This window comes from Nocardioides ginkgobilobae (genome assembly GCF_054781275.1).
The window spans coordinates 67,666-125,336 of sequence record NZ_BAAGUS010000003.1 but is presented as its reverse complement, the minus strand read 5'-3'; the positions used below and the strand labels follow the sequence as shown (position 1 = coordinate 125,336).

At 72.9% G+C, this 57,671-nt stretch carries 50 protein-coding genes (1 of these 50 running past the window's edge); 17 read left to right on the top strand and 33 right to left on the bottom strand.

What is annotated here, in order from left to right:
* Positions 1–198 carry the final stretch of a hypothetical protein gene (locus ACYVID_RS04560; RefSeq protein WP_460734854.1) on the top strand. The gene continues 846 nt to the left of window position 1, outside the view, so the window shows 198 of its 1,044 coding nt (coding positions 847–1,044); its start codon lies beyond the left edge, outside the window; the stop codon is at positions 196–198.
* Between the two features lie 105 nt (positions 199–303).
* Here the strand turns inward: ACYVID_RS04560 and ppsA are convergent, their stop codons facing one another.
* From ppsA to ACYVID_RS04530, 6 genes are all read right to left on the bottom strand, one after another.
* Positions 304–2,712, bottom strand: coding sequence for a phosphoenolpyruvate synthase (gene ppsA, locus ACYVID_RS04555; RefSeq protein ID WP_460734852.1), 2,409 nt, complete (start codon positions 2,710–2,712; stop codon positions 304–306).
* Positions 2,709–3,584 carry a pyruvate, water dikinase regulatory protein gene (locus ACYVID_RS04550; protein ID WP_300642485.1) on the bottom strand — a complete coding sequence of 292 codons (876 nt, stop codon included), beginning with the start codon at positions 3,582–3,584 and terminating at the stop codon, positions 2,709–2,711. Before ACYVID_RS04550 ends, ppsA begins: the two co-directional genes overlap by 4 nt.
* 205 nt (positions 3,585–3,789) lie before the next feature.
* Positions 3,790–4,386 (bottom strand): hypothetical protein, encoded by a 597-nt coding sequence (locus ACYVID_RS04545; protein ID WP_460734850.1) that lies wholly within the window; start codon positions 4,384–4,386, stop codon positions 3,790–3,792.
* A 38-nt stretch (positions 4,387–4,424) separates the two neighbouring features.
* Positions 4,425–5,009: a hypothetical protein gene (locus ACYVID_RS04540; protein ID WP_460734848.1), complete on the bottom strand. Its 585-nt coding sequence runs from the start codon at positions 5,007–5,009 to the stop codon at positions 4,425–4,427.
* Positions 5,010–5,047: 38 nt separating this feature from the next.
* Positions 5,048–5,641, bottom strand: coding sequence for a hypothetical protein (locus ACYVID_RS04535; protein ID WP_460734846.1), 594 nt, complete (start codon positions 5,639–5,641; stop codon positions 5,048–5,050).
* A gap of 39 nt (positions 5,642–5,680) precedes the next feature.
* A complete protein-coding gene (locus tag ACYVID_RS04530; RefSeq protein ID WP_460734844.1) occupies positions 5,681–6,295 on the bottom strand; it encodes a hypothetical protein in 615 nt (204 codons plus the stop codon).
* 223 nt (positions 6,296–6,518) lie between these two features.
* On the opposite strand from ACYVID_RS04530, the gene ACYVID_RS04525 reads away from it, so the two are divergent.
* The 7 genes from ACYVID_RS04525 to ACYVID_RS04495 all read left to right on the top strand — a co-directional run bounded on the left by ACYVID_RS04525 (position 6,519) and on the right by ACYVID_RS04495 (position 17,092).
* On the top strand, positions 6,519–6,917 hold the full coding sequence (locus ACYVID_RS04525) for a hypothetical protein (protein ID WP_300642498.1): 399 nt from the start codon (positions 6,519–6,521) through the stop codon (positions 6,915–6,917).
* Positions 6,914–8,227 carry a hypothetical protein gene (locus tag ACYVID_RS04520; protein WP_460734842.1) on the top strand — a complete coding sequence of 438 codons (1,314 nt, stop codon included), beginning with the start codon at positions 6,914–6,916 and terminating at the stop codon, positions 8,225–8,227. Before ACYVID_RS04525 ends, ACYVID_RS04520 begins: the two co-directional genes overlap by 4 nt.
* Positions 8,228–8,455: 228 nt before the next feature.
* Entirely contained in the window at positions 8,456–9,529 is a 1,074-nt protein-coding gene (locus tag ACYVID_RS04515; RefSeq protein WP_460734840.1) for a LacI family DNA-binding transcriptional regulator, read from the top strand.
* Between the two features lie 121 nt (positions 9,530–9,650).
* Entirely contained in the window at positions 9,651–10,898 is a 1,248-nt protein-coding gene (locus ACYVID_RS04510; RefSeq protein ID WP_460734838.1) for an SGNH/GDSL hydrolase family protein, read from the top strand.
* 138 nt (positions 10,899–11,036) lie between these two features.
* Positions 11,037–14,450 (top strand): response regulator, encoded by a 3,414-nt coding sequence (locus tag ACYVID_RS04505; protein ID WP_460734836.1) that lies wholly within the window; start codon positions 11,037–11,039, stop codon positions 14,448–14,450.
* 95 nt (positions 14,451–14,545) lie between these two features.
* Complete coding sequence (locus ACYVID_RS04500; RefSeq protein ID WP_460734834.1) at positions 14,546–15,880, top strand: hypothetical protein; 1,335 nt, start codon at positions 14,546–14,548, stop codon at positions 15,878–15,880.
* Positions 15,881–15,958: 78 nt separating this feature from the next.
* On the top strand, positions 15,959–17,092 hold the full coding sequence (locus tag ACYVID_RS04495; protein WP_460734832.1) for a Glu/Leu/Phe/Val dehydrogenase dimerization domain-containing protein: 1,134 nt from the start codon (positions 15,959–15,961) through the stop codon (positions 17,090–17,092).
* 185 nt (positions 17,093–17,277) lie between these two features.
* Here the strand turns inward: ACYVID_RS04495 and ACYVID_RS04490 are convergent, their stop codons facing one another.
* From ACYVID_RS04490 to ACYVID_RS04455, 8 genes are all read right to left on the bottom strand, one after another.
* The gene (locus ACYVID_RS04490; RefSeq protein WP_460734830.1) at positions 17,278–17,451 is read right to left on the bottom strand and encodes a DUF3073 domain-containing protein; all 174 of its coding nucleotides are present in this window, start codon (positions 17,449–17,451) and stop codon (positions 17,278–17,280) included.
* A 219-nt stretch (positions 17,452–17,670) separates the two neighbouring features.
* Positions 17,671–18,762, bottom strand: coding sequence for a phosphoribosylformylglycinamidine cyclo-ligase (gene purM / locus ACYVID_RS04485; RefSeq protein ID WP_460734828.1), 1,092 nt, complete (start codon positions 18,760–18,762; stop codon positions 17,671–17,673).
* Positions 18,763–18,779: 17 nt separating this feature from the next.
* On the bottom strand, positions 18,780–20,333 hold the full coding sequence (gene purF / locus ACYVID_RS04480) for an amidophosphoribosyltransferase (RefSeq protein ID WP_460734826.1): 1,554 nt from the start codon (positions 20,331–20,333) through the stop codon (positions 18,780–18,782).
* A gap of 119 nt (positions 20,334–20,452) precedes the next feature.
* Entirely contained in the window at positions 20,453–20,929 is a 477-nt protein-coding gene (locus ACYVID_RS04475) for a (2Fe-2S)-binding protein (RefSeq protein WP_460734824.1), read from the bottom strand.
* Between the two features lie 10 nt (positions 20,930–20,939).
* Complete coding sequence (locus ACYVID_RS04470) at positions 20,940–23,315, bottom strand: molybdopterin cofactor-binding domain-containing protein (RefSeq protein WP_460734822.1); 2,376 nt, start codon at positions 23,313–23,315, stop codon at positions 20,940–20,942.
* 272 nt (positions 23,316–23,587) lie between these two features.
* Positions 23,588–24,925 (bottom strand): M20/M25/M40 family metallo-hydrolase, encoded by a 1,338-nt coding sequence (locus tag ACYVID_RS04465; protein ID WP_460734820.1) that lies wholly within the window; start codon positions 24,923–24,925, stop codon positions 23,588–23,590.
* A gap of 26 nt (positions 24,926–24,951) precedes the next feature.
* Positions 24,952–25,311 (bottom strand): sterol carrier family protein, encoded by a 360-nt coding sequence (locus tag ACYVID_RS04460; RefSeq protein WP_460734818.1) that lies wholly within the window; start codon positions 25,309–25,311, stop codon positions 24,952–24,954.
* A gap of 9 nt (positions 25,312–25,320) precedes the next feature.
* The gene (locus tag ACYVID_RS04455) at positions 25,321–25,941 is read right to left on the bottom strand and encodes a GNAT family N-acetyltransferase (RefSeq protein WP_460734816.1); all 621 of its coding nucleotides are present in this window, start codon (positions 25,939–25,941) and stop codon (positions 25,321–25,323) included.
* 153 nt (positions 25,942–26,094) lie between these two features.
* Between ACYVID_RS04455 and ACYVID_RS04450 the strand changes: the two genes are divergently transcribed.
* Positions 26,095–26,901 (top strand): DNA-formamidopyrimidine glycosylase family protein, encoded by an 807-nt coding sequence (locus ACYVID_RS04450; RefSeq protein WP_460734814.1) that lies wholly within the window; start codon positions 26,095–26,097, stop codon positions 26,899–26,901.
* Between the two features lie 178 nt (positions 26,902–27,079).
* Here the strand turns inward: ACYVID_RS04450 and ACYVID_RS04445 are convergent, their stop codons facing one another.
* The 3 genes from ACYVID_RS04445 to purL form a co-directional block, all read right to left on the bottom strand.
* Positions 27,080–27,892, bottom strand: coding sequence for an alpha/beta hydrolase family protein (locus ACYVID_RS04445; protein WP_460734812.1), 813 nt, complete (start codon positions 27,890–27,892; stop codon positions 27,080–27,082).
* Positions 27,893–27,963: 71 nt separating this feature from the next.
* Positions 27,964–28,386 carry an alternative ribosome rescue aminoacyl-tRNA hydrolase ArfB gene (gene arfB, locus ACYVID_RS04440; protein ID WP_460734810.1) on the bottom strand — a complete coding sequence of 141 codons (423 nt, stop codon included), beginning with the start codon at positions 28,384–28,386 and terminating at the stop codon, positions 27,964–27,966.
* A 151-nt stretch (positions 28,387–28,537) separates the two neighbouring features.
* The gene (gene purL, locus ACYVID_RS04435; protein ID WP_460734808.1) at positions 28,538–30,787 is read right to left on the bottom strand and encodes a phosphoribosylformylglycinamidine synthase subunit PurL; all 2,250 of its coding nucleotides are present in this window, start codon (positions 30,785–30,787) and stop codon (positions 28,538–28,540) included.
* 195 nt (positions 30,788–30,982) lie between these two features.
* On the opposite strand from purL, the gene ACYVID_RS04430 reads away from it, so the two are divergent.
* On the top strand, positions 30,983–32,440 hold the full coding sequence (locus ACYVID_RS04430; RefSeq protein WP_460734806.1) for a glycoside hydrolase domain-containing protein: 1,458 nt from the start codon (positions 30,983–30,985) through the stop codon (positions 32,438–32,440).
* A gap of 72 nt (positions 32,441–32,512) precedes the next feature.
* On the opposite strand, the gene ACYVID_RS04425 is transcribed toward ACYVID_RS04430, so the two are convergent.
* From ACYVID_RS04425 to purS, 3 genes are read right to left on the bottom strand one after another with little or no spacing between them, the layout of a single operon-like run.
* Entirely contained in the window at positions 32,513–32,959 is a 447-nt protein-coding gene (locus ACYVID_RS04425; protein WP_460734804.1) for a DUF3817 domain-containing protein, read from the bottom strand.
* 26 nt (positions 32,960–32,985) lie between these two features.
* The gene (gene purQ / locus ACYVID_RS04420) at positions 32,986–33,654 is read right to left on the bottom strand and encodes a phosphoribosylformylglycinamidine synthase subunit PurQ (RefSeq protein ID WP_460734802.1); all 669 of its coding nucleotides are present in this window, start codon (positions 33,652–33,654) and stop codon (positions 32,986–32,988) included.
* The gene (purS, locus tag ACYVID_RS04415; protein WP_460734800.1) at positions 33,651–33,917 is read right to left on the bottom strand and encodes a phosphoribosylformylglycinamidine synthase subunit PurS; all 267 of its coding nucleotides are present in this window, start codon (positions 33,915–33,917) and stop codon (positions 33,651–33,653) included. The genes purQ and purS overlap by 4 nt, the downstream gene beginning before the upstream one ends.
* A gap of 117 nt (positions 33,918–34,034) precedes the next feature.
* Here purS and ACYVID_RS04410 point away from each other — a divergent pair, with 117 nt between their 5' ends.
* Complete coding sequence (locus tag ACYVID_RS04410) at positions 34,035–34,535, top strand: YflT domain-containing protein (protein WP_460734798.1); 501 nt, start codon at positions 34,035–34,037, stop codon at positions 34,533–34,535.
* A 177-nt stretch (positions 34,536–34,712) separates the two neighbouring features.
* Here the strand turns inward: ACYVID_RS04410 and ACYVID_RS04405 are convergent, their stop codons facing one another.
* From ACYVID_RS04405 to ACYVID_RS04385, 5 genes are all read right to left on the bottom strand, one after another.
* On the bottom strand, positions 34,713–34,865 hold the full coding sequence (locus ACYVID_RS04405; protein WP_460734796.1) for a hypothetical protein: 153 nt from the start codon (positions 34,863–34,865) through the stop codon (positions 34,713–34,715).
* Between the two features lie 10 nt (positions 34,866–34,875).
* Positions 34,876–36,468 carry a long-chain-fatty-acid--CoA ligase gene (locus tag ACYVID_RS04400; protein ID WP_460734794.1) on the bottom strand — a complete coding sequence of 531 codons (1,593 nt, stop codon included), beginning with the start codon at positions 36,466–36,468 and terminating at the stop codon, positions 34,876–34,878.
* Between the two features lie 96 nt (positions 36,469–36,564).
* Positions 36,565–36,999, bottom strand: coding sequence for an SRPBCC family protein (locus tag ACYVID_RS04395; protein ID WP_460734792.1), 435 nt, complete (start codon positions 36,997–36,999; stop codon positions 36,565–36,567).
* On the bottom strand, positions 36,999–37,895 hold the full coding sequence (locus tag ACYVID_RS04390; RefSeq protein WP_460734790.1) for a phosphoribosylaminoimidazolesuccinocarboxamide synthase: 897 nt from the start codon (positions 37,893–37,895) through the stop codon (positions 36,999–37,001). The genes ACYVID_RS04395 and ACYVID_RS04390 overlap by 1 nt, the downstream gene beginning before the upstream one ends.
* Before the next feature lie 21 nt (positions 37,896–37,916).
* Positions 37,917–38,498, bottom strand: a complete 582-nt coding sequence (locus ACYVID_RS04385; protein WP_460734788.1) for an antibiotic biosynthesis monooxygenase — start codon at positions 38,496–38,498, stop codon at positions 37,917–37,919.
* Between the two features lie 120 nt (positions 38,499–38,618).
* Here ACYVID_RS04385 and ACYVID_RS04380 point away from each other — a divergent pair, with 120 nt between their 5' ends.
* Positions 38,619–40,073 carry an MFS transporter gene (locus ACYVID_RS04380; RefSeq protein ID WP_460734786.1) on the top strand — a complete coding sequence of 485 codons (1,455 nt, stop codon included), beginning with the start codon at positions 38,619–38,621 and terminating at the stop codon, positions 40,071–40,073.
* A gap of 178 nt (positions 40,074–40,251) precedes the next feature.
* On the opposite strand, the gene ppc is transcribed toward ACYVID_RS04380, so the two are convergent.
* The 4 genes from ppc to ACYVID_RS04360 all read right to left on the bottom strand — a co-directional run bounded on the left by ppc (position 40,252) and on the right by ACYVID_RS04360 (position 47,455).
* Positions 40,252–43,122 (bottom strand): phosphoenolpyruvate carboxylase, encoded by a 2,871-nt coding sequence (ppc, locus tag ACYVID_RS04375; protein ID WP_460734785.1) that lies wholly within the window; start codon positions 43,120–43,122, stop codon positions 40,252–40,254.
* Positions 43,123–43,297: 175 nt separating this feature from the next.
* A complete protein-coding gene (purB, locus tag ACYVID_RS04370) occupies positions 43,298–44,737 on the bottom strand; it encodes an adenylosuccinate lyase (RefSeq protein ID WP_460734783.1) in 1,440 nt (479 codons plus the stop codon).
* Positions 44,738–44,871: 134 nt separating this feature from the next.
* On the bottom strand, positions 44,872–46,137 hold the full coding sequence (gene purD / locus ACYVID_RS04365; protein ID WP_460735086.1) for a phosphoribosylamine--glycine ligase: 1,266 nt from the start codon (positions 46,135–46,137) through the stop codon (positions 44,872–44,874).
* 19 nt (positions 46,138–46,156) lie between these two features.
* Positions 46,157–47,455 carry an adenylosuccinate synthase gene (locus ACYVID_RS04360; protein WP_460734781.1) on the bottom strand — a complete coding sequence of 433 codons (1,299 nt, stop codon included), beginning with the start codon at positions 47,453–47,455 and terminating at the stop codon, positions 46,157–46,159.
* Between the two features lie 155 nt (positions 47,456–47,610).
* Here ACYVID_RS04360 and ACYVID_RS04355 point away from each other — a divergent pair, with 155 nt between their 5' ends.
* Entirely contained in the window at positions 47,611–48,522 is a 912-nt protein-coding gene (locus ACYVID_RS04355; protein ID WP_460734779.1) for a diacylglycerol/lipid kinase family protein, read from the top strand.
* Positions 48,523–48,641: 119 nt separating this feature from the next.
* Here ACYVID_RS04355 and ACYVID_RS04350 read toward each other — a convergent pair whose 3' ends face one another.
* The gene (locus tag ACYVID_RS04350; protein WP_460734777.1) at positions 48,642–49,631 is read right to left on the bottom strand and encodes a response regulator transcription factor; all 990 of its coding nucleotides are present in this window, start codon (positions 49,629–49,631) and stop codon (positions 48,642–48,644) included.
* A 350-nt stretch (positions 49,632–49,981) separates the two neighbouring features.
* Between ACYVID_RS04350 and lysS the strand changes: the two genes are divergently transcribed.
* The gene (gene lysS, locus ACYVID_RS04345) at positions 49,982–51,733 is read left to right on the top strand and encodes a lysine--tRNA ligase (protein WP_460734775.1); all 1,752 of its coding nucleotides are present in this window, start codon (positions 49,982–49,984) and stop codon (positions 51,731–51,733) included.
* Positions 51,734–51,774: 41 nt separating this feature from the next.
* Positions 51,775–52,527, top strand: coding sequence for a PIG-L deacetylase family protein (locus tag ACYVID_RS04340; RefSeq protein ID WP_460734773.1), 753 nt, complete (start codon positions 51,775–51,777; stop codon positions 52,525–52,527).
* Between the two features lie 69 nt (positions 52,528–52,596).
* Here ACYVID_RS04340 and ACYVID_RS04335 read toward each other — a convergent pair whose 3' ends face one another.
* Entirely contained in the window at positions 52,597–53,025 is a 429-nt protein-coding gene (locus tag ACYVID_RS04335; protein ID WP_460734771.1) for a DUF3151 domain-containing protein, read from the bottom strand.
* Positions 53,026–53,118: 93 nt separating this feature from the next.
* Positions 53,119–54,150, bottom strand: a complete 1,032-nt coding sequence (gene fbaA, locus ACYVID_RS04330; protein WP_460734769.1) for a class II fructose-bisphosphate aldolase — start codon at positions 54,148–54,150, stop codon at positions 53,119–53,121.
* Between the two features lie 55 nt (positions 54,151–54,205).
* On the opposite strand from fbaA, the gene ACYVID_RS04325 reads away from it, so the two are divergent.
* Positions 54,206–54,709 (top strand): DUF2867 domain-containing protein, encoded by a 504-nt coding sequence (locus tag ACYVID_RS04325; protein ID WP_460734767.1) that lies wholly within the window; start codon positions 54,206–54,208, stop codon positions 54,707–54,709.
* Positions 54,710–54,780: 71 nt separating this feature from the next.
* The gene (locus ACYVID_RS04320; protein ID WP_460734765.1) at positions 54,781–56,925 is read left to right on the top strand and encodes a M14 family zinc carboxypeptidase; all 2,145 of its coding nucleotides are present in this window, start codon (positions 54,781–54,783) and stop codon (positions 56,923–56,925) included.
* A gap of 105 nt (positions 56,926–57,030) precedes the next feature.
* Here the strand turns inward: ACYVID_RS04320 and ACYVID_RS04315 are convergent, their stop codons facing one another.
* Complete coding sequence (locus ACYVID_RS04315; RefSeq protein WP_460735084.1) at positions 57,031–57,669, bottom strand: TrmH family RNA methyltransferase; 639 nt, start codon at positions 57,667–57,669, stop codon at positions 57,031–57,033.
* Positions 57,670–57,671 lie beyond the last annotated feature (2 nt).

Sequence of the window (57,671 nt, the reverse complement as noted above, 5' to 3'; positions counted from 1 at the left end):
GCCCTCGGCGCGCTCGTGCCCGGCGGCGCGGGCTCCGGCGCGATCCTGGGCCAGGTCATCAGCGGCCTGCTGTTCTTCGCCCAGCCCGGTGTCGACCCGCTCGGCCAGCTGCAGGGCATCCTCGCCGGCCCCGGTGGCATCGGCAGCGTCCTGGACCTGCTCGGTCTCGGCGACCTGCTGGGCGGCCTGCTCGGCTGATCCGACAGCACCGGCACAGCCACACGCGAGAGCCGCGGCCCCCTCGGGGACCGCGGCTCTTCGCGTTGCCGGGCCGCGACGACGTACGCCGCCGACCGGCTCCGATCAGGAGACCGTGACGCCCCCGAGCCGCAGCCAGGTGTCGACGACGGTGTCGGGGTTCAGCGACATCGACTCGATGCCCTGCTCCACGAGCCACTCGGCCAGGTCGGGGTGGTCGGAGGGGCCCTGCCCGCAGATGCCGACGTACTTGCCCTGATTGCGGCACGCCTCGATCGCCAGCCGCAGCATGTGCAGCACCGCGGGGTCGCGCTCGTCGAAGGTCGCGGCGACCAGGCCGGAGTCGCGGTCCAGGCCCAGCGTCAGCTGGGTCATGTCGTTGGAGCCGATCGAGAAGCCGTCGAAGTGCTCGAGGAACTGCTCGGCGATGACCGCGTTGGAGGGCAGCTCGCACATCATCACGACCTGCAGGTCGTTCTCCCCGCGCCTCAGGCCGTGCTGGGCGAGCAGGTCGATGACGCCCTTCGCCTCCCCGACCGTACGGACGAACGGGATCATCACCTTGACGTTGGTCAGGCCCATCTCGTCGCGCACGTGCCGCAGCGCCGCGCACTCCATCTCGAAGCACTCGGCGAACTCGTCCGAGAGGTAGCGGGACGCACCGCGGTACCCGATCATCGGGTTCTCCTCGTGCGGCTCGTACGCCGGCCCACCGACGAGGTTGGCGTACTCGTTGGACTTGAAGTCGCTCATCCGCACGATCACCGGCTCCGGCGCGAACGCAGCGGCGATCGTCGCCACCCCCTCGGCCACCCGCTTGACGAAGAAGTCGCGCGGGCCGTCGTACGCCGCGATCGTCTCCTCGATCTCCGCGCGCAGGTCGGCGTCGAGGCTGGCGGGGTCGCGCTCCAGGTCGAGCAGCGCCTTCGGGTGCACGCCGATCTGGCGGTTGATGATGAACTCCAACCGCGCGAGCCCGACCCCGGAGTGCGGCAGGCGGGAGAAGGCGAAGGCCTGCTCGGGCGTGCCGACGTTCATCATGATCTTGACCGGGATGTCGGGCATCGAGTCGAGCTCGGTGCGCTCGACGGAGAAGTCCAGGACGCCGTCGTAGACCAGACCGGTGTCGCCCTCGGCGCAGGAGACGGTCACCTCGGTGCCGTCGGCGAGCTCCTTGGTCGCACCGCCCGTGCCCACGACGGCGGGGATGCCCAGCTCGCGGGCGATGATCGCGGCGTGGCAGGTGCGGCCGCCGCGGTTGGTGACGATCGCCGAGGCCCGCTTCATGATCGGCTCCCAGTCGGGGTCGGTCATGTCGGCGACGAGCACCTCGCCGGGGTTGAAGGTGTGCATGTCCTCGAGCGAGGTCAGCACCCGCACCGGGCCGGCGCCGATCTTCTGGCCGATCGCGCGGCCCTCGACCAGCACGTCGGCACCCTTGGTCGCCGAGGCGTCGATCTTGAACCGCTCGAGCGCACCGCTGCGGCGCGACTGCACGGTCTCCGGGCGAGCCTGGAGGATGTAGAGCCTGCCGTCGACACCGTCCTTGCCCCACTCGATGTCCATCGGGCGCCCGTAGTGCTCCTCGATGACCAGCGCGTGCTTCGCCAGCTCGGTGACCTCGTCGTCGGTCAGCGACAGGCGACGCGAGTCGGCGGGCTCGACCTCGACGAACTCGGTCGTGCGTCCCACGGTCGCGTCGTCGGTGTAGACCATCTTGGTGGCCTTGCCGCCGACGCCGCGCTTGAGGATCGCGGGGCGCCCGGCGCGCAGCGAAGGCTTGTAGACGTAGAACTCGTCGGGGTTGACCGCACCCTGGACGACGCCCTCACCCAGGCCGTACGCCGAGGTGATGAAGACCGCGTCCTCGAAGCCGGACTCGGTGTCCATCGTGAACATGACCCCCGAGGAGCCGATGTCGGAGCGCACCATCCGCTGGACGCCGGCGGAGATGCCGACCGCGTCGTGGGCGAACTCGTGGTGCACCCGGTAGGCGATGGCGCGGTCGTTGTAGAGCGAGGCGTAGACCTCGCGGATGGCGGTGAGGACCGCCTCGATCCCACGGACGTTGAGGAATGTCTCCTGCTGGCCGGCGAAGGAGGCGTCGGGGAGGTCCTCGGCGGTGGCGGAGGAGCGCACGGCGAAGGACGCCTCGCCCCCGGCCTCGGACACGAGCTTGTCGTACGCCGTGCGGATGTCGGCCTCGAGGTCGGCCGGGAACTCCTGCGCGACGACGGCCTCGCGGATCTCCTTGCCGGTCGCGGCCAGGGCGCGGGTGTCGTCGGTGTCGAGGTCGGCCAGCAGCCCCGAGATCCGCTCGGCCAGGCCCGTGTCACCGATGAAGCGGTGGAAGGCCTCCGCGGTCGTGGCGAACCCGTCGGGCACGCGCACCCCGAGGTCGGTGAGGTGGGAGACCATCTCGCCCAGCGAGGCGTTCTTGCCGCCGACCTGCTCGAGGTCGCCGAGGCCGAGGTCGGCGAACCACCGGACGTTGCTGATGTCGGAACCGGTCATGCTGGGGAGTCCCCTCTGCTGGTGCTGCTCGTTCTCGCGGCCGCGGCGGTGCGGGCGCGCTGCTTCTTGGTCTGCAGGATGAGGGCGGAGATCTCCTCCACGGACTTCGCCGAGGAGTCCACGACGGGCAGCCGGTGGGCCTCGAAGAGCTCCTTGGCGCGCCGCAGCTCCCAGCGGCACTGCTCCGGGGAGGCGTAGCGGGAGCCGGGGCGGCGCTCGTTGCGCACCCGGCTGAGCCGCTCCACGGTCGTCACCAGGCCGAAGCACCGGTCGGCGAGGTCGGCCACGGGCCGCGGGAGGGCGGAGTCCTCGAGGTCCTCGTCGACGAGCGGGTAGTTGGCGACGTACAGCCCGTGCTGGAGCGCGAGGTACATGCTCGTCGGCGTCTTGCCGCACCTCGAGGGCGCCAGCAGGATCACGTCGGCCTTGTCGAGCGCGCGCAGCGACTGCCCGTCGTCGTGCTCGATGGTGAACTCCACCGCCGCCATCCTGGCGTTGTAGCGCTTGATGTCGCCGACGCCGTGCAGGCGGGCGGCCTGGCGGATGCCGCGCTGGCCCAGCAACGACTCCACGCGGCTCATGTGCAGGTCGAAGAAGTCGATGACCGGCGCCTTGGTGAGGTTGAGCTCGTGGCGCACGTCGTCGGCGGCCGCGGTGCAGAAGACCAGCGGCGTGACCGGCCCGGCAGCGACCTCGTCGAGCATCGCGACGATCTCCCGCGCCTGCTCGACCCCGGCGATGAACGGGATCGTCGTGCGCTCGAAGGTCAGCTCGGGGAACTGCAGCAGCAGCGCGTTGCCCATCGTCTCCGCGCTGATCCCCGTGGAGTCGGACAGGAAGTAGACCGGGACGACGCCGTCGTGCTCGCCCACGCTCCCCACCTCGCTCTCCACCTCGGACTGCTGCCGTGCTGCACCTGGGCCCCCGACGTCGTACGCCGGGTGGCCGGCCGGGCACGGGTCGTGCCGGGTCAGGGGGACCGTAGCGCCGCGACGCCGCCGTGGGCAGCCACCTGCGGCTCCGTCCGAGCCGCGGACGTGGCGCGCCTCACCCTCTGGGGCGGCAGCGCGCGCGGGACTACTCGAACTCCAGCGTCACCATGACCTGTCCGATGGCTTCCTCACGCTCCGCGTCCGTGAAGTCGATGGGGGTCGCGACCACGACCTCGATCCCGATCTGGTCGTCACCGAGGAAGAAGGCGTCATAGACCGTGAACCCGTTGTCACCCCGTGCGCGCAACATCTCCTGCCCGTCGACGACCACCGGCTCGAGCTCCTGCACCTTGCTCGTCGCCACCCCGTTGACCCTGGACCAGTCCCGGAGCATCGCCTGCGAGCTGCCCGGGGCCAGGACCTCTGGAAGCGTGCTCACCAGGAGCGCCAGGGAACGGCCTGGCCCGAGCACCAGTTCTCCGCCGCCCAGACCCTCTTCGACCTGCGGGGTCGCGCCCTCCCAGATGCTGACGGCCTCGACTCCTCGGAGCAGCTCGGCGTCCAGGGGAACGGTCGCGGGGTCGGCGACGTCGCCCCACGTGTCCTCGGGCTCGGCCTCCGGCTCCCCGGTCGTAGATGGCTCGGCGGCACCCGACGACGCAGCCGCAGAGACAGGCGCTGTCCTCTCCGCGCCCTCGTCGTCCGCGCAGCCGCTCAGCGCCACACCTGTCGCAAGCACCACCGCTGCGATCGGGGCACCACGAGCAACGACGTACGACCTCACTCGAACTCCAGGGTCGCCATGACCTGCCCGATGTAGTCCTCACGCTCAGCCTCGGACAGCTCTGTCGGGGTCAGGAACTGGACGTCGACGCTCACCTCGCCAGTGGCGTAGAAGAACCGGTCCACGACGAGGTCCGCGATCGTCGCACCACGAACACGCTGCAGCTCCGCCCCGTCGACCACGACAGGATCGAGGACCTCGACCGGCCCCTCGGTCGTGTTGTTGCGCTTGATCCAGTAGCGCATCTCGGCCTGCGCGCTCTCTCGTGCGGTCAGCCCCGTCTGAGTGAGCACCGAGACGACCACGGGACGCTGCGCGACGGTGATCTCCGCGACAGCGAGCCTGGAGTCCTCCTCCAGCTCCGCGCCCTGCCACACACTCATCGCAGCCACGCCGTCCAGGAGATCCGCGTCCAACGCCCGGGACGCGGGCTCCTCGACGTCGGCGAAGGTGTCCTCCGGTTCTTCCTCCTCGCGAGGATCCAGGGCAGCGGACGAGGGGACCGCCGAGGCGGACGCACCCTGGGCTGGGTCCTCCTCAGCCGAGCAGCCGCTCAGCGCCACGCCTGTCGCAAGCACCACCGCGGCGATCGGAGCACCATGAGCGCCGACGTACGACCTCACTCGAACTCCAAGGTCGCCATGACCTGCCCGATGGCCTCGTCCCGCTGCGCCTCGGTGTAGTCCAGCCGCGTCGTGAAGATGACCCGGTAGGAGATCTCCCCGTCGGAGTACAGGTAGCCGTCGACGACCTCCACCCCGTTGCGCCCTCGCGCGTGCTGCAGCTCGAGCCCGTCGACGACCACCGGGTCGAGCACCTCGGCCCGATCCTCGAGCAGGCCGCTGTTCCGGCTCCAGTACCTGACCTCGGCCTCCGAGGTCTCCTTCCCGATCACCCTGCTGCTCCCCAGCGTCAAGGTCTGGACCCCACCACCATCGGCAGGGCCTGCCACGACTACCGCTGTCGGGTTCTTGCGGAAGAGCGACCCCTCCCACACGCGAACATCCTCGACACCTTCGACCATCGCCAACGGCACCCGCATGGTCGCCGGGTCCTCGACGTCGCCCCACGTGTCCTCGGGCTCGGCCTCCGGCTCCCCGGTCGTAGATGGCTCGGCGGCACCCGACGACGCAGCCGCAGAGACAGGCGCTGTCCTCTCCGCGCCCTCGTCGTCCGCGCAGCCGCTCAGCGCCACACCTGTCGCAAGCACCACCGCGGCGATCGGAGCACCATGAGCGAACGACGTACGACCTCACTCGAACTCCAGCGTCGCCATGACCTGCGCGATGTACTCCTCCCGCTCGGTCTCGGAGAAGTCGAGCGGAAGGAGGAAGAGCACCTCGACGGTGAGGCCCTCGACGGCGTGGACGAACCAGTCCACGAGGCTCAGGGAGCTGCTCCCGCGGGCATGCTGCAGCTGCTGCCCGTCCACGACGACGGGGTCCATGACCTCGACCGGACCCTCGGTGAAGAGGTTGCGCTTGCGCCAGTAGCGCAGCTCGGCCTCCCCCGAGCCTCGGGCCGACAGACCGTCGTAGGACTTCAGCAGCACGACTGCACTCCTCCCGGGACCGAGGAAGAGCTCGGCACCGATGGGAGTGGTCGTGGCGTCGACCCGCGCTCCCTCCCACGCCTTGACAGCGTCGAGCCCGGGGACCTTGCCCGTCGGGATGCGCACCGTCGCCGGGTCCTCGACGTCGGCGAAGGTCTCCTCGATCGCAGAGGGCGACTCCTCGGGCGTACCGGAGGCCGGGGCCGAGGTCTCGGGAGTCACCGGAGGCTGCGTCGCCCCCTCGTCCGAGGGCTCCCCCGAGCAACCGGTCACCAGCATGGCCGTGGCCGCGACGCCGCCCACTGCCTGGATCACCAGCCTGGTCCATCCCTGTCGGCGCTCACGACGTTGCATGGAGCCGGTTCTGCCCCGCGGGTCTCGCGGCAAAACCCGCGGCTCCTGCCGCTCACGTGCGTGGCGAGGATTGAGGACCTCGCCGATAGGGAAAGCACGTGGACGAGCCTTTACCATCGCGTCCGCGGGGGTAAAGGAAGAGCGACCTGCAACGACTCGATGACGGCTTTCGGGAGGCTGGACCATGGTGGCCATCAGCGGTGACGGATCACCCATCGACATGGGAGCGATCATGCAGTTCCTCCAGGAGCTGCGGATCGACACCGAGACCATCGCGGCCATCACCGAGGCCCTCCAGGAGGGCAGGGAGCAGGCCACCTACGAGCCGGCGCAGGTCCCCCAGTCCCGTTTCGGCACGCTGCCCAACGGCAGCGCCCTGGGGCACCACACCGAGCTCGCGCGCCGCGCCGTCAAGGAGACGCTCGTGACGATGGTGCACGACCTCCAGCACTACGACGACGGCGTCGAGACCTTCCGCAAGGGCTTCAACGTGGCGGACCAGCACGCCCAGGAGGATCTCGATCGCATCGCCGCCGAGGTCGGCAGCGTGCGCTCCGCGACCGAGGGAGGACTCGACCGATGAGCAATGGACCCGAGCGGCAGAGGCTGGACGCGGCCCTTGGTCCCGCTGACGAGGGAGTCGTGACGATGAACGGCGTCCTTGAGTGGGGCCGGTCGGTCGGCCGCCTCGAGGAAGTCGCGCGCCGCCTCCGATCGGCGGCCAACGCGGGCCTCGGCATCGGCGGGCAGACCGGCCCGGCGATGTTCAAGGCCATGCGTCGCTCCGCCGACAACCTCGACGCCCGGGTCGCGGAGTTCCGACGCGGTCAGGCCGCGCTGGAGTCGGCTGCCCAGACGATCACCAACATCCGCGCCCAGCGCAACCAGATCGACTCCGACCCGGCGACCGCACCGCTGATGGACCCCGGCTCCTTCTCCGACAACCCCGAGTGGGACGACGAGAAGCGGATGACCGAGCAGGGCAAGCACAACGCCGCTGTCTCGGCCTTCCAGGAGCGCGAGGCGCTGCGTGAGCAGCGGGCCCGCGAGATCGCCGAGGAGTTCGACCGGCGCTACGAGGAGCCGATTGCGGTCATGAAGTCGATCCACGGCCTCCCCGACCCCGAGGAGCCGGGCGGCCAGGACGGCCCCGGCGGCGGCGACGGCCCCGGCAGCCGCGCGCCGATCCCGGGGAGCCGGGGCACCGGCGGCGCGACCGGCACGACGTACCACGGCTCCGTGATCGGCCAGCCGACCGACATCGACACCGGCGGCGGCAACGAGGTGGACCCGGTCGACGAGACCACCGACCCGGAGGTCGAGGACCCCACCGTCATCGACCCGACCGTGCTGGACCCGGTCGACCCCACCGGTCCGACCACGATCGGCCCCACTGGCCCCAGCGGCCCGGGACTCGTCCCCGGCGGTGTCGGTACGGCGGTGGGCGTCGGCCTCGGCGGCGGTGCCCTGCTCGGCGGGCTGGCTAAGGGCGTGGGCATCGTGCGCGGCATCGGCGCCGGCGTCCTCGCACCCGGCCAGCAGGCCCGACCCCTGGGCGGCCTGAGCCGCTCGGCGGTCTCCGGCACCCTCGGCCGCGGCGCGGTCGCGGGGGCGCCGGCACAGGCTCGGCCGGCGGCCCGGGGTGGCGTGGGGGCCGCCTCGACCGCCGGTCGTACCACCGCCTCCGGCCGCGGCGCGGCGGCAGCCGGCGCGGGCGGTCGCGGGAGCGGCGGGGCCCGGACCGGTGCGGCCGCCGGTGGCGGCCGCGGCGGCGCCGCTGGAGCGGGCGCAGCCCGTCGGCGCGGTCGCAGCGACGACGCGGCCGACCGGGAGCACTACGACGACGGGCAGGACTGGCTCGACGACGAGGCAGCCCCCGGCGTCCTGGACTGACACCGACCCACCGCTCGTCCACGAACGGGCAGCTCTCCAGGAGAGAGCTGCCCGTTCGGCGTCCTCGGCTGCTGCGAGCGGAGACAGGGGCGACGCCGGCCGGAGCGCTGGGGGGCAGACGTGCCGGCCGACGTCGCCGGACAATCGTCGCATCCCCATACCCCGACGGGTAGACCCGGGCCCACCCGTTCCTCACCCCCGGGGCCACGCCTGCCCTACGCTGAACGGGTGGACGAGCCGCCGCAGGGAGCGGCCCCAGGGGCCGACGAGGGCCCCTCCGGGCCCGCATCCCTGTCTCCCGCCAACATGGCCGACGTCGCGCGGCTCGCCGGGGTCTCGATCGCCACGGTGTCCCGAGCACTGCGCGACGTGCCGGGTGTCGGGGAGTCGACGCGCCGCCGGGTCCGCGAGGTGGCCGACCAGCTCTCCTACGTCGTCTCCCCCGAGGCCAGCTCGCTGTCGCGTCGCGAGACCGGCCGGGTCGCGGTGGTGATGCCGCGGATGGACGTGTGGTTCTACTCGATGATGCTCGGCGGGCTCGAGCGCGGGCTGCGCGCCGAGGGCATGGACGTGCTCGTCTACCAGGTGCCCGGCCCCGCCGAGCGCGGCGCCTTCGTGCGCGACCTGCCGGCCCGACGCAAGGTCGACGCGGTGGTGCTCGCCGCCCTGCCGCTCTCGCCCGAGCAGCGCGACCGCCTCGACCTGCTCGGCGTCCCGCTCGTCATCGCCGGCGGTGCCGCCCGCGGCCTGCCGCACGTCGACGTGGACGACCGCGCGATGGCCCGCCTCGCCGTCGAGCACCTCCTCGACGCCGGCCACCGCGACATCGCGATGGTGCGCACCAGCGACACCGACGACACCACCTGGGACGCCGACCTGCTGCGGGTCGCCGGCTTCCGCGACGCGCTCGCTGCCCGAGGCGTGCCCGAGCGCTCCGACCTGCTCGTCACCGAGCCGTGGGCCGTCGACGCCGGCAGCCGCGCCCTCGACCGGCTGGTCGCGCTGCCGCAGCCACCCACCGCCGTCTTCGCCTACTCCGACGAGCTCGCCACCGCCCTCAGCATGGGCGCCTTGCGCCGCGGGCTGAGGATCCCCGAGGACCTCTCGGTCATCGGGATCGACGGTCACCCCACCGCCGCGGTGATGGGCCTGTCCACCGTCGATCAGCAGGTCGAGCTCCAGGCCGCCACGGCCGCCGAGATCACCGTCCGGTTGCTGCGCGGCGAGGCCGGCGAGCGCTCCGTGCGGGTGCCGCACGTGCTCGTCACGCGCGGCTCGGTGGGTCCGCCGGCAGCGCGCTGACCGCGCGGTCGCACCCCACCGCGCGACGCCCGGCCACCGCGCCCCTTCCCCGAGCCGTCCCGCCCCGCTAGCGTGCGCCTGCCTCGTTGTGAGGCAGATCACTGCTCGGGAAAGGTCCCTCATGTCGTCCACCGCCACCTGGCGCCGCCTCGCCGCCCCCGTCGGCGTGCTGCTGCTGCTCGCCGCGCTCCTGAGCGCCCTCACCAGCGGCGCCGCCCCGCTCCTGCCCGTCCCGGCCGCCCGCGCCGACGGACCCGGGGTCGGCACGCCGTACGTCGTCAGCGTCGGCGACTCCTACATCTCCGGTGAGGCCGGGCGCTGGGCCGGCAGCTCGAACGTCTCGTCGTCGTACGCCGACGCGCTGGGCTCCACCGCCTACTGGGACACCCCGACCGGCGAGTCGACCGCGCGCTGCCACCGCAGCAAGGCCGCCGAGGTCTTCATCGGCGCCGGGACCCTCGGGAAGAACCTCGCCTGCTCGGGCGCGAGGACCACCACCGACGCCTCGGGCACCTACTTCAAGCCCGGCCTGGACTTCTACGACGACGGCGCCGGCCGGATCGGCCAGGCCAAGGCGCTGCAGCAGTTCGCCTCGAGCAACAACGTCAAGATGGTCGTGGTCTCCATCGGCGGCAACGACTTCAACTTCGCCGACATCGTCACCACCTGCGTGGCCAACTGGCTCTCCTCGCCCAGCTGGTGGAAGAACTACTGCCACGACGACAGCTCGGTGACCGCGAACTTCACCAGCAGCAACGTCACCGCGGTGCGCACCCGGATCGCCACCGCCTTCCAGAACCTCCGCACCGCCATGCGCAACGCCGGGTACGCCGACAGCGCCTGGACCCTGCTGGTGCAGACCTACCCCTCGCCGATCCCGAACGCCTCGGGCTTCCGCTACGCCGAGACCGGCTACACCCGGCAGAACACCGGCGGTTGCGGCTTCTGGAACGCCGACGCCAACTGGGCCAACTCCACCGCCCTGCCGACGATCAACAACACCGTCCGCAGCGCCATCACCGCCTCGGGGCTCACGAACACCCGCGTCCTCGACCTGGCCTCGGCCTTCACCGGCCGGCGCCTCTGCGAGAGCACGGTCGGTCTCTACGAGGAGAAGGGCTTGACCTCCTGGTCCCAGGCCGGCGCGGTCGACCGGACCGAGTGGGTCAACCAGATCCGCACCGTCAGCACCTGCTGCTCCAGCAGCCCGTACTACATCCAGGAGTCGCTGCACCCGAACTACTGGGGCCAGCTGGCCACCCGCAGCTGCGTGCGCCAGGCCTGGAACGCCGGCACCCCGCGCGGGGGCACCTGCACCATCGCCGGCACCGGGCTCTCCGGCGGGGAGCCGCGGATGACCCTGCGCTGACCCCTGGTTGCCCTGGTCCCGCCGAGCCGGCGCGTTCTTCCGGAAAGATGCGCCGGCTCGGCCACTCCGGCCCCCGCACGTGCGGGACAGGACATGATGGTTACCTCGGGAGCAGGCACGGGCGAAGGGGGGACACGGGTGGAGCAGCCGGACTGGCTGGTGTCGGTGGTCGACGCGACGACCGACGGCCTGTGGGTGCTCGACCGCCGCGGGACCACCGTGTGGGCCAACCGCGCGATGGCGCACCTGCTGCGCCGCGACCTCGGCGAGATGGCCGGCCTGCCCGCGCACGAGGTCTTCCCCGCGGGCCAGCGCACCCGGATCGAGATGCACCTCTCGATGCTCGCCCGCGGCACGCGCGGCCGCGACAACCTGCCGGTCACCCTCCAGCGCGCCGACGGCACACTCGTCGGCGGCCTCATGAGCTACAGCCCGGTCCGCGAGGACGGACGCACGCTGGGCTGGCTGCACCGCTTCACGGCGTACGACGCCGCGCACTCCCCCGGCGCCAGCCCGGGGCGTCCCGCGCAGGAGTCGAGCGGGGTCGCGCAGGCGGGCAGCCCGCAGGTCGCAGGCCCGGGTCCCGACCCGCACGACGAGGTGCTCTCCCGCCAACTGGTCGAGGCCCAGGAGATCGCCGGCATCGGCTCCTTCTCCTGGGACCTGGAGACCGGGGAGGTGGTGTGGTCCGACCAGCTGCACCGGCTCTACGGCGTGCCGCGCGAGGAGTTCGACGGCACGTTCGAGGCGTTCGCGGCGTGCCTGCACCCCGACGACCGCGCGCACGTGCAGGCCGTGACCGAGGAGGCCCTGCGCGACCGGGTCTCCTTCGAGTTCGACGCCCGGGTGCTGCGACCCGACGGCGAGCAGCGCTGGATCCACGGCCGCTGCCGGATCGTGCGCGACCCCGCTACCGGCCGCCCCGTGCGGGTCGGCGGCACCAACCAGGACGTCACCGAGGTCCGCCGTGCCGAGGTCGCCGCGACGGCCGCGTCCGCACGGCTCCGGCTGCTGCAGCAGATGGCGATGGCCTCCAACCGCGCCCGCACGCTCGAGGAGGCGATCGAGGTCGCGGCCCTGCGGCTGCCCGAGCACACCGGCTGGCAGCCGGTCGCCGCCTGGACCACCGAGCGGCCCGGGGTGCTGACCCAGGTGTGGCCTGCCCTCGACACCGGGCTCGGCCAGCGGCGCGACGACCACGGCGAGCCCGGTCGTGCGCCGAGTCCCACCGACCTCGCCGCGCAGGTGCTGGGATCGGGCGAGGTCGCCGTGCAGCCGCTGCTCGACCGCGGCCGGGCCGTCTCCCGGGTGACGATGCCGGTCGTGGCGAGCGGCGAGGTGCTCGCGGTCCTGGAGGTCCTGGCCGACGAGGACCCGCTCTCCGAGGCCTCCCACGAGCTGGTCGAGCAGGTCGCCGCACAGCTGGGCGTCGTCGCCGAGCGCGAGCGCGCCGCCGCCGACCTCGCCGACGCCCGCGACCGGGCCATGGAGGCCTCACGGATGAAGTCGGAGTTCCTGGCCACGATGAGCCACGAGATCCGCACCCCGATGAACGGCGTCATCGGCCTCAACGAGCTGCTGCTGCGCACCGAGCTCGACGACCACCAGCGTCGCCTGGCCGACGGGGTCCACCAGTCCGGGCTCTCCCTGCTGGCGATCATCAACGACATCCTCGACCTGTCGAAGATCGAGGCCGGCAAGCTCGAGCTGGAGGACGTCGACTTCGAGGTGCGCTCGGTCTTCGAGCAGACCGCCTCGGTCCTCGCCGGCCGCGCCCACGAGAAGGGCGTCGAGCTGGTCGTCGCCTGCCACCCCGACGTCCCGGACTACCTGCGCGGCGACCCGACCCGGCTCGGCCAGGTGCTCACCAACCTCGGCTCCAACGCCGTGAAGTTCACCGAGGACGGCGAGGTCTCGATCCAGGCCCGGGTCGAGCACCAGGACCGCGACGGCGTGGTCCTGCGCGTCGACGTCTGCGACACCGGCATCGGCATCCCGGCCTCGGCCCAGGCGCACCTCTTCGACGCCTTCACCCAGGCAGACCTCGCCACCACCCGCCGCCACGGCGGCACCGGGCTGGGCCTGGCGATCTGCCAGCAGCTGGTGGAGGCGATGGCGGGCCAGATCCAGGTCGACTCCGCGGTCGGCGAGGGCTCGACCTTCTCCTTCACCGCGCGGCTGGGCCACACCCCCTCCTCGCCGCGGCGCACGAGCGCCGCGCCGGAGTCGCTGCGCGGCCGGCGGGTGCTGGTGGTCGACGACAACGAGACCAACCGGTTCATCCTCACCGAGCAGCTGCGGGCCTGGCACCTGGAGCCGGTCGCCGTGGCGACCCCGGCCGAGTGCCTGGCGACGCTGCGCGAGGCCCAGCGCGCCCAGCGACCCTTCACCCTCGCCCTGCTCGACCTGGTCCTGCCGCGCATCGACGGCCTCGAGCTGGCCCGGATCATCAAGGCCGACCCGGCACTGGCCGACCTGGCCCTGGTGCTGCTCACCTCCGACCAGGGGGTCGGCGCCCGCACCGCCCGCGAGGCCGGCATCAGCACCACGCTGTCCAAGCCGGTGCGCCACTCCGAGCTCCAGGCCGCCGTGCTGCGCACGCTCGGTGAGCCGCAGGAGCCCGCGTCCCGCGCCCCGCGCCGGCTGGTGGTGCCGTCGCTGGACCTGCGGGTCCTGGTCGTCGAGGACAACCCGGTCAACCAGCTGGTGGCCACCGGACTGCTCGAGGCACTGGGGGTCGAGGTCGACGTCGCCGACGACGGGGAAGCCGCGATCGCCGCGCTGGCCGGGCCTGACCACGGCTACGCCCTGGTCCTCATGGACTGCCGGATGCCCGGCATCGACGGCATCGACGCCACCCGGGCGATCCGCGGCGGCGAGCCGCGCGGCACCCGGGTGCCGATCATCGCCATGACCGCCTCGGCCCTGGAGGGCGAGCGCGAGCGTTGCCTGACCGCGGGCATGGACGACTTCCTCACCAAGCCCGTGGACCCCACCCAGCTCGAGGAGGTGGTGCAGCGCTGGACCCGGGGCTCCGGCGCGGTCCCCGCACCCCGCCCGAGCGGCCCCGCTCCCCGGGTCACCGCCCAGACCGGTGCCCGGTCCGCGACCTCCGGCGGCACCGCGACGGCGCTCGCCGACCCGGCGGAGCCGGACAGCGCCCGGGACCTGTCCGCCGAGCCGGCCGCCGGGCTGCCCCCGGGCGAGGACCCGGTCGTCGACGAGGAGCGGCGCAAGGTGCTGGCCGAGCTGGTCAAGGACGGCGAGAGCTTCTTCGACCGCACCGCCCGCTCCTTCGTCGGGCGGATCGACGGGCAGGTCGCCGACATCCGTACCGCCCTGGCGTCGCGGGACGCCTACGCCACCTTCACCACCGCGCACCTGGTCAAGGGCAGCGCCCTCAACCTCGGGCTGCCGCGCGTGTCGGCGGCCTCGGCCGCGGTGGAGGCGCACGCCCACGCCGGGAACCTCACGGGCATCGAGCCCAAGCTCGAGCTGCTCGAGCGCGAGGTCGCCGTCGCCGTGGCCGAGCTGCGCCGGAGGCTGGCCTGAGCCGCAGCGGGGCACCTGTCGACCCGCTCGGCCTGCGGTACTCCGAGGTCGCCCGCCTGCGCCCCGTCGACCTGGTCTCCGCGCTCGACCGGCCGGTGCAGCGGGTCGACCCCCGCCGCAGCTCGTTGACCCCGCTGCCGCGCCCGGCGCCGTACGCCGCGGTGGAGGCGGGGCTGGCCGGCACCGGCGAGGAGCGGCTCGTGCTCACGCTCGCCGGGGAGGGCCTCTCGCTCTCGGCGGTGTACGCCGCCGGCAGCTGCTGGCTGGAGGTCGACGGTCCCGCGGGGCCGTCGGTGCTGCGCAGCCGCCGCTCGGGCCGGGCGGGACCGGTCGCCGCGCTCGGCCTGGCGCTCACCGGCACCCACGTCACCGTCCTGACCCGCGAGGTCCCCGACGGCCCCTGGACCGGCCGCGCCCGCGTCGACCTGGCCGACACCCAGGCGCGCGCGGCCGCGCTGGTGCGCGAGCCCGACTGGCTCGACCGGCTCCAGGTCGGGCACGACGGCCCGGCGACGTCGCTGCTCGCCGGGGGCTTCGGCCAGCTCGGGCTGCGCGACATCCGCGTCGTCACGCACGCCGACGGCACGGCGTACGACGCCGGCGACGGGCGCGTGCGGCTCAGCGCCACCAGTGCCGGGCCGGGCCCGTTCGGCACCGGGCACGCCTCGGTGTGGGCGCTCGACCCGGGCAGCCTGGCGCTGGAGCAGACCGCGGACCTGTTCTTCCACCGCCCCGGCGAGCGGATGGTGCACGGCGACCACGCCGTGCACGTGCTGCGCGACGGGGAGGAGTGGCTGGTCGCCACCAGCACCTGGGGCGACCTGGACCCCGACCGCGACGGCGCCCGGGTCGAGGTGCTGCTCGCCCGCTGCGAGGCCGCCGCCGGCCCGGACGTGCTGCGCGGGGTCCACGTGCTGCGCACCGAGCCGCTGCGCCTGCCCACCGACGGACTGGTCTCCGTGGGTGTCTGGGACCCGCACCTCGTGCGCACCGGGTCCGGGTGGCTGGTCGGCTACGTCAGCGCCTCGCGCTTCTTCCGCTTCCACCCGGTGCTCGCCGAGGGACCGGACCTGCGCTCGCTGCAGCTGCGGGCGGCGGCGCTGGGACGCACCGCCACCGAGGGGCCGACGCTGCTGCTGCGACCCGACGTGCCGGGCGGCGTGGTGGTGCTCGCCTCCGACGGGCCCGACGGCCCGCGCGGCGCGCGCGAGCAGTGGGTGGTGCTCGACGCCGAGCTGCGACCGACCGGCCGCCTCGACGGCGACTTCCCCACCAACATCCCCTGGCCCACGCTCGTGCGCGACGACCGTGACGGCGCGAGCGGCTGGCTGCTCGTGACCTTCGACGGCACCCCGCACGGCGGTCGCGTCTGCGGCTACGGCACCCACGGGGACGTGGTCGTGCTGCGCGGCACCGCCGACGCGCACTAGCCTGGGTGTGACCCGCGCCACCCCTGCGGGCCCCACCGGCCGCACCACCCCCGCGGCCCCGAGCAGAACGGACCCACCATGTCCACGAGCCAGCCCACGAGCCAGCCCACGAGCCAGTCCTTCGACCTCCTCGAGGCCGCCGCCGAGCACGAGCAGGTCGTCGTGTGCCAGGACGCCGCCACCGGCCTGCGCGCCGTCGTCGCGATCCACTCCACGGCCCTCGGTCCCGCCCTCGGCGGGACCCGCTTCTTCCCCTACGCCAGCACCGAGGCCGCGCTGCGCGACGTCCTCGACCTCTCCCGCGGCATGACCTACAAGGCGTCAGTCGCCGGGCTCGACCTGGGCGGCGGCAAGGCCGTCATCGTCGGCGACCCGGCCGTGCTGAAGGGCGAGGCCCTGCTGCGCGCCTACGGCCGCTTCGTCCAGACCCTCGGCGGTCGCTACCGCACCGCCTGCGACATCGGCACCACCAGCGAGGACATGGACCACGTCGGTCGCGAGTGCGACTTCGTCACGGGTCGCACCGTCGCCCACGGCGGCGCGGGCGACAGCTCGGTCCTCACGGCGTACGGCGTGCTGCAGGGCATGCGCGCCGCAGCCGAGGCCACGTGGGGCTCCACCTCGCTCGAGGGCCGCCGCGTCGGCGTCGCCGGCGTCGGCAAGGTCGGGCGGCACCTGGTCGCGCACCTGGTCGAGGAGGGCGCCGACGTGGTCGTCACCGACGTCGTGGACGCCGCCGTGCGAGCCGTCGTCGCGGCGCACCCGGAGGTCCGCGCCGTGGGCTCGGTCGAGGAGCTGCTCACCGCCGGGCTGGACGTCTACGCGCCGTGCGCGATGGGTGGGGCGCTCGACGACCGGGTCGTCGACGTCCTCGGTGCGCAGGGCACGCGCGTCGTGTGCGGCGCCGCCAACAACCAGCTCGCGCACGCCGGCGTCGACAAGCACCTCGTGGACGCCGGGATCACCTACGCCCCCGACTACGTCGTCAACGCGGGCGGGCTGATCCAGGTCGCCGACGAGCTCGACCCGCGCGGGTTCTCCTTCGAGCGGGCGCAGCAACGCGCCACCGGGATCCTCGACACCACGCGACGGGTGCTCGCGCTCGCGCAGGCCGACGGGGTCACGCCGGCGGTCGCCGCCGACCGGGTCGCCGAGGAGCGGATCCGCTCGGTGGGCCGGCTGCGCGGCGTGTGGGTGCCGGGCCACGCCTGAAGACCCTGACCGCGCGCGGCCACGGCTGACCCGAGCCGGTCCTCCCCGTGGGGGAGGACCGGCTCGTCGTCAGGTTGCTGTCGCCCGCATCGACGGGGTCTCGACACGCGGGTCACGGCTTCGCAGGCCCAGCCGTGCCGCTCGCTCGACCACCGATCGACGAGTTCGCTGGCGCGTGCTCGTCGTCAGTCGCGACGCTGGTCGGCGATGTCGGACCACTCGTCGTGGTCCTCCGCCTCGTCACGGGACTCGCCCCCGTGGAGCTCCGCCGCCAGCGCGCTCAAGTCCGTCTCGTGAGTCCGGTACTTGAGTTCGCGAGCGACCTTGGTCTGCTTGGCTTTTGCACGGCCGCGGCCCATAGGGTCCAGCCCCCTCGCACACTTGGCCGGGGCACGTGGCTCCCGGGCTGCTCTCGAACACTCGTGGGCGCAACGCTACCTGCTGCCCGGCTGTTCCCGCACACCCATCCTGCTATTCACCGCACGACGCCGGCCCGGCCAGCGCGTGGCGTGACGGGCGTCACGTCGATGCCCTGCTCCGAGTGGCTCGCCGGGAAGCCCCCGGGTCACCGACCGGGGTCACCAGCCGGGGTGCTGACCCACCAGCTCGACGGCACCGCCGCGACCGGTCGCGGCGCCCACGCGGCCTGCGGGCCAAGCGTGGATGCCGTAGCCCTCGAGCACGGCGACGGCGGCGTCGACCTGGTCGGCCGGGAGCAGGGCGACCATCCCGACGCCGCAGTTGAGCGTCGCCTCCAGGTCGGCCTGGGAGACGTCCCCGACCCGGCGTACGAGGTCGAAGACCGGCTCGGGGGTCCAGGTGCCGCGCTCGATCGTCGCGGACAGCTCGACCGGCATGACCCGCTCGAGGTTGGCCGCCAGACCGCCGCCGGTGACGTGCGACATCGCGTGCACCGTGACCGTGCGCGCGAGGTCCAGGCAGGCCTTGGCGTAGATGCGCGTCGGGGTCAGCAGGGTGGTGCCGAGGTCGCCGCCGAGCTCGTCGACGTGGCGGTCCAGGGCCCAGCCCGCGCCGTGCTCGGAGAGCAGCACGTGGCGCACCAGGGAGTAGCCGTTGGAGTGAAGGCCCGAGGAGGCCATGGCCAGCACGACGTCGTCGGGGCGCACGCGCCCGGGGCCGAGCAGGTCGTCGGCCTCGACGACACCGGTGGTGGCACCGGCCACGTCGTACTCGTCGGGGTGCAGCAGCCCCGGGTGCTCGGCGGTCTCGCCGCCGACCAGCGCACAGCCGGCCTCGACGCAGCCCTCCGCGATGCCCTTGACGATCGCGGCGATCCGCTCCGGGACGACCCGGCCGGTGGCGATGTAGTCGGTCATGAAGAGCGGCTCGGCCCCGCAGACGACCAGGTCGTCGACGACCATGCCGACCAGGTCGCGGCCGATGGTGTCGTGGACGTCCATGGCCTGCGCGATGGCGACCTTGGTGCCGACTCCGTCGGTGGAGGTGGCGAGCAGCGGACGCTTGTAGCGGGTGAGGGCGGAGGCGTCGAAGAGCCCGGCGAAGCCACCGAGGCCGCCGATCATCTCGGGACGCTTGGCCTTCTCCACCCACACCTTCATCAGGTCGATGGCCCGGTCGGCCGCCTCGATGTTGACGCCGGCCTCGGCGTAGGCGTTGCCGGCGGTGTGGCTCGTCGGGGAATCGCTCACAGCGGGGGGCTCCTGGCTCAGGGGTTGTTGAGGACCGGCAGCGCCCGGCCCATCGTGGGCGAGCTCAAGGTGGCCTCGAGCAGGTGCTTGCCGAGCAGGGACTCGTCGGGCAGCTCGACGGGGTACTCACCGGTGAAGCAGGCCGTGCAGAGCGCGTCGGCCCGCTGGCCGGTGGACTCGATCATCCCGTCGAGGGAGATGTAGCCGAGCGAGTCCGCGCCCACACTGGCGGCGATCTCCTCGACGTCCAGGCCGTTGGCGATCAGCTCCGCGCGGGTGGCGAAGTCGATGCCGTAGAAGCAGGGCCACTTCACCGGGGGGCTCGAGATGCGCACGTGCACCTCGAGGGCGCCGGCCTCGCGCAGCATCCGGATCTGGGCACGCTGGGTGTTGCCGCGCACGATCGAGTCGTCCACGACGACCAGCCGCTTGCCGCGCACCATGTGCTCGAGGGCGTTGAGCTTCAGCCGCAGGCCCAGCTGGCGCAGGGTCTGGCTGGGCTGGATGAAGGTGCGCCCGACGTAGGCGTTCTTCACGAACCCCTGGCCGAAGGGGATACCCGACTCCTCGGCGTACCCCGCGGCGGCGGGGGTGCCGGACTCCGGCACCGGCATGACCAGGTCGGCCTCGACCGGGAACTCGCGCGCCAGCTGGCGGCCCATCTCCACGCGCGCCTGGTGCACGCTGCGCGCGGCGATGGTGGCGTCCGGGCGGGCGAGGTAGACGTACTCGAACACGCAGCCCTTGGGCTCGGGCTCGGCGAAGTGGTGCGAGCGCAGGCCGTTCTCGTCGATGACGAGCATCTCGCCGGGCTCGACCTCGCGGACGACCGAGGCGCCGATGGTCTTCAGGGCGGCGTCCTCGGAGGCCACGACCCAGCCGCGGTCGAGGCGACCCAGGACCAGCGGCCGGATGCCCTGGGGGTCGCGGGCGGCGTACAGGGTGTCCTCGTTCATCCACACGAAGCAGAAGGCCCCGCGCAGGAGCGGGAGCACCTCCAGCGCCCGCTGCTCCAGCGTGGAGTCGGGGTGGTGGGCCATGAGCGCGGTCACCAGGCTGGTGTCGTTGGTGGCGGCCTCGCCCGGGCGCTGGTGCAGGTCGAGCTCGTCCTCGGGGCCGGGGAGGGCCGCCACCTGCTCGCGCAGCTCGTGGGTGTTGATCAGGTTGCCGTTGTGGCCCAGCGCGATCGAGCCGTCGACGGTGGGCCGGAAGGTCGGCTGGGCGTTCTGCCACGTGCTCGCGCCGGTGGTGGAGTAGCGCGAGTGGCCGATCGCGAGGTGGCCCTTGAGGGAGTCGAGCGTGGACTCGTCGAAGACCTGCGAGACCAGACCCATGTCCTTGTAGACCAGGATCTGGCGCCCGTTGCTCACCGCGATGCCGGCGGACTCCTGGCCGCGGTGCTGCAGGGCGTACAGGCCGAAGTAGGTCAGCTTGGCGACGTCCTCCCCCGGGGCCCAGACGCCGAAGACGCCGCAGGCGTCCTGGGGTCCCTGGTCGTGCGGGTCCAGCGCGTCGGTCAGACGTCCGTCACCGCCCCTGCGGGCACGAGGGCCACTGCTCTGGAAGGGCACGGGCGGGATTCTACGCGGGACGCAGCACCGCCCGCCCCCTGTCCGGGGACGGGCGGTGCCGGTGCCTCTGGTGCTGCTGGTGGCGGCGTTCGCCGTGGTCGGGGCCGGGCCCCGAGCGGTCACATCTTCCGGGCGCCCTGCACGATCGCCTCGCGGATGCGGGTGTAGGTGCCGCAGCGGCAGATGTTGCGGATCGAGTCCAGGTCGCGGTCGGTGATCGCGCGGTTCTCCGCCCGCACCCGGTTGACCAGGTCGACCGCGGCCATGATCTGACCGGGCTGGCAGTAGCCGCACTGGGCGACGTCCCGGTCGATCCAGGCCTCCTGCATCGGGTGCAGGTCCTTGCCGACGGTGTCGGCCAGGCCCTCGATGGTGGTCACCTCGTCGTCGGGACGGAGGTCCCCGACGGGGATGGCGCACGGGTTGACCGCCTTGCCGTTGACGTGCGAGGTGCACGCCTTGCAGACGTTGATGCCGCAGCCGTACTTGGGGCCGGTGACCCCGAGGATGTCGCGGAGCACCCACAGGAGCCGGACGTCCTTGTCGACCTTCACGGTGACGCGCTCGCCGTTGACGATGAAGCTGTGCTTGGCCATGACGTGCTCCTCAGCGGTTCTTCAGGCCGTTGCGCGGCGACGGGGGGATGGGTGGGATGAAGGTCTTGGGCTTGAACGAGATCGTGTCGTGGTTGATCGGGAACCGGGTCGGGAGCTTGCCGGTCGCGCGGGCGTAGGCGCACGCGATCGCGGCCGCCGAGGAGCCCACCGCCGCCTCGCCGGCACCGCCGGGCTGCTCGGTGTCGGGGTCCATGACGATCACGTCGAGGTCGAACGGGACGTTCCACTGCCGGGTGTAGAAGTAGTTGTCCCAGCTCGCCTCGAGGAACTTGCCGTCCTCCAGGTGGCAGCTGCTGGTGAGGGTGAGCGCCATGCCGTCCATGAACCCGCCCTGCATCTGGGCCTCGAGGCCCATCGGGTTGATGACCAGGCCGGCGTCGACGGCGATGACCGCCTTGGTGACGCGGGGACCGGTGACGGCGTTGGGGATGCGGCGGTTGACCGTCTGCGGCCGGCAGTCGATCTCTACAAGGACCGCGGTGCAGCCCTTGTACTCCTTATGGAGCGCAATGCCCTGCGCGGTGCCCGCGGGCATCCGCCGGCCCCAGTTGCCCCGCTTTGCGACGGCCTCGAGAGCAGCGCGCACACGGTCGTTGCGCACCAGCTCGCGACGGATCTCGAGGGGGTCCTTGCCCATCTTGGCCCCGATCTGGTCGATCGTGAGCTCGGCCGCGACGCAGGTGTCGGGGCTGTAGATGTTGCGCATGGAGCCGGTGGAGAAGTCCTGGTTGGTCTCGTTGAGCAGCTGGGTGATGACGCCCATGTTGTAGGGCAGCTCCTGAGTGAGCGTGAAGATCGTCTGGGCGAAGGTGAACCCGCCGACGAAGCGACCGACTTCGGTGGGGGCCTCGTCCAGGGTGGACGTGATGATCTCGCCCAGGCCGTGGCTGAAGTCCGTGACGACGCTGGTGTGGCGCTGCTCGAAGGAGAGCACCTGACCCTGAAGCACCGTTGCCCGCACCCGCGAGGTCGCCATCGGGTGGAGGCGGCCCTGGCGCGGCTCGTCGGCACGGTGCCACATCAGCTTGACCGGGACGCCCATCGCCGCCGAGCAGCGGGCGGCCTCGATGGCGTGGTCGCCGAAGAGCTTGTGGCCGAAGGAGCCACCACCGGTGATCACGTTGACCTTCACCTGGTCCGGGGTCATCCCCAACTCGAGGGCGATGTTTTCCTGAGCCAGGATCGGCACCTTCAGGCCTGCCCAGATCTCGGCTCCGTCCTCACGGACGTCGGCGATGGCGGCGTACGGCTCGAGCGCGGCGCTGGAGCGGAACATGAACTCGAACTTGGTGTCGATCTGCTCGGCGAGCACCGGGACGTCCGGCACAACCATCGGCAGCTCGGCCGCGGCCAATTCCTCGAGGATCGTGTCGTCGGACTTGCCGGCGACCGGACCGGGCTGCCACTCGACGTCCATGGCGCGGATGGCGTCGATGCAGTGGCCGAACGTCTTCGCCCGCACGGCGATGCCGGTCGGGATCTGCGCGACGTGAGTGACGCCGGGCATCTTCATGATCGCCGACTCGTTGCGCAGGCGGACCGCAGTGCCGCGGTGGTCCGGCGGTCGGCAGACCATCGTGGGCAGGGCGCCCTTGACGTCGAGGTCGGTGGTGAACTTCTTCTTGCCGGTGACCGCGGCGCGGGCGTCCTCACGACGCTGGCCGGTGCCGATCATGCGGAACGACGACGGCGGCCGCAGCGTGACCGAGACCTCCTTGAAGGCGTCGCTGGCAGCGTCGGCGGAGAGCTCGCCGTAGGACAGGATGTTGCCCGCGGTGTCGACGACGGTGCCTGCGATCGTGGTCAGGCGGGTGACGTCACCCCCCAGGCGCGCGGCTGCGGCTTCGAGCAGCTGCTGGCGGGCGATGGCGGCGGCAACGCGAACGGGGGTGAAGGTGGAGACAGTGGTGTTGGAGCCACCGGTGAGCTGGTTGAGCAGCAGCTCGGGCCGGGCCGGCGCCAGCTGGACGTGCACCTTCTTCATCGGGAGGTCGAGCTCCTCGGCGAGGATCATCATCGTCGAGGTGATGATGCCCTGGCCGACCTCGGTGCGCGGGAACTCGAAATTCGCGTGCCCGCGCTCGTCGATGGTCACAGTGATCAACTGGCTGGTTGGCAAGGCACCATCGGTCTGGAGGTCCTCGAGGTCGTACAGCTCGGGGATCTGCGGGGCGCTGGGGTTCGCCGCGTGCGCGGCACCTCCCAGGCCCAGGCGGCTCTTGGCCCGCCCCAGACTCATGTCGGCGGCGGTGACGAGCGTCGCCCCGCCCAGGACGTAGCCGACGAAGCGGCGACGGTCCAGGCTGGCCCTGGCCTGCTCGGCACTGCCTCCCGTGTCGGGTGTGCGTGCTGCGGTCTCGGTCATGGCGTGGCCCCTTCCCCATGTTGGCGCCGTGTCGACGATGGGGATCGGAGGCTCCCCACCAGGCTGTGCAACCTACGTCGAGGCAGTGACGGCCGTCACTCACCCCGTACAGCATTCGGACAGGGGTGCCTTTCGGATGGGGCCGTCCCAGATCGTGGGACAGGTCGCCTACGGAGCGCTGGTGCTGCGTCGTCCAGCCGGCGCATCCTCCGGGGAGGACGCGCCGGCCGGGCGGGGCCGGGGCGGCCGCGTCGTACGACGGCCGGCGGCTCTCAGGCGGAGCCGAGCTTGGCCAGCAGCAGCGTCTCGGCCAGCACGACCCGCTCGAACTCCGCGAGGTGCAGGCCCTCGTTCGCGCCGTGGGCGCGCGTGTCGGGGTCCTCGACGCCGGTGACGAGCACGCTGGCCTCGGGGAAGGCGTCGAGGAACTCGGCGATGAACGGGATCGACCCGCCCACGCCCATGTCGATCGGCTCGGTGCCGTCCCAGGCCTGGGCGAAGGCGGCGCGCGCGGCGTCGTACGCCGGTCCGGTGGCGTCGATGGCGGTCGCCTCGCCCGTGTCGACGACGGTGGTGGTGAGGGTGGCGCCCCAGGGGACGTGCGCCTCGAGGTGCTCGGTGAGGCGGGCGACGGCGTTCTCGGTGGTGTCGCCGGGGGCGATGCGCAGGGAGAGCCGGGCGCGGGCGGCCGGGACCAGGGTGTTGGAGGCACCCGCCACCTGGGGCGCGTCGAGGCCGGTGATGGAGAGCGCAGGCTTGGTCCAGAGCCGCTCGACGGCCGAGCCGGAGCCGATCCACTCGATGCCCGGGGCGGCACCGGACTCGGCGCGCAGCCGGTCCTCGGGGTAGTCCACGTCGGCGGCCGGGCCGCTGTGCAGGCCGGCGATCGCCACGTTGCCCTCGTCGTCGTGGAGGCTGGTGAGCACCCGGCTCAGCGCCATGAGCGAGTCGGGCACCAGGCCGCCCCACATGCCGGAGTGCACGGCGTGGGTGAGCGTGCGGACCTCGATGTCCATGCGGACCAGGCCGCGCAGGCTGGTAGTCAGCGCGGGGACGCCGATGTCCCAGTTGCCGGAGTCGGCGATGACGATGACGTCGGCGCGCAGCGCCTCCTGGTGCTTCTCCAGGAGCGCCGGGAGGGTCTCGGACCCGACCTCCTCCTCGCCCTCGATGAACATCACGACGTTGACCGGCAGGTCGTCGCCGAAGACCCGGACCGCGCCCAGGTGGGCGGCGATGCCGGCCTTGTCGTCGGCCGCGCCGCGGGCGTAGAGCCGGTCGCCGCGCTCGGTCGGCTCGAACGGCGGGGAGTCCCAGTCGGCGTGGTCGTTCTCGGGCTGCACGTCGTGGTGGGCGTAGAGCAGCACCGTCGGCGCGCCCTCCGGACCCTGCTTGTGCGCGATGACCGCGGGGGCGCCGCCGTCCTCGCTGACGATCTCGCTGGTGAAGCCCTCGGCGTCGAAGAGCGCCTTCACCGCCTCGGCGGAGCGCTGCACCTCGCCCGCGCGCGCCGGGTCGGCGCTCACCGACTCGATCCGCACGAGGTCCTCGAGGTCCTTGCGCAGGGCGGGCAGGACGGACTGGACGCGGGCCTTGAGGTCGTCGCTCATGCCCGCACGTTAACCGCGGTGCCGGGTCAGAGCAGCGGCAGGTACGTCGACAGGTCGGTGCGCTCCCCGGACGCGCTGACCCGCCCCTGGGCGCGGGCGTCGGCCCAGGACAGCTCGCCCGTGGCCAGCGCGACCATCGTCAGCGCGTCGGTCTCCACGACCGCCGGCGGGGTCCCGCGCGTGTGCCGCACCCCGGGGATGCACTGGACGGCGGCGTACGGCGGGACGCGGACCTCGACCGAGTGCCCGGGCGCGCGCTGCTCGAGCACCGCCAGCACGTGCTTGACGACGAGCTTGAGGTCGGCACGCTCCTCGCCCCCGGCACGGATGCGGTCGAGGGCGGCGGCGAGCTCGTCGGGGTCGGCGAGGCGGAGGCGGGCGGGCACGGTCCGAGCCTAGGAGCCGGCGGGCGCGGGCCCCGCTCCGGCGTCGGCTCCGAGGTGGTGGCGCACGACCCGGCGGCGCAGCGTCGGGGAGGCGTGGACCTCGAAGCCGGCCTCCAGGAAGACCGGGAGCAGGCCCACCGAGGCCTCGTCCCAGATGACCTTCTTCCCCGGCGCGGGCTCCATCGGGTAGCCCTCGAGCACCCTGGCGCCCTGCTCTCGGGCGTGCTCGACGGTCGCCGCGGCCAGCTCGTAGGTCAGCCCCGTGCCGCGGTGGCCCTTGGCGACGACGAAGCAGGTCACGGACCAGACGCCCTCGAGCTGGGGGTCCATCCGCATCCAGGGCTGCTTGCGGCTCCAGATGCGCAGGTAGTTCTCGCGCGGCTCGACCGCCACCCAGCCGGCCGGGTCGCCGTCGACGTACCCGATGAGGCCGGACGTCGGGCCGTCGGTGCCACACGCGGTCTGCGCGACCAGCGCGGCCTCCCGCTCCTGCTGGGTGCTGTCGCGCCAGATCCAGCCCTCGACCTTCAGGCCCTGGCACCGACAACGGCGCGCGCCACCGGCGCCGAGCACGGCCTCGACGTCCTCGGGAGTGGCTCGGTTGGCGGGCAGCCAGGTGAACTCCGGCACGTCCGCGACCCTAGGCGACCCCACCGACGACCGGCCAGGAGCGCACCGCCGAACCGTCACTTCTGAACCGCCGAACCGTCAGTCCTGAACCGTCGACCCGTCATTTCCGCACCGCATGCGGTCGGCGCCCAGCCCGCTCCTAGGCTCGGGACCGTGCCGGAGGGGGACAGCGTCTGGAAGCTCGCGCGGCGGCTCGACCGCGGGCTGCTGGGGCGTACCGTGACGCGCTCGGACCTCCGCGTGCCGCGGCTGGCCACGCGCGACCTGTCGGGGCGCGAGGTCATCGAGCACGCGACCCACGGCAAGCACCTGCTGCAGCGGTTCTCCGGCGGGGTGACGCTGCACAGCCACCTGCTCATGGACGGCGAGTGGTCGGTGACCGGACCCGGCAAGCGGCTGCCGTCGCGGCTGCAGCACCAGGTGCGCGTGGTGCTCGAGACCCCGACCGGCACCGCCTGGGGGCTGCGGCTGCACCAGCTGGACCTCGTCGCCACCGACCAGGAGCACCGGATCGTCGGGCACCTCGGGCCGGACCTGCTGCACGAGGACCTCGACCGCGAGGAGGCGGTACGCCGTCTGCGGGCCGACCCCACGACCCCGCTCGTCAGCGCGATGCTGGACCAGACCCGGGTCGCGGGGCTGGGGAACCTGTGGGCCAACGAGCTCGCGTTCCTGCTCGGCACCAGCCCGTGGACCCCGATCGGGGAGGTCGACGTCCCGCGGCTGGTCGACCGGGCCGTCACCGCGCTGCGCCACTCCGCGACCGTCCCCGGCGCCTACCAGGTCACCACCGGTCTCGGCCGGCGCGGGGACTCCCACTGGGTCGCGGGCCGCCAGCGCCGGCCCTGCCTGCGCTGCGGGACCACCGTGCAGATGGTCGAGGAGGTCCCGAACGACCCGGCCAACCGGCGTACCTGGTGGTGCCCGCGGTGCCAGCCGGGGCCCGGGCGGCCGGTCTGAGCTGCCCGGGCTGCGCCGCGTCTCGCCTCGCGGGTCGAGGTGCGGGTCGAGGTGCGGGTCGAGGTGCGGGTCGAGGTGCGGGTCGAGGCCTGGGGACGCGCTGGTGCGCGTTCGTGCACCTCGAGTCCCACCTCGAGCCACACCTCGACCCCGGCGGCCGTGCGCTGGGCCGGCAGCGTCAGATCGAGGCGAGGACCTCCAGCGTCCTCGCCCAGGCGTCCGATCCTGGGTCGACCACGGCGAAGTGGTCCCCCTCGACCTCGACCAGCTCGGCGGTCGCCCCGGCGGCCGTGGCGGCCGCGACGTAGGACTCCGACTGGCTGAGCGGGACGATGTCGTCGCCGGTGCCGTGGACGCACCACACGGGGACCTCGAGGGGCACCTGCTGGACCGGGTCGACCTCGGTGTCGCCGTCGCGCGGCGGTCGGCCGAGGAACGCCTCGACCGCTCCCCCGCCGAGCCCGGCGTCGTGTGCTGCGACCAGGTCGAGGACGCCGGCCTGCGACACGACGTGGGTCAGCGGCTGCGGCAGGTCGCGACGGGACGCGAGCCAGGTGGCGAGGTGGCCGCCGGCAGAGTGCCCGACGGCGACGACCGGGCCCTCGATGCCCTCCTCGGCGAGCCGCCCCATGGCGGCGACCAGGTCGTCGAGGGTCTCGGGCACACCACCGCCGTTGCCGACCCGGCGGTACTCCACGGCCCAGGTCGCCCACCCGGCCGCGAGCAGGCTGGGGACGAGCGGCTGGGCGTACTCGATGCCGTACTCCGCGCGCCAGAACCCCCCGTGCACCACCACTGCCACCCCGCGCGGCGTGCCTGCCGGCAGGCCGAGCTCGGCGAACTGGCTGGGGTCGGACCCGTAGGTCACGCGCTGCGGGTCGCTGGCGCCTTCCGGCACGGGCGGGACCTCCTCGGGGCTCGGTGCGCACGCGGCCCACAGCCAGGCGAGCGAGCCCAGGGCAGGCAGGGAGAGCAGGGTACGACGGCGCACGGGAGTCCTTCGGCGCCGGCGGCCGCCCGGGCTGGTCGGGCGGTGGGTGGCGGGTCGGGCGGGTCCGCGCGTCACGACCAGTCGCCCGAGCGGCCCCGCTTCACGTCGCCACGCCGCTTCTTGGCGTCGAGCCTCCGGCGCTGCGAGCCGCGTGTGGGACGGGTGGGCCGGCGGGTGGCCGGCGGCGGGGCGGCCGCCTCCCGCACCAGGGCGGCCAGGCGTTCCCGGGCGGCGCGGCGGTTGGCCAGCTGGGTGCGGTGCTCGGAGGCGATGACCACGACCGAGCCGTCCACGAGGCGCTCGGCCAGCCGGTCGAGCACGCGGCGGCGTACGGGCTCGGGCAGGGCGGTGCCTGCCGCGTCCCAGAGCAGCTCGACCCGGGTGTCGGCGGTGTTGACGCCCTGACCGCCGGGCCCCGAGCTGCGGCTGAACCGCTCGCTCAGCTCCGCACCCCGGATCACCAGGCAGCGGGAGACGGGCAGGTCGTCGGGCACGCAGCCATCCTCCGATGGTCGAGCAGGCGAGCGCCAGCGAGCCGTCGTCGAGACCGCGTGAGCTGCCTGTGGTCGGGGACCACGGTCAGCTCGCGCGGTCTCGACGACGCCCTCGCCCAGGGGCTCGGGCTGCTCGACCAGCGGCGGGATGTCAGGCGAGGGCAGCGGGGAGGGTCGCCATCCAGGCCGAGCGCACCTCGAGCAGCGCCAGGTCGAAGAGCCCCTCGACGGCGAGCGAGTCGCCGCCGGTGGTGCCGAGCTGGGCCACGGGTACGCCGTGGCGCGCGGCCAGGTCGGTCAGCCGCGCCACGTCGCTGTCGGGGACGGTGACGAGCACGCGACCGGTCGACTCGGAGAACAGCGCCACGAACGGGTCCTCGTGCACGCCGGCGAGCGAGACCGAGGCGCCGGTCATCGACGGCAGCGCGGCCTCGACGAGCGCCTGGGCGAGACCGCCGTCGGAGAGGTCGTGGGCGGAGGTGACCAGGCCGACGGCCTCGTGCAGCAGCGCGGCGAGCGCCTTCTCGCCGGCGAGCGAGAGCGCCGGCGGCCGGCCGCCGAGGTGGCCGTGGACGACGTGCGCCCACTCCGAGCCCGACAGCTCCTCGGCGGTCGAGCCGAGCAGCAGCACGCGCTCGTCGGCGGCGGACCAGGACGACGGGGTGCGACGGGTGACGTCCTCGATGACGCCGAGGACCGCCACGACAGGGGTCGGCAGGATCGCGGTCTCGCCGGTCTGGTTGTAGAGGCTGACGTTGCCGCCGGTGACTGGGGTCCCGAGCTCGGCGCAGGCGTCCTTGAGGCCGCGGCAGGCCTCGGCGAACTGCCACATCACCGACGGGTCCTCGGGCGAGCCGAAGTTGAGGCAGTCCGAGACCGCCAGCGGCACGGCGCCGCCGGTGGCGACGTTGCGGTAGGACTCCGCGAGGGCGAGCTGCGCCCCGGCGTACGGGTCGAGCTTGGCGTAGCGGCCGTTGCAGTCGGTGGAGACGGCGACGCCGAGGTTGGTCTCCTCGTCGATCCGGATCATCCCGGAGTCCGCGGGCTGGGCGAGCACGGTGTTGCCGCGCACGTAGCGGTCGTACTGGTCGGTGATCCACGACTTGTCGCACAGGTTGGGCGAGGCGACGAGGCGCAGCACGGTCTCGCGCAGCTCCTCGGGGGTCGCCGGCCGCGGCAACGCCTCGGCGGCGTCGGCCTGGAGGGCGTCCTGCCAGTCGGGGCGGGCGAAGGGGCGGTGGTACGTCGGGCCGTCGTGCGCCACGGAGCGCGGCGGGACGTCGACGACCCGCTCGCCGTGCCAGTCGATCTCGAGCCGGCCGGTGTCGGTCACCTCGCCGACGACGACCGCCTCGACGTCCCACTTGGCGCAGATCGCCATGAAGGCAGCCACGTCGCCGGGCTCGACGACCGCCATCATCCGCTCTTGCGACTCGCTCATGAGGATCTCCTCGGGAGCGAGCGTGGAGTCGCGCAGCGGCACCCGGTCGAGCTCGACGTGCATGCCGCCGTCACCGGCCGAGGCCAACTCGGAGGTCGCGCAGGACAGCCCCGCCCCGCCGAGGTCCTGGATGCCGGCCACGAGGCCCGCGGCGAAGATCTCGAGCGTGCACTCGATGAGCAGCTTCTCCATGAAGGGGTCGCCGACCTGCACCGAGGGCCGCTTGGCCGGGCCGTCGGCGTCGAAGGTCTCCGAGGCCAGCACGGAGACACCGCCGATGCCGTCGCCGCCGGTGCGCGCGCCGTAGAGGATCACCTGGTTGCCGACGCCGGAGGCCTTGGCCAGGTGCAGGTCCTCGTGCCGCAGCACGCCGACGCACAGCGCGTTGACGAGCGGGTTGCCGAGGTAGGTCTCGTCGAAGACGGCCTCGCCGCCGATGTTGGGCAGGCCGAGGCAGTTGCCGTAGCCGCCGACGCCGGCCACGATCCCGGGCAGCACGCGGTGGGTGTCGGGGGCGTCGAGCGGGCCGAAGCGCAGCGGGTCCATGACCGCGACCGGCCGGGCGCCCATCGCCAGGATGTCGCGCACGATGCCGCCGATGCCGGTCGCGGCGCCCTGGTAGGGCTCGACGTACGACGGGTGGTTGTGCGACTCCACCTTGAACGTCACCGCGTAGCCCTGGCCCACGTCGAGCACGCCGGCGTTCTCGCCGATGCCGGCCAGCATCTTGCCGACCGGGGTCTCCTGCGGCAGCTCGCCGAACTGCTTGAGGTGCACCTTGGAGGACTTGTAGGAGCAGTGCTCGCTCCACATGACCGAGTACATCGCCAGCTCGGACGACGTGGGACGGCGCCCGAGGATCTCGCGGATCCGGGCGTACTCGTCGGCCTTCAGGCCGAGGTCGGCCCAGGGCTGCTCGCGGTCAGGGTCCTCGGCGGCGACGGCCACGGTGTCCAGCACAGGAGGAATCTACCGAGCCCCGGCGCCGGCCCGGCCACCGCGCTCGCCCGCGAGACCCGCACCCCCTCTGACCTGCGGAAACTACACGTCTGTAGTTCACGCGGAGCCCTGTTACTCGTGTGACTGGTGTGGTTATCGTGCTGTGGCCGGGCCTCCCGGAACGCCCTCGAACCCCCACGCGCTGGAGCCCGACACATGTCCCGAACGGTCCCCGCCCGCATCCCCGACAGCCCCGCCGGCACCCCCGCCGGCCCCGTGCGGCGGGCCCTGCTGGCCGCCACCTCCGCACTGCTCGCCGTGACGGTCCTGGGCGCGCCCGCCGGCCCCTCGGCGTACGCCGCCGCCGGGGAGCGCCGCGGCTCGACCGTGACCGAGGACGGGGTCGTGGTGACGCCCGGCAACTTCACCGGCTACGGCTTCGACCAGTGCCTGGCGCCCACCAGCGAGGCGATGCGCACCTGGTGGAACCACTCGCCGTTCCAGGCGGTCGGCATCTACATCTCCGGCAAGTCCCGTGCCTGCCGCAACCAGCCCAACCTGTCCAAGGAGTGGGTGCTCCAGCAGTCGCGGCTCGGGTGGCGGCTGCTGCCGATCACCCTGGGCCCGCAGGCCTCCTGCCAGCCGCGGTTCCCGCGGTACGACGACGACGTGCGGATCAACCCCAAGCCGGGGAGGAGCGGGACCTACAACAAGGCCCTGGTCATGGGCCGCGCCGAGGCCGAGACGACCGTCGCCGACGCCAAGGCGCTCGGGATCGGCGAGGGCAGCACGCTCTGGTACGACCTCGAGGGCTTCGACTCCTCCAACACCGCCTGCCGCGAGTCCGCGCTGTCCTTCCTCTCCGGCTGGACCCAGGCCCTGCACCGGCTCGGCTACGTCTCCGGCGTCTACTCGTCGGCGAGCTCGGGCATCAAGGCGCTCGACGACGCGCGGGTCAACCGCCCCGACCGCTTCACCCTGCCCGACGCGATCTGGATCGCCCGCTGGGACGGCAACGCCAACACCGACACCACCTACATCCGCGACGACGGCTGGCGCCCCGGTGGCCGGATGAAGCAGTACCTCGGCGGCCACGACGAGACCTGGGGCGGGGTCCGGATCAACATCGACAGCAACTTCCTCGACCTCGGCCGCGGCACCACGGCCCGCCCGGAGAAGGAGCGCTGCGGCGGCACCCGGGTCAACTGGCAGGACTACGAGCTGCTGCGCCCGCCGCGGACGAAGAAGAACGGCCAGACCGTCGTCCCCGACGCCGCGATGGTGACCACGCTGCAGTGCCTGCTGCGGGAGAAGAAGTTCTTCGAGGGCCCGCTGACCGGCGAGTACGGCGCCGCGACCCTCAAGGCCACCCGTGCCTGGCAGGCCCAGCGCGGCTTCGAGCCCGTCGACATGTGGTCGCGCCAGCACTGGATGTCGCTGCTCGCCACCGGCTCCAAGGCCACCATCAAGTACGGCTCGGCCGGGCTCGCCGTGCGTCGGCTGCAGCGCGCGCTCAACGCCGCCTCGCCTCAGCACCGACTCGTCGTCACCGGTGTCTACGGCCCCGGCGTCGAGCCCGTCGTGAAGGCCTGGCAGAAGAAGGTCGGGCTGCAGCCCTCGGGCGTGGTCAACCGCCAGGTCTGGCGGGCCCTCGTGGCCGGCAAGCGCAGCTGACCCGGCCCGCTCGGTCGAGGTGCGGGCGTAGCGAGCCACGAGACCCCTCGCACTGACGGCAAGGAAGGAGCGTCAGCCCGTCGGCGGACCGACCAGGAGAGCGAGACCGGTGAGGGCGGCGACGGCCACCAGGCCGGCGGCCACGCCCTGCGCGGGCGAGCGGACCAGCCAGGCGACGAGCCGCTCGAGCGGACCGGCGGGGTCGGCGGTGCGCAGCCGCCACGACTCCTCGAGCGGGTGGTGCTTCTCGACCCAGCGGTCGAACGGCACGGTCGCGAACGGGGGTACGGCGCTGGCCAGCGCGGCCACGGTGCGCCGGGGGGTCCAGCGCTGGTCGACGGCCACCACGACCGCCACGACGGCGTACGCGACGAAGACCACGCCGTGCAGCATCCCGAAGACGCGCACACCGAGCTCTGTGGTCTCGGTGACGTACTTGAGGAACATGCCGGTCAGCAGCAGCGCCCAGGTGATCGCCTCGGCGATGGCGACCCGGCGGAACAGCGGACGCGGGCTCATGCGGGCCTCCTGCAGGTGTCGCGGGGTCAGGCGAAGGCGGACTCGACCAGGCTGGTGAAGAACCCGAGCCCGTCGGTGCCGGACCCGGTGAGCGTCTCCACGGAGTGCTCGGGGTGCGGCATCAGGCCGACGACGTTGCCGCGCTCGTTGGTGATGCCGGCGATGTCGCGGGCCGAGCCGTTGGGGTTGTCGTCGAGGTAGCGCGCGAGCACCTGGCCCTCGCCCTCGAGCCGGTCGAGGGTGGCCTCGTCGGCGACGAACCCACCCTCGCCGTTCTTCAGCACGATCGTGACCTCCTGGCCCTCGGCGTACGCCGCGGTCCAGGGGGTGCGGTTGTTCTCGATGCGCAGGCGCTGGTCGCGGCAGACGAACTTGCGGTGGTCGTTGCGGATCAGCGCGCCGGGCAGCAGGTGCGACTCGCAGAGGATCTGGAAGCCGTTGCAGATGCCGAGGACCGGCATGCCGCGACGGGCGGCCTCGACGACCTCGGTCATCACCGGGGAGAAGCGGGAGATGGCCCCGCAGCGGAGGTAGTCGCCGTACGAGAAGCCGCCCGGCAGGACGACGGCGTCGACTCCCTTGAGGTCGTGCTCGCCGTGCCACAGCGCGACGGCCTCGTGACCGCCGATCCCGACCGCGCGGGCCGCGTCGACGTCGTCGAGGGAGCCGGGGAACGTGACGACGCCGATCTTCACGCGCCCGCCCCGGGGGTGAGGTCGTCCTCGACGTGGACCGCGAAGTTCTCGATCACCGGGTTGGAGAGCAGCGTCTCGGCCATCTTCTCGACCTCGGCGAGGACCTCGGGGGTCACCTCGGGGACCTGGAGCTCGAAGCGCTTGCCCTGGCGGACCTCGGTCACGCCGGAGAAGCCCAGGCGCGGCAGCGCGCCGAGCACGGCCTTGCCCTGCGGGTCGAGGATCTCGGGCTTGGGCATCACGTCGACGACGACACGGGCCACGGGGCGGCTCCTGGCTCACTCATGCAGCGGGGGTGGACAAGCACGACGATCGTATCCGGGCGCTCGGACGGCCCCGCGCGCAGCCGGTGGGCTGGGACGCTCCGGCAGACTGGGGCCATGGCCACGCAGCGTCCCGACCTCGCCTCCCCGCTCTCCCTGGAGTTCCCGCAGTCCCTCGCGGTCTACGACGAGTACGCCGCCGCGCAGCGGACCGTCGACCACCTCAGCGACCAGGAGTTCCCCGTCGAGCAGCTGATGATCGTCGGCACCGACCTCAAGCGGATCGAGAAGATCACCGGCCGGCTCACCACCCCGCGGGTGGCCGCCAGCGGCGCCGCGTCGGGCGCGTGGTTCGGGCTCTTCGTGGGCCTGGTCTTCGTCGTCGTGACCGAGGAGTCGCTGCTGGCCGCCCTGCTCCCGCCCCTGGTGATCGGCGCGCTGTTCGGCCTGATCTTCGCGCTCACGGGGTACGCCGCCACGCGCGGGCGCCGGGACTTCTCCTCCGTCACCCAGGTCGTCGCCACCCGCTACGAGGTGCTGGTCGAGCACAAGTCGGCCGCCCGGGCGCGCGAGCTGCTCGCCGGGCTGCCGGGCGCGCTGCCGAACCCCTTCGAGTGACGAGGACGCGCCAGGCCGTCAGCGCGGGCGGCGGGGCGGGCGTTGCCACCCCGCCCCGGAGGAGGGTGGATGGGCCTGGCCGTCCTCCCGTGAGGAACGAGCGGGAGGACTGGTTCCGACGAAGGGGCGAGGTGGCGGCGCCCGCCCCGCCGTACGCGCCCCAGACCCGCCGACCCCCTAGGCGCGCTGCCCGGGCTTGAGCACCACGATCGCCAGCGCCACACCGAGCCCGGCGAAGATCGGCCCGAAGGGCGTCTCCGGGGCGCCGTACCACCACAGGCCGCCGCCCGCGGTCATGAGGACGGCGGCCGCGAGGAGGATCCACTTCACCGGCAGGGCCTCAGGAGAGCTCGCGCTTGAGGATCTTGCCGGTGGCGGTCATCGGGAGGTTCTCCACGACCTCGACGATGCGGGGGTACTTGTAGTTGGCCATCTGCTCCTTGCCCCACGCGACGAGCTCCTCAGAGGTGGTCGTGGCGCCCGGGTTGAGGATGACGTACGCCTTGACCTCCTCGCCGTGGGACTCGTGGGGGACGCCGATCACGGCGGCGAGCGAGACGTCCTCGTGGGTCATGAGGACCTCCTCGATCTCGCGCGGGTACACGTTGTAGCCGCCGCGGATGATCATGTCCTTGGACCGGTCGACGATGTAGTAGAAGCCGTCGGCGTCCTTGCGACCCAGGTCGCCCGAGCGGAACCAGCCGTCGGTGCCGTCGACGGTGCCGAGCACCTCGGCGGTCGCCTCGGGGCGGCCGTAGTAGCCCTTCATGATGTTGTGGCCCTTGATCGCGATCTCGCCGACGGCGGTCTTGCCGTCCTCCTCGAGGTCGTCGGGCACCTTCTCCCACGAGTCGTTGCGCAGCAGGCACATCTCCACGCCCGGGATCGGGGTGCCGATGGAGCCGACCCGCACGGGCTGGCCGTAGGGGCTGAAGGAGGCGACCGGGCTGGTCTCGGACAGGCCGTAGCCCTCGAGGATGGTGACGCCGAACTTCTTCTCGAAGTCCTTGTGCACCTCCACCGGCAGCGCCGAGCCACCGGCAGCGGCGACCCGCAGGTTCTTGGCGAGGGTCGCGACGTCGACCTCGGGGGTCAGGGCGCCGAGCAGGCCCCAGTACATCGTGGGCACGCCGGCGAAGAAGGTCACCTCCTCCTTGAGCATCAGGCCCAGCGCCGGCTCGGGCTCGAACCGCGGCAGCATGACGACGGTGCCGCCGTAGGCGAACCCGCCGTTCTGGATGACGGTCTGGCCGAAGGAGTGGAACAGCGGCAGCACGCAGAGGTAGGTGTCGGGCCGGTCGGCGTTCGCCCCGAAGAGCGCCTCGCCGGACAGCGCGTTGTCGCGCATGTTGCGGTGCCGCAGCTCCGCACCCTTGGGCTGCCCGGTGGTGCCCGAGGTGTAGAGGATCACCGCGGTGTCGTCCTCGTCGGTGGCGACGGTCTCGAAGGTCGGGGCCTGCGAGCCGATGGCCTGGAAGAGCGTCTGGGTGCCCTCGATCGGGGAAGCCGCGCCGGGGTCGGCGGTGATGACGAAGAAGTGCTCGCAGGAGTCGGTCTGGGAGAAGCCCTCGTGGCCGGCCTCACCGATCGGCAGCTCGGGGGTGCCCTGGAAGCAGAAGTAGGCCTTCGCGTCGGAGTCGGCCAGGTGGTAGGCGACCTCGCGACCCTTGAGCAGGACGTTGAGCGGCACCACCGTCGCGCCGGCCTTGAGGATGCCGAAGTAGACGATGGAGAAGTACGGCAGGTTCGGGCAGCTCAGCGCGACCTTGTCGCCGTGCCCCACGCCGCGCTCCTTCAGCGCGCCGGCGACCTGGTTGGCGAGGGTGTTGACCGTCGCGTAGTTCAGCCGGGTGTCACCGAAGACGACGGCGTCGCGCTCGGGGTACTTCTCCGCGCTCTGCTCGAGCAGGCTGGCGAGGTTGTAGCTGGTCACAGGTGGCCTCCGTCACGTCGGGTACGCCAGCCAACCTACCCACCGGTCCACACCCCTCGGGTGGCCCGTCTCACCAGTCCCTCCTGGGCGCACCGGTCAGCCGCGCTCGCCCAGGATCCGGGCGGCGGTGCGGAGGTCGGCGCGCACCGGCAGCACCGACGCCGCGGAGGCGAGCAGCCCGAGCGCGCGCACCGGCCCGGGGCCGGTGATCCGGAAGCGGAACCCGACGTCGCAGCCGGTCGCGGTCGGGGTGAAGGTGAGATCGAGGATCGCGGTCACGAACTTCCAGGTGCCGTCCTCGGACCACGCGCGCGGCCGGTCGTACGCCGTGGTCCGCATCGCCGGGCGCAGCCCCGGCTTCGTGACGTCGGTCCACGTCTGGCCGGGGCCGACCTCGCCGCGGACGTCGGTGACCGACGCCAGGCTGGACTGCCACTGCGGCCGGTTGACCGGGTCGACGAGGTAGTCGAAGGCGACCTCGGCCGGGACCGGGAACGCGACCGTCCCGCCGACCGTGCGCAGGGTGCTCATCAGAACCGCTCCCCCGTCAGCCGCTCGTAGGCCTCGACGTACCTGCTGCGCGTGCGCTCCACGACCTCCGGCGGCAGCGGCGGCGGCGCCTCGCCCGAGGCCTTGTCCCAGCCGGACTCGGGCGAGAGCGCCCAGTTGCGGACGATCTGCTTGTCGTACGACGGCTGGGTGCGCCCGGGCTGGTAGTCGTCGGCCGGCCAGAAGCGGCTGGAGTCCGGGGTCAGCACCTCGTCGCCGAGGACCGTGGCCCCGTCGGCCCGCCGCCCGAACTCGAGCTTGGTGTCGGCGAGCAGGATGCCGCGCTCGCGGGCCAGCTCCTCGGCACGCGCGTAGACCTGCAGCGTCAGGTCGCGCAGCCGCGCCGCGTCGGGCTCGCCGATCGTGGCCACGACGGCGTCGTAGGAGACGTTCTCGTCGTGGTCGCCGAGCTCGGCCTTCGTGGCGGGGGTGAAGATCGGCGCCTCGAGCCGGCTGCCGTCGACGAGGCCGGCCGGCAGCGCGACACCGCAGACCTCGCCGGTGGCCTGGTAGTCGAGCAGTCCCGACCCGGTGAGGTAGCCGCGGGCGACGCACTCGACGGGGAACATGTCCAGCCGCTCGCAGATCACCGCGCGGCCGCGGACCGCCTCGGGGACGTCGGTGGAGACGACGTGGTGCGGCACCAGGTCGGCCAGCTGGTCGAACCACCACAGCGACATCCGGGTCAGGATCTCGCCCTTGTCGGGGATGGTCGTGCCCAGCACGAAGTCGAAGATCGAGAGCCGGTCGCTGGCCACCATGAGCAGCCTCCCGGCGTGCTCGCCGGCCTCGACCTCGTAGAGGTCCCGGACCTTGCCGGAGTGCAGGTGCCGCATGCCGGGCAGGCTCGGCGCGGTCGGGATGTTCAGGTCGGCCACGTCGCCAGCCTAGTGAGGGGCTCAGCGCCGCCAGGGCGGCGGCTGCCCCTGCAGGAACCACTCCATCCGGCGCGTCACCCACGGCAGCGCCAGGTAGGTCATCGTCGGGGTCATCACGGCGATGACGAGCAGCACCCGCAGCAGCAGCGGCAGGCCGTCCGCGCCGACCTCGGCGCTGAGCCAGTTGACCACCACCGACAGCGGGTAGAAGACCAGGAAGATCACCAGCGCCTGCTTCCACCGCGGCGGCGGTGGCGGCTGCACACGCAGGTCGCGGATGTCGCGGTGCTGCGGCTCGTCGAACCACCCCTCGATGCCGGTACGCCGCTCGACGCGGCTCTCCACGACGCCCAGGCCCGCCGCGGAGTCGCGCCACCACTGCCGCTGGGGCGACTCCTCCCACGCGCGCAGGGACTCGCTGTCGGCGAACCGGTAGAGCATGTGCCAGGTCTCCGAGTCCGCCTCCGGCCGCACCCACCCCGCGCCCAGGAAGCCCGGGAAGCGCTGCGCCAGCGCCGTCCCCGCCTGCAGCCACGACGCCATCTCCGCCTCCCGGCCGGGGTCGAGGTGCCGGGTGATGCTCACGGTCACGGGCGCGCTCATGGCCCCATCGTCCCGCGCCGCACCCTCCCCGCCGACTCGGCGCTGGTTCGACCGTGACTCGGCGCGGGCGGGGTCGGTGAGGACCCGGGTGGGTGTGGGGCGTGGGGGGAGGCTGAGGCGGTGGCGAGGCGACAGGAGGCGGCGGACCCGGCACGTCCGGGCGCAGGGGGCGTGACGGCGTACGAGCCCGACCCCCGACGCTGGCGGATCCTGGCGGTCACGCTGGTCGTGGGGTTCATGTCGCTGCTGGACGTCACGATCGTCAACGTCGCGATCCCCTCGATGCAGGAGGGCCTGGGGACATCGGCGAGCACGGTGCAGTGGGTGGTGTCGGGGTACGCCCTGGCCTTCGGGCTGGTGCTGGTCACGGGCGGGCGGCTGGGGGACGCGTTCGGGCGACGCCGGCTGATGCTCGTCGGGCTGGTCGGGTTCGTGACCGCGAGCGCCCTGGTCGGCCTGGCGCCGAGCGTCGAGCTGGTCATCGCCGCCCGCCTCCTGCAGGGCATGAGCGCCGGGCTGCTGACCCCGCAGAACTCCGGCATCATCCAGACCCTCTTCCGCGGCGCCGAGCGGGGCCGGGCCTTCGGGCTCTTCGGGTTCGTGGTCTCGGTGTCCTCGGCGCTGGGGCCGGTCCTCGGCGGCCTCATCATCACCATCGCCGGCGGGGACGACGGCTGGCGCTGGATCTTCTGGGTCAACCTCCCGGTCGGGATCCTGGCCTTCGCCCTGGTGCTGCTCATCGTCCCGCGCGACCTGTCCCCGGAGGACTCCGACGGCACCCGCCCCCGGCTGGACCTCGTCGGCGCCGCCCTGCTCGGGCTGCTGGTGCTCTGCGTGATCTACCCACTGGTCAGCATCGAGGGCGGCGGCTACCGCTGGCTGGTGCTGCTCGCGGCGGTCCCGCCGTTGGCGTGGGGCTTCACGCGCTGGGAGCACCGGGTCGTCACGCGCGGCGGCGAGCCGCTGCTGGACGTCTCGCTGCTCCGGCGTACGCCGGGGTTCGCCAGCGGTATCGCCGTCGGCAGCCTCTACTTCACCGGGTTCACCGGCATGGTCCTCGTCCTGGCGGTGCACCTGCAGACCGAGCTGGGCCTGGGGCCGCTGGCGGCCGGTGCGGCGCTGACCGGCTTCGCCGCCGGCTCGGCGATCTCCTCCCCGGTCGCGGGCCGGTTCGTGACCCGCGTCGGCCGGCCGCTCACGGTCGGCGCCCTCGTCGTCACCCTCGTCGCGGTGCTGGCGCTCGCGGTCGTGCTCCCGGGCCAGGACGCCGGCGGGGTCGCGTGGGTCCTGGTGCCGCTGCTGCTCATCGCCGGTCTCGGCGGCGGCGCGGTCATCTCGCCCAACATCACCCTCACGCTCGACGAGGTGCCCCCGCGGATGGGCGGGGCCGCCGGTGGGGCGCTGCAGACCGGCCAGCGCATCGGTTCCGCGCTCGGCACCGCGCTGGGGATCACCGCCTACACCGTCGGCTCGGCGACGTACGACGCCGCCACCGGCCTCCGGGCGGCGCTGCTCGTCGCGGCGCTCATGGTCGCCGCGTCGCTCGCTGTCGCCGTCAAGGCGCTGCGGGCCTGAGGTGGCCGTTCCCGCGTCGTTGGTCGAGCAGGCGAGCGCCAGCGAGCCGTCGTCGAGACCGCCGCACCGGTCTGTGGTCGCCGACCACCAGCAGCTCACGCGGTCTCGACGACGCTCGCTGCTCGACCAACGGGACGACGCTCTCTGGCGCTCGCTGCTCGACCAACGGGACGAGACCTCAGCCGGTGTTGCGCAGCCCCGCGGCGATGCCGTTGATGGTGAGCAGCAGCGCGCGCTGCACGTCCTCGGGCGCCTCGGCGTCCTCCGCGCCGGCGGTGGCCTCGCGGGAGCGGGCGAGCATCGAGACCTGCAGCGCGTGGAGCGGCGCGAGGTAGTGGTCGCGCAGCTCGAGCGTGCGGCGCAGCACCGGCGCCTGCTCGAGCAGCGCACCCTGGCCGGTCACGCGCAGCACCTCCTCGACCGTGCGCTCGTGCTCGGCGCGGATGGTGTCGAAGACACCGGTGGCGTCGGAGGGCACGAGGGTCCGCACGTAGCGCGCGGCGATGTCGAGGTCGGTCTTGGTCAGCGTCATCTGCACGTTGGAGAGGAAGGTGCGGAAGAACGCCCAGGAGCCGTACATCTCCTGCAGCGTCTCCAGCCGCCCGTCCTCGCGGGCGGCCGCGAGGCCGGAGCCGACGCCGAACCAGCCGGGCAGGATGATCCGCGACTGGGTCCAGCCGAAGACCCACGGGATGGCCCGCAGGTCGTCGAGGCCACCCGCGCCACCGGGGCGCTTGGAGGGCCGGGAGCCGATGTTCATCTTCCCGAGCTCGTCGACGGGGGTGGCGGCGACGAAGAAGGGGACGAGGGCGTCGTCGCGCACGAGACCGCGGTACGCCGTCTGGCCGCTGCCCGCGACCAGGTCCATGGTCTGGTCCCAGTCGTCCAGCACGTCCCGGGGCAGCTGCGGCCCGCGGCGCAGCACCGAGGCCTCCACGACGGCGGCGAGCGCGGCCTCGAGGTTGAACCGGCCGAGCTCCGGCAGGAGGTACTTGTCGGAGATGACCTCACCCTGCTCGGTGATCTTGATCGGGCCGTCGAGGGTGCCGGAGGGCTGGGACAGGATCGCCTCGGCGGTCGGGCCGCCGCCGCGGCCGACCGAGCCGCCGCGTCCGTGGAAGAGCCGCAGCCGCACCCCGTGCCGGCGGGCGACGTCGCGCAGCGAGCGCTGGGCGCGGTGGATCTGCCACTGCGAGGCCGCGATGCCGGCGTCCTTGGAGGAGTCGGAGTAGCCGAGCATGATCTCCTGCACGTCGCCCCGGGCAGCGACGACGCGGCGGTACGCCGGGTCCGAGAGCAGCCGGTCGAGCAGAGGCCCGGCGACCTCGAGCTCGGCGACGGTCTCGAAGAGCGGGGCGAAGCCGATCCGCGCCACGGCCTCCTCGTCGGGGGAACCGGTGTCGACCAGGCCCGCCTCCCGGGCGAGCACGACGACGGCGAAGAGGTCGTCGACGTCGTGGGCCATGGAGACGATGTAGGTCTCCACGACGTCGGGGCCGTAGGTGTCCAGCGCGGTGCGCAGGGTGTGCATCAGGCCCAGGCTCGCGGCCGCGGCGCCGTCGCCCAGCGGGTGCCCGGCACCGACCAGCGGCCGCCGCCCCGCCAGCTCCGCGGAGAGCAGCTCGATCCGCTGCTCGCGGTCGAGGTCGGCGTACGGCGTCGAGAGCTCGCCGGTGCGGTCGAAGAGCTCGGCGAGGGCCTCGTGGTGCTTGCCGCTGTGCTCACGCACGTCGAGGGTGGCCATGCCGAGGCCGGTGGCCGTGGCGGTGCGGATCATCCGCAGGATCGCGCCGTTGCCGGTGAGCTCGTCGCCGTCGGCGAGCATCGAGTCGCGCACGAGGGTCAGGTCGTGGAGCAGCTCGGAGAAGCCGAGGTAGTCGCGGCCGGGCTCGTGGGCCGTGCCCCGGGCCAGCCGGTCCCGGGTGCGCTGCAGCCGCACGCGGACGAAGCTGAGCTTGAGCCGGTAGGGCTCCTCGGCGTTGAGCCGCTCGATGGTCGACCAGGTGATCGGCAGCGCCTCCGCGTCGGCGGCCAGCGACTCCTCGAGCTCGGGGGTGATGCTGACGACCCGGGTCGTCGCGGTCATCTCGGTCAGCAGCTCCTCGACCTGGCGCACCAGCTCGCGCAGGCCCAGGTCGTGCTGGAGCCCGAGCACCTCGAGGGTCACCTCGGGCGTCACGAACGGGTTGCCGTCGCGGTCACCGCCGGCCCAGGTGCCGAAGCGCACCGGCCGCGCATCGGCGGGCAGCTCGACCCCGAGCCCGGACAGCCGCTGCTGGAGCTCCTCGACCAGTCCGGGCAGCACGTGCTGGGCGATCTGGGAGAGGTAGTAGAGCGCCGTGCGCGCCTCGTCGGTCGGCTGCGGCTTGGCGATCCGCAGCTCGTCGGTCTGCCAGATCAGGTCCACCAGCTCGGCCAGCCGGCGCGCGGTGCGGGCGTCGTCGCCGGGGCGGCGGCGGGGGTCCTCGGCGTCGGCGACGGTCGCGGCGACCTTGCGCAGCAGCCGCAGCACGGTGCGGCGGGTGGACTCGGTGGGGTGGGCGGTGAAGACGGGGCGGTACTCCACCCGGCCCAGCACCTCCGCCAGCAGCTCCCGATCGAGGTCGCCGCGGTCGAGGGCCTCCTGGATGCGGCCGGCGGTGACGGCCAGCGGACCCTCGCTCTCCCCGGTCACCTCCTGCCAGCGGTGCAGCTGCTCGGTGACGTTGACCAGCTGGAAGTACGCCGTGAACGCGCGCGCCAGCAGCACTGCCGTCGCGTCGTCCTGCTCGCCGAGCAGTGCGCGCAGGGCACCGTCGTCGGGCTCGCGCGACAGCTCGCGGACCCGCTCGACCAGCGCCAGCGTCTCCGCGCCCTCGTGCCGGGTGATGGCCTCGCCGAGCAGGGTGCTGAGCTGGCGCACCGAGGCACGCAGGGCCGAGTGCTGCTCGTCGGAGGAGACGCCGCCGGCGAAGGCCGCCACCCGCGGCTCGCGCCGGTCGGCCTCGATCAGCTGCTCGGTCGTGGCGGTGCGTGCTCCTGCCCCGCGATTAGCACTGTGCTCAGCCATGGCTCCCAGTCAACCCCGCTCCGCCACCCCCGGCCGAGCGGGCGTCCCACCAGGTGTCGGACGCGGACGTGACTGTCCGGTCTTCGGCCGGCGGGGGGGCTGGTTCCTCGTGGCGTGGCCGGGTTCGTCGTGGCGTGGCCGGGTTTGTCGGCTACCCGACGAACCCGGCCGCACCTCAGAGGATCGCCCCCGGCACGTACGCCGCGGCAGCGGGATGCTGCGCGCAGACCGCCTCGACGGCCCGGACGACCGCCTGGGTCTGCGCGACGGCGGCACCGGTGAAGCTGATCGGCTCGGCGACCAGCGCCTCGAGCTGCGCCTGGGTCAGCCCCAGCCGCTCGTCGGCGGCGAGCTTGGCGAAGACGTCGTTCTCGGCCTGGCCCTGACGCATCGCCAGGGCGGTGCCGACCGCGGCCTCCTTGATCGCCTCGTGCGCGCTCTCGCGGCCCACGCCGTTGCGCACCGCGCTCATGAGCACCTTGGTGGTGGCCAGGAACGGCAGGTAGCGGTCGAGCTCGCGCTGGATGACGGCCGGGAACGCACCGAACTCGTCGAGCACGGTGAGGAAGGTCTGGAACAGCCCGTCGACGGCGAAGAACGCGTCGGGCAGCGCGACCCGGCGTACGACGGAGCAGGAGACGTCGCCCTCGTTCCACTGGTCGCCGGCGAGCTCGCCGACCATCGACAGGTAGCCGCGGGTGACGACCGCGAGCCCGTTGACCCGCTCGCAGGAACGGGTGTTCATCTTGTGCGGCATCGCCGAGGAGCCGACCTGGCCCTCCTTGAAGCCCTCGGTGACGATCTCGTTGCCGGCCATCAGCCGGATCGTGGTCGCGAGGTTGGACGGGCCGGCGGTCAGCTGCACGAGCGCGGAGAGCACGTCGAAGTCGAGCGAGCGCGGGTAGACCTGGCCGACGCTCGTCAGCACCCGCTCGAAGCCGAGGTGCGCGGCGACCCGCTGCTCGAGGTCGGCGAGCTTCGCCTCGTCGCCGTCGAGCAGGTCGAGCATGTCCTGGGCGGTGCCCATCGGGCCCTTGATGCCGCGCAGGGGGTAGCGCGCGAGCAGGTCCTCGACCCGCTCGAGGCTGACGAGCATCTCGTCGGCGACCGTGGCGAACCGCTTGCCGAGCGTGGTGGCCTGCGCGGCGACGTTGTGGCTGCGACCGGCCATCACGGTGGTCTCGTGCTCGGCGGCCAGCCGGCCGAGGCGGGCCAGGGTGGCGACGGCACGGTCGCGGAGCAGCGCGAGGGACTGCTTGACCTGCAGCTGCTCGACGTTCTCGGTGAGGTCGCGGCTGGTCATCCCCTTGTGGATGTGCTCGTGACCGGCCAGCGCGCAGAACTCCTCGATGCGTGCCTTCACGTCGTGCCGGGTCACCCGCTCCCGAGCCGCGATCGACTCGAGGTCGACGGCCTCGGCGCCGCGGGCGGCGACGGCCTCGTAGGCCTCGACCACGCCGTCGGGCACCTCGATGCCCAGGTCGCGCTGGGCCCTCAGCACCGCGATCCACAGCTGGCGCTCCAGCACGATCTTGTGCTCGGGCGACCAGATCTGGGCGAGGTCGGCGGCGGCGTACCGGGTGGCGAGGACGTTGGGGACGGTCACGGCGGCCATTCTCGCGGGTGACGCGGCGGCGAGGCACATCGCGTCCGCCCCGTGTGAGGTTCAGCGGCGCCCCGACGAACCTCACGGTCCACCGCTGCACCTGCCGCGGGGCACCGCAAGGTCCAGCGGCGCCCCGATGAACCTCACACCTCGCCGGCCGCCGCCCTCGCCGCGATGTCCGTCCGGTGCTGGGCACCCTCGAACTCGATGGCGGCGACGCCGGCGTACGCCGCGTCCCGGGCCTCGGAGAGCGAGCCGCCGGTCCCGACGACCGCGAGCACCCGGCCGCCCGCGGTGACGACCGCGCGCTCGACCATGGCGGTGCCGGCGTGGATCACGTGCACGTCGGGCAGCGACTCGGCGTCGACCAGGCCGTGGATGACGTCGCCCTTCGACGAGGACTCGGGGTAGCCCGCGGAGGCCACGACGACCGCCACGGCGGCCCCGTCCTTCCAGCGCGGCGGCTCGACCGAGGCGAGGGTGCCGGTGGCGGCCCCCATCAGCAGCGGGGAGAGCGGGGAGTCGAGCAGCGCCATGAGCGGCTGGGTCTCGGGGTCGCCGAAGCGGGCGTTGAACTCCACGACGCGCAGGCCGCGCGAGGTCAGCGCGAGCCCGGCGTAGAGCAGCCCCGTGAAGGGCATGTCGCGGGCCGCCATCTCCTCCACGGTCGGCCGCAGCACGTCGCGCAGCACCTCGTCGACGAGGTCGGCCGGCGCCCACGGCAGCGGGGTGTAGGCACCCATGCCCCCCGTGTTGGGGCCCTCGTCGCCGTCGTGGATGCGCTTGAAGTCCTGGGCGGGCTGCAGCGGGTAGACCGTCGCACCGACCTCGGGGTCCCACGAGCAGATCGCGAAGAGCGAGACCTCGGGCCCGTCGAGGAACTCCTCGATCACCACCCGCTCGCACTGCGCGGCGTGCTCGACGGCGACGTCGCGGTCGAGGGTCACCACCACGCCCTTGCCGGCGGCCAGGCCGTCGTCCTTCACGACGTACGGCGGACCGAAGGCGTCGAGGGCGGCCTGCACCTCGACCGGGGTGCTGCAGACCATCGCCGCGGCGGTCGGGACGCCGGCGGCCTCCATGACGTCCTTGGCGAAGGCCTTCGAGCCCTCGAGCTGGGCCGCGGCGCCGGAAGGGCCGAAGACCGCGATCCCGCGGGCGCGGACCAGGTCGGCGACCCCCGCGACCAGCGGCGCCTCGGGGCCGATGACCACGAGGTCGACCAGCAGCGACTCGGCCAGGTCGGCCACGGCCTCGCCGTCCATCGGGTCGACCTCGTGCAGGGTGGCCACCGCGGCGATGCCCGGGTTGCCCGGGGCGCAGTGCACCGCGCGGACGCCGGGGTCGAGGGACAGCGCGCGGGCGAGGGCGTGCTCGCGGCCGCCGGTGCCGACGACGAGGCAGGTCAGGAGATCAGCCACGGGGTCCTCAGATCAGCGGGTGGACGACGACGGTCGCGTCGCGGGAGGGGCCGACGCCGACGGCGGAGATCCGCGCGCCGGACATCTGCTCCACCGCGCGCACGTAGGCCTGCGCGTTGGCGGGCAGCTCCTCGAAGGTCCGGGCGCCGGAGATGTCCTCCGACCAGCCGGGGAGGTACTCGTAGATCGGCACGGCGTGGTGGAAGTCGGTCTGGTTGACCGGCATCTCGTCGTGGCGGGTGCCCTTGACGTCGTAGGCGACGCAGACCGGGACCTGCTCGAGGCCGGTCAGCACGTCGAGCTTGGTGAGCACGAAGTCGGTCACGCCGTTGACGCGTGCGGCGTAGCGGGCGATGACCGCGTCGTACCAGCCGCAGCGGCGCGGCCGACCGGTGGTGGTGCCGAACTCGGCGCCGACCTTGCGCAGGTGCTCGCCGGCGTCGTCGAAGAGCTCGGTCGGGAAGGGGCCCTCGCCGACGCGCGTGGTGTAGGCCTTGACGATGCCGATGACCTGGTCCATCCGCATCGGCGGGATGCCGGAGCCGGTGCAGGCTCCGCCGGCGGTGGCCGAGGAGGACGTCACGAAGGGGTAGGTGCCGTGGTCGACGTCGAGCAGCGTGGCCTGGCCGGCCTCGAGCAGCACGGTCTCGCCGCGGTCCAGCGCCTGGTTGAGCAGCAGCCCGGTGTCGCGGACCATCGGGCGGATCCGGTCGGCGTGGGTGAGCAGCTCGGCCACGGTCTCGTCGACCGAGGGCGCGCGGCGGTTGTAGATCTTGGTGAGCACCTGGCCCTTGAGCTCGAGCGCGCCCTCGACCTTGGCGCGCAGGATCTTCTCGTCGAAGAGGTCCTGGATGCGGATGCCGATGCGGTTCATCTTGTCGGCGTACGTCGGGCCGATGCCGCGCCCGGTCGTGCCGAGCCGGCGCGACCCCAGGAATCGCTCGGTGACCTTGTCGAGCGTGCGGTTGTAGTCGGCGATCACGTGCGCGTTGGCGCTGATGACCAGGCGGGAGGTGTCCACGCCGCGGGCCTCGAGGCCGTCGAGCTCCTCGATGAGCACGTCGAGGTCGACGACCACGCCGTTGCCGATGACCGGGGTGCAGCCGGGCGTGAGGATGCCGGAGGGCAGCAGGTGCAGGGCGTACTTCTCGGTCTTGCCCTCCGGGGTGTTGATCACCACCGTGTGGCCGGCGTTGTTGCCGCCGTTGAACTTCACGACGTAGTCGACGCTGGAGCCGAGCAGGTCGGTGGCCTTGCCCTTCCCCTCGTCTCCCCACTGGGCACCGATGATGGCGATGGCGGGCATCTGCTCGCTCCTTGGGTTGCCGGACACTGCGCACACGACCCGGCGCGGGCGGGCGGGTCCCTCGCGGAAAAGCCGAGAGCCCCGCGCAAGTCGCCGGGGCTCTTGCAGCCGCACGCTACCAAAGCGGTCGCCCCGGCCGCGTAGTGTCCGTTCTCGTGGAGCCCCTCCTCGTGATCAGGAACAGCGACGCCGGCACCGACGACGAGGAGACCCTCGAGCGCGGCCTGGCGGTGCTGCGCGAGGCGACCTCGGTGGAGGTGGCCGCCACGGCCGACCCCGGGGAGCTCAACGGCGTCCTGCACCGGGCCGGCTCCCGCACGATCGTGGTCGCCGGCGGCGACGGCAGCATGCACGCGGTCGTCTCGGCGCTGCACCGCCGCCACGAGCTGGCCGACCGCACCCTCGCGCTGCTGCCGCTGGGCACCGGCAACGACTTTGCCCGCGGCAACGGCATCCCGCTCGACATCGAGGACGCGGCCCACGTCGTGCTCGCGGGCACCGCACGCCCCGTGGACCTGATCGTCGACGAGGTCGGCGAGGTCGTGGTCAACCACGTGCACGCCGGGGCCGGGGCCCAGGCCAGCCGACGCGGCGCCCGCTGGAAGGAGCGCCTGCACTCCGTGGGTGTCGGCAAGGTCAACCTCGGCAAGCTCGGCTACCCGATCGGCGCCCTGCTGTCCTCGGTCAAGCCGCCGTACGTCCGGCTCTGCGTCGAGGTCGACGGCCAGCGGGTCGTCGACCTCGACGAGCCGGTCCTCATGGTCGCCGTCGGCAACGGCCCCGACGTGGGCGGCGGCACCTCGCTCACCCCCGACGCCGACACCAGCGACGGCATGGTCGACGTGATGGTGGCGCGCGCGGTGGGGCCGCTCGCCCGCTTCGGGTACGCCGCCCAGCTGGTGCGCGGCAAGCACCCCGAGCGCGACGACGTGCTCTACCTCCGCGGGCGCACCGTCAAGATCTCCGGCGAGGCGTTCTACTGCTCGGCCGACGGCGAGATCTACGGCCCCGAACGCCACCGCACCTGGCGGGTCGAGCCCGGGGCGTACCGCATGGTCCTGCCCTGACCGGCTCCGCCCACCGCCGAACCGTCAGTTTCGAACCCCCGAGCCGTCAGTTCCGCACTCGCTCCGGGTGCGCAACTGACGGCTCGAGGGTTCAGAAGTGACGGCTCGGCGGTCCTCGTTCAGATCCAGCCGCGCTTGGCGGCCTCGACCCCGGCCTGGAAGCGGGAGTCGGCACCGAGGTCGGTCATGAGGTCGGCGACCCGGCGCCGGACCGTGCGGAGGCTGACGCCCAGGCGACGGGCGATCTGCTCGTCCTGGGCCCCCGAGGCCAGCTGCTGCAGCAGGAACGTGCGCAGGTCGCCGGAGCCGCGGCCGCTGGCGGTGGCGCTCAGCGGCGAGGCCTTGTCCCACATCGACTCGAACCACAGCGTCATCGCCTGCACCCAGCCGCGCTGGCGCACCAGGGACCGCGGCTCGTCGTACTGCCCGAGCGGCTCGGGCAGCACGACGTGGGTGGTGCCGATGACGATCATCCGCGTCGGCAGCTGCGGCATCAGCCGGATCTCCTCGCCGACGCTGGCCCGCAGGGCGAGGGTCTGCGGGGCCTCGGTGAGGGCACGGACGGGGTAGATCGCCCGGGAACGGCGACCCTTCGCGATCTGCTCGCTCACGATCTGGGCCATGGCGTCCTCGCGCGGCTTGCGGAACTGGTCGGGTCGCAGCCACAGCAGGTCGCCCTTGCTGTTGCTGATGAGCGAGGCCAGCAGCTGCACGGGGTTGCCGCCCGAGCTGATCTCGCCGTCGACCGGGTGCACGTCCTCGACCTCGCCGTCGGCGGGTCGGACGGTGGTGGCGGTGAGGTAGGGCAGGGCGCGCGCCACGGCATCGAGGCGCTCGTGGGCCGAGGCCGCAGACTCCGCACCCAGCGTGACCAGCCGCGCGACCGCCTCACCTGGCTGGAGCACGAAGATCCGCGACTCCTCGCAGGTGACGATCCCCATCTCCACCAAGGGGGCCAGGTCGCGCAGCAGCTCCTCCGGCGTGAGCAGCACCGACTGGGCCACCGACACCAGCTCGCGCCCGCTCTGGGGCAGCACCTGCTGGTAGGCCCGGTCGGCGGCCTTGCCGAAGCCGAGCGCCGAGATCACCGACTCCGGAGCGGGCGCCATGGACCGAGTGTAAAGGGAATGACAGGTTCGTGCCAGAGGCAGCCAGCCTCCCCGTGGCACCGTCAGGACAGGCAAGGATGGCTGCGGTGGACCGCCGACCCTGGTCGGCGGCTGGAGCACCTTTCGTCGGGGGATGAACGCGCTCCGCTCCACCTCAGGGCGTCGGGGTCGCCTCAGGGGACGGCCCCGACGCCCTCGTCCGTCATCTCGGCCCTGTCCGCACGCACGTCGTCGCTGCTCGCCCGTCCGGCGCCACCCGGTAGCGTGACGACGCCCGTCCCCGGGCGACACCGCCCACCGCGCCCCGCACCACCGCGGGCGCCCTCGCCGAGCCCCAGGAGCAGCACCCCATGCCACGAGGCGGCACCGCCGACCAGCCCACCGAGCCGATCGACTGGGTGACCCGCGCGGCCGACGACGCCATCCGGCACGCCGGCGGCCAGGAGGCGCTCGTGCACGGGCTGCCCGAGGGCCGGGTCGTCACCTGCGCGTCGGGCGCCAGCCCGTCCGGGCCGATCCACCTGGGCAACCTCCGGGAGTTCCTCACGCCGCACTTCGTGGCCGAGGAGCTGCGCCGCCGTGGGGTCGCGGTCCGGCACCTGCACTCGTGGGACGACTTCGACCGCTTCCGCAAGGTGCCCGCCGGGGTCGACCCGAGCTGGGCCGAGCACATCGGGCGCCCGCTCTCCGCCGTACCCGACCCGTGGGAGTGCCACGCGTCGTGGGCCGAGCACTTCAAGGCGCCCCTGCGCGAGGCGCTCGTCGAGCTCGGCGTCGAGATGGTCGAGGTCTCCCAGACCGAGCAGTACCTCGCCGGCGCCTACACCGAGCAGGTCCTGCACGCGATCAGGCACCGCGACGTCATCGAGGAGGTGCTCGGCAGGTTCCGCACCAAGAAGGTCGAGCCCACCCCGGAGTCCGAGCAGGAGGCGGCCGCGCTCGCGGACTCCGTCGCCGAGGACGACGAGACCGACGAGCAGGGTGGCTCCGGGACGGGCGACCTGGCCCGCTTCCCCTACCGCCCCTACTGCCGCACCTGCGGCCGCGACACCGTCGACATCACGGCGTACGACGACGACACGACCGACCTCGACTACACCTGCACCTCCTGCGGGGAGAGCCACACGACCAACGTCGCCACCCAGCACGAGGGCAAGCTCGTGTGGAAGGTCGACTGGCCGATGCGCTGGGCCTACGAGGGCGTCGACTTCGAGCCCGGCGGCCTGGACCACTCCACGCCCGGCTCGTCGTACACGGTCGGCAAGGAGCTGGTGCCGCGGCTCTTCGACTTCCGCGCCCCGTCGTACGTCGCCTACGCCTTCGTCGGCTTCGCCGGCATGCAGAAGATGTCGTCCTCGGCCGGCGGCGTGCCCACCGCCGCGGACGCGCTGCGCATCCTGGAGCCGCCGATCCTGCGCTGGCTCTACGCCCGCCGCCAGCCCAAGCAGGCCTTCGACATCGACTTCGGCCCCGAGGTCGTCCGCCTGTACGACGAGTGGGACAGCCTGGCCCGCAAGGCCGTCGACCCCGCCAAGCGCGACGCGCAGGTGCTGGCGCGCGAGCGCGCGGTCGCCACCTCCTCGGCCGGGACCCTGCCCTCCCCCAAGGTCGTCGTCCCCTTCCGGCTGCTGAGCTCGGTCGCCGACGTGACCGCCGGCTCCGCGGAGCTGATCAGCCGGATCGTCGGCGACGTCGGCCACGCCCACGACTCCGTCGAGGACCTCGAGCCGCGGCTGGGCCGCGCGATGACCTGGATGTCGGAGTACGTCCCCGCCTCCGAGCGCACCACCGTCCGCGAGACCAAGGACGCCGAGCGGCTGGCCTCGCTCTCCGAGGACGAGGAGCTCTGGCTGCGCCAGCTGCTCGACCGGCTGCCGGACCGCCTCGAGCTCGAGGAGACGACCGCTCTCATCTACGGCGTGCCCAAGCTCGCCCGCGGCATGGGGCTCGACGACCCGCCGACCGACGAGGTCAAGGCCGACCAGAAGGCGTTCTTCGGCCTGCTCTACCACCTGCTCGTCGACGCCGAGCGCGGTCCGCGGCTGCCCACGCTGTTCCTGGCGCTGGGTGCGGAGAAGGTGCGCGCACTGCTGACGCCGTGAGGGGGCTCGTGCCCCGTCCACCGGAGGGGCACCATGGCGGGATGGAGAAGCCCACGCCGCTGGAGCCGCTGCGCGAGGACTGGGAGCGGATGCTCTGCGTCGTCGCCCACCCCGACGACCTGGAGTTCGGCGCGGCGGCGGCCGTCGCCCGCTGGACCGGCCAGGGCAAACAGGTCGTCTACTGCATGGTGACCTCCGGCGAGGCCGGGATCGACGCGCTGCACCCCGACGAGGCGCGCACCGTCCGCGAGGCCGAGCAGGTCGAGTCCGCGCGGGTCGTGGGCGTGGACGTCGTGGACTTCCTCGGCCTGCCCGACGGGGTGCTCGAGCACGGCGTGCCGCTGCGCCGCGCGATCGCCGAGGTCGTGCGGCGGCACCGGCCGGAGGTCGTGCTCACCGGCAACTTCCGCGACACCTGGGGCGGGGCCAACCTCAACCAGGCCGACCACATCGCGGTCGGGCGGGCGGTCCTGGACGCGGTCCGCGACGCGGGCAACCGGTGGGTCTTCACCGAGCAGCTGGCCGAGGGCGGCGGCACCCTGGAGAAGTGGGGCGGCGTCGGGGAGGTCTGGGCCTTCGGGTCACCCCAGTCCACGCACGCGGTCGACACGACCGCCACGTTCGACGCCGGCGTGGCGAGCCTCGAGGCGCACGCGGCGTACATCGAGGGCCTGGGGTGGGACGACTTCGACCCGCGCGAGTTCCTCGAGGGGATGGCCCGGGCCACCGGACAGCGGCTCGGCTGCACGTTCGCCGCGCCGTTCGAGGTGTTCCCGATGGGCTGGGGCGAGTAGCGGAGCGGGGGCCTCGTGGCTCGTCGCTGACGCGGCGAGCGCAGCGAGCCACGAGACCCTGCGGCCCGCTCAGCCCAGGTCGGAGAGCAGCTGGTCGTACGCCGTGGGGCTGGAGTCGCGCAGGAAGGTCGAGCAGCGCTCCCACTCGTCGGTCTCACCGATGCTGCGCGCGGCCATCGCCAGCAGCGCCAGGCAGGTGAGGAAGCCGCGGTTGGGCTCGTGCTCCCACGGCACCGGGCCGTGGCCCTTCCAGCCGTTGCGGCGCAGCATGTCCAGGGAGCGGTGGTAGCCGACCCGCGCGTAGGCGTAGATCGTCACCGGGTCGGCCTGCTCGGAGACGGCCTGGCCGGCCAGCGCCGCCCACGCGAAGGGGCTCGCCGGGAACTTCCGCGCGACGGCGTACGTGTCCTCGCCCGCGGCCAGCGAGGGCGCCGCGGGGTCCTCGGGGAGGTGGGTGGGCGGCGGGCCCGCCATCAGGTCCTGTCCGATCTGCGTCATCCCGCCATCGTGCCAGGACGCCACTGACGCAGTCGTGCCCCCCAGCGCGCGCCGGAGCGCACGCGGAGGGGCACGACGAGGTGCGTGTGGCGCTCAGCCCAGCGTGCGACCGGCCGAGCGGAGGTTCTCGCAGGCCTCGACGACGCGGGCGGCCATGCCGGCCTCGGCGGCCTTGCCCCAGGCGCGCGGGTCGTAGGCCTTCTTGTTGCCGACCTCGCCGTCGACCTTGAGCACGCCGTCGTAGTTCTGGAACATGTGCGCGGCCGCCGGCCGAGTGAAGGCGTACTGGGTGTCGGTGTCGACGTTCATCTTCACCACGCCGTAGTCGACGGCGTCGGCGATCTCCTGCGGGCTCGAGCCCGAGCCGCCGTGGAAGACCAGGTGGAAGGGCTTGGCGCCGGCCTCGAGGCCGAACTCGCCGACCACGGCCTCCTGCGCGGCCTTGAGCACCTCGGGGCGCAGCTTGACGTTGCCCGGCTTGTAGACGCCGTGCACGTTGCCGAAGGTCAGCGCGGTCATGTAGTAGCCGCGGTCGCCGTAGCCGAGCGCCTTCGCGGTGGCGATGGCGTCCTCGGGGGTGGAGTAGAGCTTCTCGTTGATCTCGTTCTCGACGCCGTCCTCCTCGCCGCCGACCACGCCCACCTCGATCTCGAGGATGATCTTGGCCGCGATGCACTTCTCCAGCAGCTCGCTGGCGATGGAGAGGTTCTCCTCCAGCGGCACGGCCGAGCCGTCCCACATGTGCGACTGGAAGAGCGGCGCCTCGCCGCGCTGGACCCGCTCGGCGGAGAGCGCCAGCAGCGGGCGGACGAAGCCGTCGAGCTTGTCCTTGGGGCAGTGGTCGGTGTGCAGCGCGATGTTGACGGGATAGTTCTTGGCCACCTCGGCGGCGTACGCCGCGAAGGCCACCGAGCCGGTGACCATGTCCTTGCGGGTCGGGCCGGAGAGGTACTCCGCGCCACCCGTGGAGACCTGGATGATCCCGTCGGAGCCGGCGTCGGCGAAGCCCTGCAGCGCGGCGTTGAGCGTCTGGCTGGAGGAGACGTTGATCGCGGGGAACGCGTAGGCACCGCCCTTCGCGGCGTCCAGCATCTCGGCGTACTTCTCTGGGGTGGCGATGGGCACGGTGCGCTCTCCTCGGGTGGGGTGGGACCGCCCGCCACCCTAGTAGGACTGGGTCATGGTCTCGACCGGCATCTCGCTGCACTCCTCACGACGGGTGTCGACGGTCCCGCTGGGTCCCGACGAGGTGTGGGCGGTGGTGGCCGGCGCCGGCCCCGGCCGTCACTGGTACGCCGACGCCGCACCGTTCGTGGTGCGCGGCGCGATCGACCGCGCGGTGCTCGGCGGTGGTCGCCGCTGGCCGGTGCCGGACGGTCCGCTGCTGCGGGCCGGGGACCGGGCCGGGTTCTGGGTGGTGCGGGCCGCCGGGGACCGGCCGGGTGGTCATCGGCTGGTGCTCGAGGCCGCGGTCCGGGCCCCGGGGACGGTCACGCTGACCGTGCTCGTCACGGCGCGGGACGAGGGCACCGAGGTCGACCTCCGGGTCCGGCTGGACCCCCGGGGCGTGCTCGGAGCGGCGTACCTCCTGGCCGACCTGCCGGCCCGGGAGGCCGTCGTCGAGCTGACCCACCGACGGCTGGTGGGCGATGTCACCCGCGGGGGCGGCGACCCACACGCGTGACCTGGCGGCCGATGGAGCGTTGATCACGCAACCCGCCCTCCCCTGACTCGGGACACCCCAGGAGCACGACGATGATCCGCCGCACCCGCCTGGCCCGGGCCGCCACCGCGACCCTCGCCACCCTCGCCCTCGCGTTCCCGCTCGCCGGGACCGCCTCCACCAGCACCGCCGCCAACCCGCTGAAGGACTACTTCGCACCGCGGTTGGTCACGGTGGACACACCCCACCGCGATGCCAAGGAGAAGCTCCAGAGCCTCGGCCTGGACCTCACCGAGCACGCCGGCCACGACTACGTCGAGGTCGTCCTGCACACGCCGGCCGACCTGGCCGCGCTGGTCGCGGGCGGCTTCACCTTCGACGTGCGCATCCCCGACCTGATCAAGCGCGGCATCGAGGTCGCCGAGATCAACGAGGCGTTCGCCGAGGCGACCACCCGCTCCGCCCTCCCCTCCGGCCGCGACGCCTACCGCACCCTCGAGGACTACAACGCCGACATGGCGGCGTTGGCCGAGGACCACCCGAAGCTGGTGAAGTCGATCACCCTGCCGCTGCCCAGCCTCGAGGGCCGGACCATCCAGGGCGTCGAGATCGGCAGCGACGTGACCGAGCCGCCCAGCGGCCGGCCGACCTTCCTGCTCATGGGCGTCCACCACGCCCGCGAGTGGCCCTCGGGCGAGCTCGCGATGGAGTTCGCCGTGGACCTCGCCAAGAGCTACGGCAAGGACCAGCGGATCACCCGCCTGCTCGACAAGGCCCGGGTCGTGGTCGTGCCCGTCGTGAACGTCGACGGCTTCAACCTCTCCCGCACCAGTGGCGAGTTCGTCGACCTGCGCGACCTCAACGACACCGGCCTCGACCCGCTCGGCGGCCAGACCTCGATCCTGGCCACGCCCGGCTTCGCCTACATGCGCAAGAACTGCCGCCTCGTCGACGGCCAGGACACCCCCGACGGCGCGTGCGCCGCGCAGCTGAGCACCCCCGGCGGCTTCCTGCTGGGCGTCGACCTCAACCGCAACTACGGCGGGTTCTGGGGCGGTCCCGGCGCTGCCGGCAGCCTGCCCGAGCCGAGCGGTGACCGGATCGCCGGCCCGGTCGACCCGACCTACCGCGGTGCCGCTCCGTTCTCGGAGCCGGAGACCCAGAACATCCAGCAGCTGGTGCGCGAGCGCCAGGTGACGATGCTCATCTCCAACCACACCTTCTCCAACCTGGTGCTGCGGCCCAACGGCGTCGCCCCCACCACCGTCGGCCCCGACGGCCTGCCCGTCGGTGACGCACCCGACGAGAAGGCGCTGAAGAAGCTGGGCGCCAAGATGACCTCGGCGAACGGCTACCAGAACATCCACGGCTGGCAGCTCTACGACACCACCGGCACGACCGAGGACTGGTCCTACAACGCCACCGGCGGCTTCGGCTACACCTTCGAGATCGGCGCCAATGAGTTCCACCCGCCGTACCCCGAGGTGATCGACGAGTACCTCGGCGCAGGTGAGTACGAGGGCAAGGGCAACCGCGAGGCCTACCTCACCGCCCTGGAGCACGCCGTCGACACCCGCTTCCACGGTGTCATCAAGGGCAAGGCCCCCGCGGGTGCCACCCTGCGCCTGACGAAGACCTTCGACTCCCCCACGTGGGAGTCCAGCTTCGAGGACTTCCTGGACTCCTCCATCGAGGTCGGCCGCAACGGCGCGTTCTCGTGGGTCGTCAACCCCTCGACCCGCCCCGTCGTGCGTCCGCGCACGATCACCGCGATCGCCGAGGAGCCGTTCAAGAGCGAGGTCGTCGAGGGCGGCGCCACCGAGCCGGTCGTCGGCAGCGTCGACCACGAGTACGTCGTCACCAAGAAGACCGACCTCTTCCGGATCGACCTGGACTGGCCGACCCCGGACGACTTCGACCTCGAGGTCTACCTCAAGAAGGGCGACGAGCTCGTCGAGGTCGGTTCCTCCGGCAACCAGCCGGGCTCCAAGGAGCAGGTCGAGCTGGTCGACGCCGTGAAGGGCACCTACGTGATCCGGGTCCTCAACTTCGCCTCCGTCTCCCCCAGCTACACCCTCACCATGGGCCAGTACAAGGGCGTCACGAAGCGGACCAAGGGCGAGAAGGAGTCCTACACGCTGACCTGCGAGGTCGACGGCAAGGCGAAGTCCTCCCAGAAGGTCTTCATCGACCGTGGCCAGGTCCGCAGCCTGGACCTGCGGCGCGCCTGCCGCTGACCCGGCACCGCTGCTGACGCAGCACACCGCACCACCACGAGGGGGCGGCGACCGCGAGGTCGCCGCCCCCTCTGCCGCGCCACCCGTCGTAGGCCGCGAGGCGGCTCAGCCGCGCCAGGCCGCCTCGGTGTCCAGGTCGGCGTGCTGGACGACCCAGGTGTGCATGGCGATCGCGGCGGCGGCGGAGGCGTTGATGGACCTGGTCGAGCCGAACTGCGCGATCGAGAAGGTGGCGTCGCACGCCTCGCGCGCGGTCTCGGAGAGCCCGGGGCCCTCCTGCCCGAACAGGAAGCAGACCCGCTCGGGGATCCGCATCGACTCCAGGTGCTGGGAGCCCGGCAGGTTGTCGACGCCGTGGAGCGGCAGTCCCTCCTGCCTCAGGTACGCCGCGAGGTCCTCGACGCTCGGGTGGTGCCGCACGTGCTGGTAGCGGTCGGTGACCATCGCTCCGCGGCGGTTCCACCGACGGTTGCCGACGATGTGCACCTCGGCGGCGAGGAAGGCGTTCGCGGTGCGCACGACGGTGCCGATGTTGAAGTCGTGCTGCCAGTTCTCGATGGCCACGTGGAAGCCGTGCCGCCGGGTGTCGAGGTCGGCCCGGATCGCTTCCAGGCTCCAGTAGCGGTAGCGGTCCACGACGTTGCGCCGGTCGCCGTCGCGCAGCAGCTCGGGGTCCCAGTGCTCCCCCGTCGGCCACTCCCCCGGCCAGGGGCCGACGCCCACCTCGGCCGGGCCGTGCGGCATCG

Coding starts and splice junctions, on each gene's coding strand:
- ACYVID_RS04315 (WP_460735084.1), bottom strand. CDS start 57,669: ATGCCGCACGGCCCGGCCGAGGTGGGCGTCGGCCCCTGGCCGGGGGAG.
- ACYVID_RS04325 (WP_460734767.1), top strand. CDS start 54,206: ATGGTCTCGACCGGCATCTCGCTGCACTCCTCACGACGGGTGTCGACG.
- ACYVID_RS04410 (WP_460734798.1), top strand. CDS start 34,035: ATGGCCACGCAGCGTCCCGACCTCGCCTCCCCGCTCTCCCTGGAGTTC.
- ACYVID_RS04495 (WP_460734832.1), top strand. CDS start 15,959: ATGTCCACGAGCCAGCCCACGAGCCAGCCCACGAGCCAGTCCTTCGAC.
- ppsA (WP_460734852.1), bottom strand. CDS start 2,712: ATGACCGGTTCCGACATCAGCAACGTCCGGTGGTTCGCCGACCTCGGC.
- ACYVID_RS04430 (WP_460734806.1), top strand. CDS start 30,983: ATGTCCCGAACGGTCCCCGCCCGCATCCCCGACAGCCCCGCCGGCACC.
- ACYVID_RS04320 (WP_460734765.1), top strand. CDS start 54,781: ATGATCCGCCGCACCCGCCTGGCCCGGGCCGCCACCGCGACCCTCGCC.
- ACYVID_RS04475 (WP_460734824.1), bottom strand. CDS start 20,929: ATGGCCAAGCACAGCTTCATCGTCAACGGCGAGCGCGTCACCGTGAAG.
- ppc (WP_460734785.1), bottom strand. CDS start 43,122: ATGGCTGAGCACAGTGCTAATCGCGGGGCAGGAGCACGCACCGCCACG.
- ACYVID_RS04350 (WP_460734777.1), bottom strand. CDS start 49,631: ATGGCGCCCGCTCCGGAGTCGGTGATCTCGGCGCTCGGCTTCGGCAAG.
- ACYVID_RS04525 (WP_300642498.1), top strand. CDS start 6,519: ATGGTGGCCATCAGCGGTGACGGATCACCCATCGACATGGGAGCGATC.
- ACYVID_RS04510 (WP_460734838.1), top strand. CDS start 9,651: ATGTCGTCCACCGCCACCTGGCGCCGCCTCGCCGCCCCCGTCGGCGTG.
- ACYVID_RS04395 (WP_460734792.1), bottom strand. CDS start 36,999: ATGAGCACCCTGCGCACGGTCGGCGGGACGGTCGCGTTCCCGGTCCCG.
- ACYVID_RS04470 (WP_460734822.1), bottom strand. CDS start 23,315: ATGACCGAGACCGCAGCACGCACACCCGACACGGGAGGCAGTGCCGAG.
- purB (WP_460734783.1), bottom strand. CDS start 44,737: ATGGCCGCCGTGACCGTCCCCAACGTCCTCGCCACCCGGTACGCCGCC.
- ACYVID_RS04335 (WP_460734771.1), bottom strand. CDS start 53,025: ATGACGCAGATCGGACAGGACCTGATGGCGGGCCCGCCGCCCACCCAC.
- ACYVID_RS04385 (WP_460734788.1), bottom strand. CDS start 38,498: ATGAGCGCGCCCGTGACCGTGAGCATCACCCGGCACCTCGACCCCGGC.
- ACYVID_RS04425 (WP_460734804.1), bottom strand. CDS start 32,959: ATGAGCCCGCGTCCGCTGTTCCGCCGGGTCGCCATCGCCGAGGCGATC.
- ACYVID_RS04490 (WP_460734830.1), bottom strand. CDS start 17,451: ATGGGCCGCGGCCGTGCAAAAGCCAAGCAGACCAAGGTCGCTCGCGAA.
- ACYVID_RS04465 (WP_460734820.1), bottom strand. CDS start 24,925: ATGAGCGACGACCTCAAGGCCCGCGTCCAGTCCGTCCTGCCCGCCCTG.
- ACYVID_RS04340 (WP_460734773.1), top strand. CDS start 51,775: ATGGAGAAGCCCACGCCGCTGGAGCCGCTGCGCGAGGACTGGGAGCGG.
- lysS (WP_460734775.1), top strand. CDS start 49,982: ATGCCACGAGGCGGCACCGCCGACCAGCCCACCGAGCCGATCGACTGG.
- ACYVID_RS04520 (WP_460734842.1), top strand. CDS start 6,914: ATGAGCAATGGACCCGAGCGGCAGAGGCTGGACGCGGCCCTTGGTCCC.
- ACYVID_RS04360 (WP_460734781.1), bottom strand. CDS start 47,455: ATGCCCGCCATCGCCATCATCGGTGCCCAGTGGGGAGACGAGGGGAAG.